General features: G+C 65.9%; 51 protein-coding genes and 2 pseudogenes. 36 read left to right on the forward strand and 17 right to left on the reverse strand.

The window, feature by feature from the left end; all coding sequences use genetic code 11:
- The first annotated feature begins 128 nt into the window (after positions 1 to 128).
- Positions 129 to 1,088, forward strand: coding sequence for an SRPBCC family protein (locus NMQ03_RS18460; RefSeq protein ID WP_255173395.1), 960 nt, complete (start codon positions 129 to 131; stop codon positions 1,086 to 1,088).
- 69 nt (positions 1,089 to 1,157) lie between these two features.
- Here NMQ03_RS18460 and NMQ03_RS18465 read toward each other — a convergent pair.
- Positions 1,158 to 3,151: pseudogene (locus tag NMQ03_RS18465) on the reverse strand (rhamnogalacturonan lyase).
- 286 nt (positions 3,152 to 3,437) lie between these two features.
- Positions 3,438 to 3,917: an Lrp/AsnC family transcriptional regulator gene (locus NMQ03_RS18470; RefSeq protein WP_255173396.1), complete on the reverse strand. Its 480-nt coding sequence runs from the start codon at positions 3,915 to 3,917 to the stop codon at positions 3,438 to 3,440.
- An 83-nt stretch (positions 3,918 to 4,000) separates the two neighbouring features.
- Here NMQ03_RS18470 and hisC point away from each other — a divergent pair, with 83 nt between their 5' ends.
- From hisC to NMQ03_RS18485, 3 genes are all read left to right on the forward strand, one after another.
- The gene (hisC, locus tag NMQ03_RS18475) at positions 4,001 to 5,104 is read left to right on the forward strand and encodes a histidinol-phosphate transaminase (protein WP_255173397.1); all 1,104 of its coding nucleotides are present in this window, start codon (positions 4,001 to 4,003) and stop codon (positions 5,102 to 5,104) included.
- A gap of 53 nt (positions 5,105 to 5,157) precedes the next feature.
- Positions 5,158 to 5,790 carry a YitT family protein gene (locus NMQ03_RS18480; protein ID WP_255175669.1) on the forward strand — a complete coding sequence of 211 codons (633 nt, stop codon included), beginning with the start codon at positions 5,158 to 5,160 and terminating at the stop codon, positions 5,788 to 5,790.
- A gap of 74 nt (positions 5,791 to 5,864) precedes the next feature.
- Entirely contained in the window at positions 5,865 to 6,506 is a 642-nt protein-coding gene (locus NMQ03_RS18485; RefSeq protein WP_255173398.1) for an NADPH-dependent F420 reductase, read from the forward strand.
- Positions 6,507 to 6,597: 91 nt separating this feature from the next.
- Here NMQ03_RS18485 and NMQ03_RS18490 read toward each other — a convergent pair whose 3' ends face one another.
- A complete protein-coding gene (locus tag NMQ03_RS18490; protein WP_255173399.1) occupies positions 6,598 to 7,512 on the reverse strand; it encodes a hypothetical protein in 915 nt (304 codons plus the stop codon).
- A 156-nt stretch (positions 7,513 to 7,668) separates the two neighbouring features.
- Here NMQ03_RS18490 and NMQ03_RS18495 point away from each other — a divergent pair, with 156 nt between their 5' ends.
- Positions 7,669 to 8,019, forward strand: a complete 351-nt coding sequence (locus NMQ03_RS18495) for a hypothetical protein (RefSeq protein WP_255173400.1) — start codon at positions 7,669 to 7,671, stop codon at positions 8,017 to 8,019.
- A gap of 41 nt (positions 8,020 to 8,060) precedes the next feature.
- Here NMQ03_RS18495 and NMQ03_RS18500 read toward each other — a convergent pair whose 3' ends face one another.
- Positions 8,061 to 8,993 (reverse strand): threonine/serine dehydratase, encoded by a 933-nt coding sequence (locus NMQ03_RS18500; RefSeq protein ID WP_255173401.1) that lies wholly within the window; start codon positions 8,991 to 8,993, stop codon positions 8,061 to 8,063.
- A 2-nt stretch (positions 8,994 to 8,995) separates the two neighbouring features.
- On the reverse strand, positions 8,996 to 9,274 hold the full coding sequence (locus NMQ03_RS18505; protein ID WP_255173402.1) for a hypothetical protein: 279 nt from the start codon (positions 9,272 to 9,274) through the stop codon (positions 8,996 to 8,998).
- Between the two features lie 276 nt (positions 9,275 to 9,550).
- On the opposite strand from NMQ03_RS18505, the gene NMQ03_RS18510 reads away from it, so the two are divergent.
- Together NMQ03_RS18510 and NMQ03_RS18515 are read left to right on the forward strand one after the other, a co-directional pair.
- The gene (locus NMQ03_RS18510; protein WP_255173403.1) at positions 9,551 to 10,807 is read left to right on the forward strand and encodes an SLC13 family permease; all 1,257 of its coding nucleotides are present in this window, start codon (positions 9,551 to 9,553) and stop codon (positions 10,805 to 10,807) included.
- A 165-nt stretch (positions 10,808 to 10,972) separates the two neighbouring features.
- Positions 10,973 to 11,539 carry an AAA family ATPase gene (locus tag NMQ03_RS18515; protein WP_255173404.1) on the forward strand — a complete coding sequence of 189 codons (567 nt, stop codon included), beginning with the start codon at positions 10,973 to 10,975 and terminating at the stop codon, positions 11,537 to 11,539.
- Between the two features lie 135 nt (positions 11,540 to 11,674).
- On the opposite strand, the gene NMQ03_RS18520 is transcribed toward NMQ03_RS18515, so the two are convergent.
- Positions 11,675 to 12,550 (reverse strand): hypothetical protein, encoded by an 876-nt coding sequence (locus tag NMQ03_RS18520; protein ID WP_255173405.1) that lies wholly within the window; start codon positions 12,548 to 12,550, stop codon positions 11,675 to 11,677.
- Positions 12,551 to 12,724: 174 nt separating this feature from the next.
- On the opposite strand from NMQ03_RS18520, the gene NMQ03_RS18525 reads away from it, so the two are divergent.
- Both NMQ03_RS18525 and NMQ03_RS18530 read left to right on the forward strand, forming a co-directional pair.
- Positions 12,725 to 13,924: an N-acetylglucosamine-6-phosphate deacetylase gene (locus NMQ03_RS18525; protein WP_255173406.1), complete on the forward strand. Its 1,200-nt coding sequence runs from the start codon at positions 12,725 to 12,727 to the stop codon at positions 13,922 to 13,924.
- Between the two features lie 73 nt (positions 13,925 to 13,997).
- Positions 13,998 to 15,452, forward strand: a complete 1,455-nt coding sequence (locus tag NMQ03_RS18530) for an HNH endonuclease signature motif containing protein (RefSeq protein WP_255173407.1) — start codon at positions 13,998 to 14,000, stop codon at positions 15,450 to 15,452.
- A gap of 170 nt (positions 15,453 to 15,622) precedes the next feature.
- Here NMQ03_RS18530 and NMQ03_RS18535 read toward each other — a convergent pair whose 3' ends face one another.
- The 4 genes from NMQ03_RS18535 to NMQ03_RS18550 all read right to left on the reverse strand — a co-directional run bounded on the left by NMQ03_RS18535 (position 15,623) and on the right by NMQ03_RS18550 (position 18,453).
- Entirely contained in the window at positions 15,623 to 16,453 is an 831-nt protein-coding gene (locus NMQ03_RS18535; protein WP_255173408.1) for an MBL fold metallo-hydrolase, read from the reverse strand.
- 7 nt (positions 16,454 to 16,460) lie between these two features.
- Positions 16,461 to 17,096, reverse strand: coding sequence for a GyrI-like domain-containing protein (locus NMQ03_RS18540; RefSeq protein ID WP_255173409.1), 636 nt, complete (start codon positions 17,094 to 17,096; stop codon positions 16,461 to 16,463).
- Positions 17,097 to 17,191: 95 nt separating this feature from the next.
- Positions 17,192 to 18,070 carry a Rieske 2Fe-2S domain-containing protein gene (locus tag NMQ03_RS18545; protein WP_255173410.1) on the reverse strand — a complete coding sequence of 293 codons (879 nt, stop codon included), beginning with the start codon at positions 18,068 to 18,070 and terminating at the stop codon, positions 17,192 to 17,194.
- A gap of 83 nt (positions 18,071 to 18,153) precedes the next feature.
- Positions 18,154 to 18,453 (reverse strand): putative quinol monooxygenase, encoded by a 300-nt coding sequence (locus NMQ03_RS18550; RefSeq protein ID WP_255173411.1) that lies wholly within the window; start codon positions 18,451 to 18,453, stop codon positions 18,154 to 18,156.
- Between the two features lie 382 nt (positions 18,454 to 18,835).
- Here NMQ03_RS18550 and NMQ03_RS18555 point away from each other — a divergent pair, with 382 nt between their 5' ends.
- Entirely contained in the window at positions 18,836 to 19,279 is a 444-nt protein-coding gene (locus NMQ03_RS18555) for a hypothetical protein (RefSeq protein ID WP_255173412.1), read from the forward strand.
- A 67-nt stretch (positions 19,280 to 19,346) separates the two neighbouring features.
- Here NMQ03_RS18555 and NMQ03_RS18560 read toward each other — a convergent pair whose 3' ends face one another.
- Positions 19,347 to 20,369 (reverse strand): Lrp/AsnC family transcriptional regulator, encoded by a 1,023-nt coding sequence (locus NMQ03_RS18560; RefSeq protein WP_255173413.1) that lies wholly within the window; start codon positions 20,367 to 20,369, stop codon positions 19,347 to 19,349.
- A 136-nt stretch (positions 20,370 to 20,505) separates the two neighbouring features.
- On the opposite strand from NMQ03_RS18560, the gene NMQ03_RS18565 reads away from it, so the two are divergent.
- Together NMQ03_RS18565 and NMQ03_RS18570 are read left to right on the forward strand one after the other, a co-directional pair.
- Positions 20,506 to 21,726 carry a M20 family metallopeptidase gene (locus NMQ03_RS18565; RefSeq protein ID WP_255173414.1) on the forward strand — a complete coding sequence of 407 codons (1,221 nt, stop codon included), beginning with the start codon at positions 20,506 to 20,508 and terminating at the stop codon, positions 21,724 to 21,726.
- 70 nt (positions 21,727 to 21,796) lie between these two features.
- Positions 21,797 to 23,086 (forward strand): MFS transporter, encoded by a 1,290-nt coding sequence (locus tag NMQ03_RS18570; RefSeq protein WP_255173415.1) that lies wholly within the window; start codon positions 21,797 to 21,799, stop codon positions 23,084 to 23,086.
- 64 nt (positions 23,087 to 23,150) lie between these two features.
- On the opposite strand, the gene NMQ03_RS18575 is transcribed toward NMQ03_RS18570, so the two are convergent.
- Together NMQ03_RS18575 and NMQ03_RS18580 are read right to left on the reverse strand one after the other, a co-directional pair.
- Positions 23,151 to 23,894: an MBL fold metallo-hydrolase gene (locus tag NMQ03_RS18575; RefSeq protein ID WP_255173416.1), complete on the reverse strand. Its 744-nt coding sequence runs from the start codon at positions 23,892 to 23,894 to the stop codon at positions 23,151 to 23,153.
- 111 nt (positions 23,895 to 24,005) lie between these two features.
- Positions 24,006 to 24,866 (reverse strand): hypothetical protein, encoded by an 861-nt coding sequence (locus NMQ03_RS18580; RefSeq protein ID WP_255173417.1) that lies wholly within the window; start codon positions 24,864 to 24,866, stop codon positions 24,006 to 24,008.
- 193 nt (positions 24,867 to 25,059) lie between these two features.
- On the opposite strand from NMQ03_RS18580, the gene NMQ03_RS18585 reads away from it, so the two are divergent.
- From NMQ03_RS18585 to bcp, 7 genes are all read left to right on the forward strand, one after another.
- Positions 25,060 to 25,860, forward strand: coding sequence for a hydroxypyruvate isomerase family protein (locus NMQ03_RS18585; RefSeq protein ID WP_255173418.1), 801 nt, complete (start codon positions 25,060 to 25,062; stop codon positions 25,858 to 25,860).
- Positions 25,861 to 25,901: 41 nt separating this feature from the next.
- Positions 25,902 to 26,780, forward strand: a complete 879-nt coding sequence (locus tag NMQ03_RS18590; protein WP_255173419.1) for a 2-hydroxy-3-oxopropionate reductase — start codon at positions 25,902 to 25,904, stop codon at positions 26,778 to 26,780.
- Positions 26,781 to 26,898: 118 nt separating this feature from the next.
- Positions 26,899 to 28,689, forward strand: coding sequence for a glyoxylate carboligase (gcl, locus tag NMQ03_RS18595; RefSeq protein WP_255173420.1), 1,791 nt, complete (start codon positions 26,899 to 26,901; stop codon positions 28,687 to 28,689).
- Positions 28,690 to 28,691: 2 nt separating this feature from the next.
- Positions 28,692 to 29,885, forward strand: coding sequence for a glycerate kinase (locus NMQ03_RS18600; protein ID WP_255173421.1), 1,194 nt, complete (start codon positions 28,692 to 28,694; stop codon positions 29,883 to 29,885).
- The gene (allB, locus tag NMQ03_RS18605) at positions 29,878 to 31,221 is read left to right on the forward strand and encodes an allantoinase AllB (RefSeq protein ID WP_255173422.1); all 1,344 of its coding nucleotides are present in this window, start codon (positions 29,878 to 29,880) and stop codon (positions 31,219 to 31,221) included. The genes NMQ03_RS18600 and allB overlap by 8 nt, the downstream gene beginning before the upstream one ends.
- Positions 31,222 to 31,230: 9 nt before the next feature.
- On the forward strand, positions 31,231 to 31,911 hold the full coding sequence (locus NMQ03_RS18610) for a winged helix-turn-helix domain-containing protein (RefSeq protein ID WP_255173423.1): 681 nt from the start codon (positions 31,231 to 31,233) through the stop codon (positions 31,909 to 31,911).
- 81 nt (positions 31,912 to 31,992) lie between these two features.
- Entirely contained in the window at positions 31,993 to 32,472 is a 480-nt protein-coding gene (bcp, locus tag NMQ03_RS18615; RefSeq protein WP_255173424.1) for a thioredoxin-dependent thiol peroxidase, read from the forward strand.
- A 65-nt stretch (positions 32,473 to 32,537) separates the two neighbouring features.
- On the opposite strand, the gene NMQ03_RS18620 is transcribed toward bcp, so the two are convergent.
- Positions 32,538 to 33,926, reverse strand: coding sequence for an MFS transporter (locus tag NMQ03_RS18620; RefSeq protein WP_255173425.1), 1,389 nt, complete (start codon positions 33,924 to 33,926; stop codon positions 32,538 to 32,540).
- A 95-nt stretch (positions 33,927 to 34,021) separates the two neighbouring features.
- Between NMQ03_RS18620 and NMQ03_RS18625 the strand changes: the two genes are divergently transcribed.
- Both NMQ03_RS18625 and NMQ03_RS18630 read left to right on the forward strand, forming a co-directional pair.
- A complete protein-coding gene (locus tag NMQ03_RS18625; protein WP_255173426.1) occupies positions 34,022 to 34,414 on the forward strand; it encodes a hypothetical protein in 393 nt (130 codons plus the stop codon).
- A 9-nt stretch (positions 34,415 to 34,423) separates the two neighbouring features.
- The gene (locus tag NMQ03_RS18630) at positions 34,424 to 34,996 is read left to right on the forward strand and encodes a GNAT family N-acetyltransferase (RefSeq protein WP_255173427.1); all 573 of its coding nucleotides are present in this window, start codon (positions 34,424 to 34,426) and stop codon (positions 34,994 to 34,996) included.
- Between the two features lie 173 nt (positions 34,997 to 35,169).
- Here the strand turns inward: NMQ03_RS18630 and NMQ03_RS18635 are convergent, their stop codons facing one another.
- The gene (locus NMQ03_RS18635) at positions 35,170 to 35,451 is read right to left on the reverse strand and encodes a hypothetical protein (protein WP_224023239.1); all 282 of its coding nucleotides are present in this window, start codon (positions 35,449 to 35,451) and stop codon (positions 35,170 to 35,172) included.
- A gap of 246 nt (positions 35,452 to 35,697) precedes the next feature.
- Here NMQ03_RS18635 and NMQ03_RS18640 point away from each other — a divergent pair, with 246 nt between their 5' ends.
- From NMQ03_RS18640 to NMQ03_RS18675, 8 genes and pseudogenes are all read left to right on the forward strand, one after another.
- A complete protein-coding gene (locus NMQ03_RS18640; protein ID WP_255173428.1) occupies positions 35,698 to 36,810 on the forward strand; it encodes a PP2C family protein-serine/threonine phosphatase in 1,113 nt (370 codons plus the stop codon).
- Positions 36,807 to 38,760, forward strand: a pseudogene (locus NMQ03_RS18645) (glycosyltransferase). Before NMQ03_RS18640 ends, NMQ03_RS18645 begins: the two are co-directional and overlap by 4 nt.
- Positions 38,760 to 39,092: an STAS domain-containing protein gene (locus tag NMQ03_RS18650; RefSeq protein ID WP_255173429.1), complete on the forward strand. Its 333-nt coding sequence runs from the start codon at positions 38,760 to 38,762 to the stop codon at positions 39,090 to 39,092. The pseudogene NMQ03_RS18645 and the gene NMQ03_RS18650 overlap by 1 nt, the downstream one beginning before the upstream one ends.
- Complete coding sequence (locus tag NMQ03_RS18655) at positions 39,085 to 39,510, forward strand: ATP-binding protein (RefSeq protein ID WP_255173430.1); 426 nt, start codon at positions 39,085 to 39,087, stop codon at positions 39,508 to 39,510. The genes NMQ03_RS18650 and NMQ03_RS18655 overlap by 8 nt, the downstream gene beginning before the upstream one ends.
- Positions 39,511 to 39,677: 167 nt before the next feature.
- On the forward strand, positions 39,678 to 40,175 hold the full coding sequence (gene uraD, locus NMQ03_RS18660; RefSeq protein ID WP_255173431.1) for a 2-oxo-4-hydroxy-4-carboxy-5-ureidoimidazoline decarboxylase: 498 nt from the start codon (positions 39,678 to 39,680) through the stop codon (positions 40,173 to 40,175).
- The gene (gene uraH / locus NMQ03_RS18665) at positions 40,172 to 40,510 is read left to right on the forward strand and encodes a hydroxyisourate hydrolase (protein ID WP_255173432.1); all 339 of its coding nucleotides are present in this window, start codon (positions 40,172 to 40,174) and stop codon (positions 40,508 to 40,510) included. The genes uraD and uraH overlap by 4 nt, the downstream gene beginning before the upstream one ends.
- 82 nt (positions 40,511 to 40,592) lie before the next feature.
- The gene (locus NMQ03_RS18670) at positions 40,593 to 41,402 is read left to right on the forward strand and encodes an IclR family transcriptional regulator (protein WP_224023249.1); all 810 of its coding nucleotides are present in this window, start codon (positions 40,593 to 40,595) and stop codon (positions 41,400 to 41,402) included.
- Positions 41,403 to 41,742: 340 nt separating this feature from the next.
- Positions 41,743 to 43,677 (forward strand): BCCT family transporter, encoded by a 1,935-nt coding sequence (locus NMQ03_RS18675; protein WP_255173433.1) that lies wholly within the window; start codon positions 41,743 to 41,745, stop codon positions 43,675 to 43,677.
- Positions 43,678 to 43,769: 92 nt separating this feature from the next.
- Here NMQ03_RS18675 and NMQ03_RS18680 read toward each other — a convergent pair whose 3' ends face one another.
- Complete coding sequence (locus tag NMQ03_RS18680) at positions 43,770 to 44,051, reverse strand: hypothetical protein (RefSeq protein ID WP_255173434.1); 282 nt, start codon at positions 44,049 to 44,051, stop codon at positions 43,770 to 43,772.
- 129 nt (positions 44,052 to 44,180) lie between these two features.
- Positions 44,181 to 44,861, reverse strand: coding sequence for a GntR family transcriptional regulator (locus NMQ03_RS18685; RefSeq protein WP_255173435.1), 681 nt, complete (start codon positions 44,859 to 44,861; stop codon positions 44,181 to 44,183).
- Positions 44,862 to 44,980: 119 nt separating this feature from the next.
- On the opposite strand from NMQ03_RS18685, the gene purU reads away from it, so the two are divergent.
- The 7 genes from purU to NMQ03_RS18720 all read left to right on the forward strand — a co-directional run bounded on the left by purU (position 44,981) and on the right by NMQ03_RS18720 (position 56,175).
- Positions 44,981 to 45,886: a formyltetrahydrofolate deformylase gene (purU, locus tag NMQ03_RS18690; protein ID WP_255173436.1), complete on the forward strand. Its 906-nt coding sequence runs from the start codon at positions 44,981 to 44,983 to the stop codon at positions 45,884 to 45,886.
- A 49-nt stretch (positions 45,887 to 45,935) separates the two neighbouring features.
- A complete protein-coding gene (locus NMQ03_RS18695) occupies positions 45,936 to 48,428 on the forward strand; it encodes an FAD-dependent oxidoreductase (RefSeq protein ID WP_255173437.1) in 2,493 nt (830 codons plus the stop codon).
- 4 nt (positions 48,429 to 48,432) lie between these two features.
- The gene (locus NMQ03_RS18700) at positions 48,433 to 49,059 is read left to right on the forward strand and encodes a cyclodeaminase/cyclohydrolase family protein (protein ID WP_255173438.1); all 627 of its coding nucleotides are present in this window, start codon (positions 48,433 to 48,435) and stop codon (positions 49,057 to 49,059) included.
- Complete coding sequence (locus tag NMQ03_RS18705) at positions 49,056 to 49,961, forward strand: bifunctional 5,10-methylenetetrahydrofolate dehydrogenase/5,10-methenyltetrahydrofolate cyclohydrolase (protein ID WP_255173439.1); 906 nt, start codon at positions 49,056 to 49,058, stop codon at positions 49,959 to 49,961. Before NMQ03_RS18700 ends, NMQ03_RS18705 begins: the two co-directional genes overlap by 4 nt.
- Positions 49,962 to 50,117: 156 nt before the next feature.
- Positions 50,118 to 51,461 (forward strand): molybdopterin molybdotransferase MoeA, encoded by a 1,344-nt coding sequence (locus NMQ03_RS18710; protein WP_255173440.1) that lies wholly within the window; start codon positions 50,118 to 50,120, stop codon positions 51,459 to 51,461.
- Between the two features lie 538 nt (positions 51,462 to 51,999).
- Entirely contained in the window at positions 52,000 to 53,412 is a 1,413-nt protein-coding gene (locus NMQ03_RS18715; RefSeq protein WP_255173441.1) for an MFS transporter, read from the forward strand.
- 255 nt (positions 53,413 to 53,667) lie between these two features.
- Positions 53,668 to 56,175 (forward strand): FAD-dependent oxidoreductase, encoded by a 2,508-nt coding sequence (locus tag NMQ03_RS18720; protein WP_255173442.1) that lies wholly within the window; start codon positions 53,668 to 53,670, stop codon positions 56,173 to 56,175.
- Positions 56,176 to 56,376 lie beyond the last annotated feature (201 nt).

Here is a 56,376-nt window from a genome sequence, read left to right on the forward strand (position 1 = left end):
CTTTCGGAGGTTTCGCGTTTTTGTCGCCCACCGCTCTGGAATCCGAAGCAGTCAGTAGGTATGTTGGTAAGCATGCTGATGATTTTTCCCTGGTCGTCAGTCCCCGGTAACAAAGCGAAGGAGACGTTATGAGCACGAAGGTGGAAAAACGCATTCTGGTGAACGTACCGGTGAGCACCGCTTACAACCAGTGGACCCAGTTCGAGGAGTTCCCGCACTTCATGGGCGGCGTCAAGAGCGTCACGCAGCTCAGTGACGACCGACTGGAATGGGTGGCCGAGATCGGCGGCGTCCGCAGGCAATGGGAAGCCAAAATCCTGGAGCAGGTCCCGGACCGGCGCGTTGCCTGGGCCGCCACCGAAGGTGCCACGAACGCCGGCGCCGTGGACTTCGAGGACGTCGGAGGCGGCCAGACCTCCCTCCGGCTGACCCTCGAATATGAACCCGAAGGCCTGGTCGAGAAGGTGGGCGACAAACTGAACGTCGTTGACCGGCAGGCGGAATCGGACCTGCAGAAGTTCAAGGAATTCATCGAGGATGAAGGCTACGCCAGCGGCGCCTGGCGCGGATCGGTGAACGCCGGCTCCGCGGTTGGCACCCCCGGCGTTGAACATGCGGGCGCGTCCCGTGGCGATTCCGGCAAAGCCGGCGTTTCCGGCAAGGTTGCCGCCGGCGTCGGCATTGCAGCGGCTGCCGGCGCAGCAGCGGCGATGGCAGCCAGCGGCAACAAGGACAAGACGGAGACCCGCGATGTGACGGTCACCGAGACCACTCCTGTGGTTCCGGCAGAACCGGTTGTTCCCGCGGAGCCCCTGACCACCGGCTCCACCACAGGCTCGGCGGACGCAGGCGTCGGGGTTCCGGCAGCCGGCACGACGGCGGCGGCGGGCTCCACCGGTTCAGTCGCCGACCTGGGCGATGACAGGATCGGGCACGCCTTCGACCAGACCAACGGCCTGGTGGACACCACCGGGGAGTCCGACGAGACGCTCGAAGGCGAGAACCTCAGCGCCGGCGAACGGCGCGGGGACGACCGCGGCACCGAGGGCGGCCTTCCGCCGGTGGGTGGCAACCTCGGCGGCCACTGACCCGCACTGACCCACAAGCAAGCGCCGCCCGCCTTCCCCCAAGGCGGGCGGCGCTGCGTCTCCGGTAGCCTACTTGGCCGTTCCGGCGTAGTAGACGGCCGGCATGGCCGGTGCCTGCATACCCTCGCCGATGAAGAAGCTGGGGTGCGGCGGCTGGTTGTAGCCCACCGCTTCACGGGCCACGCCGGTCCGGTACATCGGGTCGTGCATCAGGGTGCGCAGACGGACCTCCGTGGGTGAGGTGGTGGTGTAGATCCGCAGCTCAGTGCTGTCGGCGGAGGGGAACACGAGTTCCTCGCGCCAGTCGCCCAGCAGGTCCGCCTGCAGGGACGGGTTGCCCTTGGTGTGGTTGTTGGTCCGCGCGCCGGAAGCGGTCAGGAGCCGGTCGCTGGTTTCGGTTCCCCAGTTCCACTTGGAGATGGTGGGCACTCCCATACCGGCCACGGCGTCGAAGTCATGGTCCACGATCTCCCGCAGCAGGTCGCCGTCCCACCAAGCCATGAAGTTGGCTGCAGGGATCTTGTCCGAGATCCGCTCACCCTTGGCGGACATCAGGAACCCCACCGGGGAGTTCCACGCGGCATCGCCGCCTACAGCCCAGCTTTCAGAGCCCGGAAAACGGGGGTCAATGTCGCCCGTGGCGCCGCGGCCTGTGTCCTTGACGGCGGGGATGCTCCACAGCACTTCGCCGGTGGCGGCATCGCGGAACGTGGCGCCGCGGTTGCCGCTCTGGCTCATGCTTTCGTGCACTGCGAAGGTCTCGAGCCCCGGCTGGGAGGGATCAAGATCGCCCGTGTGGATGGCGTCGCCGTGGCCCAGCCCGGTGTTGTACAGCGGAGTGCCGTCGTCGTCGATCGTCATGGAGCCAAAAACAAACTCGTCCTTGCCGTCCTGGTCCACATCCGCCACGGAGAGGTTGTGGTTGCCCTGGCCCTTGTACTCGGCTCCAGCCACATCGGAATCGAACTTCCAGCGCTTCACCAGCTTGCCGTGCACAAGATCGTAGGTGACCAGCACAGTGCGGGTGTAGTAGCCGCGGCTGAACATCATCGACGGGTGTTCACCGTCCAGATACGCCACTCCGGCGAGGAACCTGTCTACGCGGTTGCCGTAATTGTCGCCCCACGCGGATACAGCGCCGCGCGGCGGATCGTAGGGAACGGTGTCCATGATGGTGCCGCTGGCGCCGTTGAACACCGTGAGGAATTCCGGCCCGGACAGGACATAGCCGGCACTGGTTCTGTAATCCGCCGCAGCATCACCAATGACGGTTCCCGCCGCATCGGTGGTTCCGTCCGCGGTCTTGAACGCCACCTCGGCCTTGCCGTCACCGTCAAAGTCATAGGCCAGCATCTGCGTATAGTGGGCGCCCGCCCGGATGTTGCGGCCCAGGTCGATGCGCCACAGCCTGGTGCCGTCCATCCTGTAGGCGTCCACGTAGACGTTCCCGGTGTAGCCGGACTTGGAGTTGTCCTGTGAATTGGACGGGTTCCACAGCTGGATGATCTCGTACGCGCCGTCACCGTCAAGGTCGGCAACGCTGGAATCGTTGGCGCTGTAGGTGTACGGCTTTCCATCCTTGCTGACGCCGTCCGCGGGCTTGTCCAGCTTGATGGGAGGTAATTCTGTGCCAGCGGACTGAACCCGGCGCTGAGCCTGTCCTGTCCGTTGCCGTTGCCCACGGTCTTGATCACGTACCTGGAGTCCGCCGTTCCCGCCGGGTCAAGGTATGTGGTGGTGTCCCGGATGGGCTCGGGGGTAATGAGGACGCCGTCGCGGATGACCTGGAAGCCAACGCTGTCCTGGTCCAGGCCCAGCATCCGCCAGCCCAAGCTGACGCCCTGGTCCGTCAGGACGGCAACCGGGGCGCGGTCCAGGTTTTCCACCTGGCGCGCGAGGCCTGAGTGTGCGCGGGGCGCCGGAGCGGCAGGGCCTCCCGGGCCCGGGTCAGCGGCAGCAAACGGGACGCCGGCCAAGGCCATCACTGCCGCAGCGAGCGTGGCCGCCGCGGCAGCGGGCACAGGCTTCCGCGCCCTGCCCGCCGGGGATTTCGGGGAACACATTGAGGGGTTTGCCAAAAGAACATCTCCTTTGATGCGGCGGCAGGTGAGGCTGCCACAGACGCATTTGGAACGTTTCATTCAAAGCAACTCCTATCCCCGGGAGTGATTGCGGGGAGGAGAGGACGACGAGGAAAACGCTTTCTGCCCTTTAGGTTTATCAGCGCTTTACAAGAACGGTCAAGGTCTTGACCGGTAGTAATTGGGAGAAAATGTTCTCCTGCGTTCGCCTGTCCGCCACCACCTCTTGCCCTCCCTGGCAGCGGGCGGGCCTCGCAAGGGCTGCTCGCTATTTGTGTGCGGCCGCCTGCAGCAGGGGCACTGTGCGGGTGGGCATCACTTCCACCAGGGACATGGCGGTGCTGGTGCGGACGACGCCGTCAATCGCCAGCATCGCGTTGGTAATCCGGTGCAGGTCGGCCGGGTCCCTCGCGGCCACCTTGGCCAGCAGGTCGGCATCGCCGGTCGTGGCATGCATTTCAATGATCTCCGGGATGGTCTGCAGCGCTGCCACGGCAATGTCGCTGGAGGACTGGCTGATGGAAATCGAGATGAAGGCGATCAGCGGCAGGCCAAGCGCCCCGGTCCGCACCCGCTGGCTGAAGGGTGCCAGACTGCCGTCATTGGCGAGGCGGCGGAGCCGGGCATGCACCGTATTGCGGGCCACGCCCAGCGTCCGGGAGAGGGACAGGACAGTAGCCTGCGGGTCACGGTCAAGTGTGAGGAGGATCTCTGCGTCAAGGGCGTCAATAAGATGCATAGTGAGCATTTTGCCACTGCTGGAGACAACATCTGCTGGATGTGTCCTGCTCAATCCTCCCCTGTTGCGCAGACGTCCTGAATTCACCGATCATGCTGTCCATGACCAGCACGCTTCCAGAAGCCGCCGCCCCAGAGGTCCGCGCCGCCGTCGCCCAGCTTCCCGCCTACGTGGTAAGCAAGAGCGCCCAGTCTGCCCTGACCGCGGCTCTTGCCTCGAACGAAAGCCACTTCACTCCCCTGCCGTCCGTCGTCGGCGCGATTGCCGCCGAGGCCGGCAGGATCCACCGGTACCCGAGCATGGGGGCGGTGGAAGCACGGGAGGCCATTGCCGCGCACTTCGGTGTCAGCGCTGATGAGGTTGCCGCCGGACCGGGAAGCTCCGGTGTGCTGCAGCAGATTATCTCCGCCGTCTGCTCGCACGGCGACGAGGTGGTGTACGCCTGGCGGTCCTTCGAGGCCTATCCCATCCTGGTGGCGGTGGCCGTCGCCGTTTCGGTCCCCGTGCCGCTGCTGGCAGATGAGCACCACGATCTCACGGCCATGGCTGCGGCCATTACGGAGCGCACCCGGCTGGTGATCCTGTGCTCGCCGAACAACCCCACCGGGGTGTCCATCAGCGCGGAGGCGCTGGAGGAGTTCCTCCAGTCCGTCCCCCCGCGGGTACTGGTAGTGCTGGACGAGGCGTATGTTGAGTTCCAGCGCGGCCCGGGCGTCGACTCCCTGCATTTCTACCGCCGCTACCCCAACCTCTGCATCCTGCGGACCTTCTCCAAGGCGTACGGGCTGGCTGGGCTGAGGATCGGCTACGCCATTGCCCGGCCGGAGATCGCCGAAGGCCTTCGGCGCACGGCCGTTCCTTTTGGCGTCAACAGGATGGCGCAGGCCGCCGCGGTCGCTTCGCTTGCTGCAGGGGACGAGATCCTTGAGCGCACCGAGGCGGTGGCGAAGGAACGGACCCGCGTGATCGGAGCACTTCGGGGCCTGGGCTGGGACGTCCCGGACAGCCAGGCGAACTTCTACTGGGTGCGGGCTTCGGACGACCTGCGCGTGCAACTCCTTGACGCGCTGGCCCAGGCCGACATCCTGGCACGCGGCTACGCGGTTGACGGCGTGCGCATCACCCTGGCCGATGCCGCCACCAATGACCGTGTGCTGGCTGTCCTGGCAGACCGCGGGCGGTTTGCAGCGCAGTGAGCACGTCCATAGAGGTCCATGCTGACGCAACCACTACTGCCCCGGCCACGCTCCTGGAAGAGCCGACGGCGGGACGTCCTGCGCCGCCGTCGGCCGTCCGCCATTCCGTGGTTGAGGACGTCCTGGGCATCCTGACCGGCACCTTTGCGGCGTCACTGGGCCTGTTCCTCCTCAAGTCCAGCGGCGCCGTCACCGGCGGCACCGCAGGCCTGGCGCTGTTGCTCAGCTACTCCGTTGCACTGCCGTTTGGTGTCATCTTCTTCACCGTGAACCTGCCGTTCTTCGCGCTGGCGGTCTGGAAGAAGGGGTGGAATTTCACCCTCCGCACCGGGGCGGCCATCGCCCTCGTTTCCGTGATGGCAAGCCTGCACCCTGCCGCGCTGGGGTCACTGAACCTCGACCCGGTGTACGGCGTGGTAGGCGGAAACCTGCTGGCCGGCGTCGGCCTCCTGATCCTGTTCCGGCACCAGTCCAGCCTGGGCGGCTTCAATATCCTTGCCCTGCTGCTGCAGGAGAAGCTGAACTGGCGCGCCGGATATGTGCAGATGGTGCTGGACGTTGCCATCGTGCTGGCATCGCTGGTCCTGGTGCCGCCGCTGCTGGTGGTGCTGTCCGCTGCCGGCGCCACGCTGCTGAACCTCATCCTTGCCCTGAACCACCGCCCGGGCCGCTACCTGGGTAAGTAGGTAGCCGGAACCCCGCCCTTTTATTCCCGGGAACCGGCTGAAATATCTGCAGGGGGACCGCTGTTGCCGCCACTATGACAACAATCGGAATCATTGGTGCAGGACATATTGGCAGCCAGGTCGCACGGAAGGCCGTGGAACTGGGCTACGACGTGGTCATCAGCAACTCGCGCGGGCCGGAGACGCTCCATGACCTGGTGGCTGAGCTTGGCCCGAAGGCCCGGGCTGCCACGGCAGCCGAAGCGGCAGCCGCGGGCGACTTCGCAGTGGTGACCGTCCCGCTGAAAAACTACAAGGACGTCCCGGTGGAGCCGCTGGCCGTCAAGGTTGTGATCGACACGAACAACTACTACTGGGAGCGGGACGGCAGGATCCCCGCCCTGGACAACGGCGAGGCCACCACCTCCGGGCTGCTGCAGGAGCACCTGCCGCAGTCCAAGGTGGCCAAGGGCTTCAACCACATCATGGCCGCGGACATCACCACCGACGGATCACCCGCCGGCACCCCCGACCGGCGCGCCCTGGCCACCGCCAGCGACTATCCGGAAGCAGCCGAGCTCGTGACCCGCCTCTACGACGAATTCGGTTTCGACACCGTCAATGTTGGCCCGCTCTCGGAGAGCTGGCGTGTGGAGCGGGACCGTCCGGCTTACGTGAAGCGGCAGACCGCCGCCCAGCTGAAGGACAACCTGGCCAAGGCTCCGCGCACCATCTGATCCGTCTTGCCGGATCCCCCCAGGCGATTCCGGATCCCCCAGGCCAAACTGGTAAGCAGTTCCTGCTGCTTACCAGTTTCGTTTAACGGCACTACTTCCGGGCCGGAACCAACACCACTTCGAACGGGCTGGGCGGCTGGTTGAACTGCGCATTCACGGCGGCCAGCGTATTTCCGAACAGGGCCACGGTAGTGGGGACATTGAACGAGTCGCTCTTGATCGTGCCTTCCACAACGCCGGAGGACAGGTCCCCGGACAGGTCAATGCGGGCTATCTGGTTCAGCTGGTTCTGGACCGCCCACAAGGTGCCGCCGCGCACCAGGATGCCGTCCACGAAGGGGACGCTGACGCCCTCAATGGCTGCGCTCTCCCCCGTTTCAGGGTTGACCGTGTATACCGCGCCGTCGGCTGTATGCGCCACCAGCAGGACGTTGCCGTCGTCAGCCGAGGCAATGCCGTTGAGGTTGAAGTCCGGTGTGAGGTCCGCAGCCGGGCCGCTTAGCTTCAGGGTCTTCACCGTGCCCAGTTCACCGTCTTCTCCCACCGGCAGGAAGTAGAGTTCCGCCGCGGCCGAATTGGTGAACCAGGCGCCCCCGCTGGTCAGGGTGACGTCGTTGATGAATCCCTTGGCCAGGTCAAAATCGGCCACAGGTTTGCCGGTGACGGTGTCGTAGACGAAAGCCTTGCCGGTGGTGGCGCCCGCCACGAACAACAGGTTGTGGCAGGGATCGGCCTTCATTCCGGCGGCTGCGCGCCCCTCGGGGGCGTGTATGAAGCGGGTGGCGGTGCTTTGGCGGAGGTTACCGCGGAAAATATCACCCGTGGTGAGTTCCCCTGCGTAAAAAGTCCTCCCCTCCCCCGCCGCGATGCCCTCCGCGGAGGTGGCGCCGTCGAGCACTATCTCCCCTGATCGGGGCGCGGCCGACGCCGGAACGGCTGTGGGGAGGAGCAGTGAAAGCAGGGCGACAAGTCCCGCGGCGGCACGGCGGCGTACTGTTCGGCGCATGCTGGTTCCTTAGTCTGGTTTGATGCGCGCGGGGCCCATCCGCGGAAGCTCCGCACGATTGGTACTGCCAGTTTAAGCGCCGGTATTGGGCTTGCGAAGGCATGGGGGTACCCAATCTGCTTACAATCGAAACCTCTGACCACTACCGAGGGACCCATGAAGAAATTCGCCACAGCCCTGTTTGCCGCCGGCCTCGTTGCTTCTGCTACGGCCTGCACCGCCACACACCAACTGACCACCGCTGAGACCTGCGAGCGGATCCAGGCCGTTGTGTCGAACCCCGCTAACAACGCCGACAAGACGGGCATGAACAACCTCGCCAACCAGATCCGTCCCATCCACGCCGTGGCCTCGGACGACCTCAAGCCTGCCCTGGCACAGATCCTGGCGTACACGGACGAACAGGCCAAGGAGAACCCGGACAAGGACAAGCTTGCCGATTTGCAGTCCGGCTACCAGGAGGCCGGCAGCACCTACAGCAAGTTCTGCGGCCAGGGCGCCCAGTAGTCAGCTGATCCAGCCCGGGCGTCCAATTCGCCCGGGCTGCGTCACAGCGTGGCCGGATCCGTGTTGGCACCGCAGAGGATGACGGCAACGCGCTCGTTCGTCCCCGGTACATACGCGCCGGAGGTCAACGCAGCGTAGGCTGCTGCAGCGCCGTGTTCCACCACGATCCGGTAGTCGTTCCAGAGTGCCGAGCGTGCGGCAATGATGTCAGCGTCGCTGACAAGGACGCTTTCGACGCCGCAGCGGACCGCCACTGAGAAGCCGATGTCGCCTGCGCGGCGGGCACCCAGGGAGTCGGCCGCGATACCCGATACGGCGACGTCCACCGGCTCACCGGCTGCCAGGGCGGCGTGCAGGGTCGGCGCTGTTTCCGGTTCGACGGCCACCACTTTGGCTGAGCCCTCGACGGCGGCGGCTACCCCCGCCATCAGCCCGCCGCCGCCCACTGCCACCAGGACGGTGTCCACGTCCGGCACCTGCTCCAGCAGCTCGGAGCCCACTGTTCCGGCACCGGCAGCGATTTCGGGCTGGTCATAGGCGTGGCAGTAAACCGCGCCGGTTTCCTCGGCGTGGGCCACGGCGGCCTGGTAGGCGGCCGCGTACTCCGCCCCGCCCTGCACCACGGTGGCACCGATGGCCCGCAGCTTGGCGACCTTGACGGCGGGCGCGGCTTCCGGGACAAAGACGGTGGCCGGAACCCCCAGCTGCTTCGCGGCATAGGCATTGGCCAGCCCCGCGTTTCCGCCGGATGCCACCACGACGCCGACGCCGCCCCTGAGTTCCCCGCGCTCCTTGGCGGTCAGGATGCGGTTGAGCGCGCCGCGGGCCTTGAATGTGCCCGTGTGCTGCATGAACTCGCATTTGAACCAGACCTGGCCGTCGGACAGGCCCAGGTCCGCCTCCATCACCGGCGTTCTGCGAATAAGGCCGGCTGTCCGGCGCGCGGCCTCGTCAATGTCGGTGCGGGAGATCATGCCTAGACTTCGTCGTCCCAGGTACCCGGCTCCCCCAGCGCCTCTTCCGGCTTGCTTTCCTCCGGTTTGTTGGCGCCGGCCGCGTCCCCGCCCCCAACATACGCCGCCGGAACGGTTCCGGCGGCGTGGACCTGCTGTTCCTCACGGATGTTCGCCGCGCCCGGCTGTTCGGGGTGCTGCCCGGACTGGGGTGCATTCTTGGCGGCCTCCCTGGCTTCGTCCGGATCGCCCGGGCCCCGGAGGTCTGCGGTGTTCTGGGGATCGTCGCTGGAAACGGTCATGGTCCTGCCTTTCACCTGGGAACTGCCTGTTCTGCAGTTGCCTGTTGTGGAACTGCCTGCCCGGCCGGGGAGACCCCTTCCGGGCCTCCAGCCTACGGTCTCGAGGCAGCCGACGGCGCCTTCCGGCGCGCAATTCCCAGGAGCCCGGCGCGCGATTCCCGGCAGCGTCGAATGGAATGTCATGATGCTTTCCATGGGCAAGCCGCACCCCGCGTGCTTGCCCCCGTGACCGGTGGCATGTTCAACCAGGCAGCCGCCACGAGACCGGAGCCTGCCATGACCGCTATCCAGATCATCCCGCTGGTGATCCTCGTGGCGATGTTCGTCATCGCCACCAAATGGCCGCTGAACATCGGGGTGATGGGGCTGGTGGCCTCCTTCGGCGTCGGCTATTTCATGCTGGGGATGTCGGACCGGGAGATCCTGGCGGAGTTTCCCGCCAGCATCGTCTTGACCATCATTGGCGTCACCTACTTCTTCAGCATGGCCCAGCGGAACGGCACCATCGACATCATCGTCAAGGGCTGCGTGCGGATGGTCCGGGGAAAGACCCTGCTGCTGCCGTGGGTGTTCTTCCTGATCGCCGCCGCGCTGACCTCGCTCGGCACCTTCTCCCCCGCCGCCATCGCGCTGCTCGCTCCAGCAGCGCTCGGATTCGCCTACGAATCGAGGATCCACCCCGTACTCATGGGCGCGTTCATCATCAACGGCGCCCACGCCGGCGGCTTCTCCCCGCTGTCCGTTGCCGGTGTGCTGGTGCATGACATCGCCCTGAAGAACCATTTCCCAATCGCCCAGGGCGGCCTGTTCACTGCCAGCTTCGCCGTGAACCTGATCCTCTCAGTGCTCACCATTGTCCTGTTCGCCCTGATCGGCAGGCTGCGTGACGGCACCGCGGGTCAGCACGCGGACATCGACACCTCCGCCACCGGACGCCCGCACGGACAGCAGGTCCTGACCCTGGTCCTGATCGCCGTGATGCTGGCAGCCACCCTCGGTTTCCACCTGCCCATCGGCTTTGTGGCCCTCTCCGCAGGCCTGCTCCTGGCATTCATCAACATCAAGGAGCACAAGACCTTCATCGGCGGCATTTCCTGGTCCACGGTCCTGCTGGTTGCCGGGATGATCACGTACGTCTCCCTGCTGGAGCACGTAGGGGTCATCGACACCCTTGCCGAGCAGGCCCTGGCCCTGGGTACGCCGCTGCTGATCGCGCTGGTCCTGTGTTATGTGATCGGTGTCGGCTCGGCCTTCGCTTCCTCCACCGCCCTGCTCACCGCGTTCATACCCCTGGCCGGACCCCTCCTGGCCACGAGCTCGCTCAGCGCCTCCGGAACTGTTGCCGCGCTGGCCATCGCAGCCACCGTCGTCGACGTCTCCCCCTTCTCCACTGACGGCGCACTGGTGGTGGCCAATGCCCGGGATCACGACCGGCAACGGGTCTACAAGCAGCTGACGTTCTATGCGGGCGGCGTGGTGCTGGTGGCGCCTGCCCTGGCCTGGGCGCTGCTGGTACCCACCAACATCATGTAGGTCCTGGTTCCATCCCGACCCTCCGGGCCAGCGGGCCGGGCTCGACCCGGTCCAGACCCTCTGAAGGGCCGTCATGCAGTTTCGCATCGTCCCTGCCTGTGAACTCCAGCTCATCCGGGACATTGCGCCCGCTCCCGCCGTTAAAGGATCGGCGGAGGAGGCCGGATGATCATTGTGCTGACAGGCATCGACGGATCGGGAAAGTCGACGGCGGCCCGCGCCCTGGTTTCGATGGTGCGGGCCCGCGGTGGACGGGCCTTGCTGGTGAGCAACCATGCGGGCCGGCGGGTCATGTCCCTGGCCGCGGCCAGGCTGGGAGTGCGGCTGCCGGACAGGGTGGCAGACCGAATCGAAACCCTTCTCCGGGTGGGCAACGTGCTGGTATCGCACCTGCGCGCCAGCCGCTTCGACGGCCTGGTGGTCATGGACCGCCACCTTCACTGCCAGCTGGCACTGCGGCACGCAAAAGGGCTGTCCCGGGGACGATTCCTCCCCTGGCTGTTGGCCCGGCTGCCGCAACCGGACGCCGTCTTCCATCTGGACATCGACCACGCCGAAGCGCACCGCCGCATCATTGCCCGCGGGAGGGATTCGGAGAGCCTCGCTGACCTTGCTGCCTTCCACCACGGGTACCGGGAACTGCCGGAGTACACGGGCTTTTTGCGGATAGACGCCTCCGCACCGGCCGACGAGGTCGCGGCGGAGCTGAATTCCCGGCTGGAGTTCGCGTAGACCTGAGGGCCACGCAGGACACGACGCGCAGACCGGCTCGGGCACGCAGGGAGCGGGCCCACGAAGCTGTGGCCCGGCACAGATGCGGGCCAGGACTTTGCAGTCCTGGCCCGCCTCCACGCTGCGGAGTTGCGGCTACCGCGAGGCAGTCGGGGAGGCCGACGACGAGGCGCCGCTGCCCGAGGACATCGTCGCCGAAGAGGTGGACGAGGCAGTCGACGAAGCCGAGCCACTCGGCGAGGACGTGCCCATTGAACCCGACGAACCGGTGGAGGACGGGCTGGAAGTTGCGCCCCCGCCGTCGGCCTTCTTCAACACGTCATTGATGAGGCCCTCAAGTTCCTTCTGGTCCTTGTCACCCAGGTCGGTGCCGCTCTTCGTGGCAACCACCAGCAGGCGCCCCTGCGCGGCGGAAACCTGCATCAGCTTCTGCTGGTTGTCACCGCTGCGGGTGCTGACGGTGGCGAAGGTCTTGTCCGCGTCGGTGTCCGCCTTCAGTTCCTTGCTGGACACGTCGTATTTCTGGCCCAGCGCGGAGACCGAGAACTTGGCGCACTGGTCCATCTTGCCGCTGATGTCGTTCAGTGTCTTTACGGCATCCGGGCCGTCGCTGCCGGACTGGGCCGACAGGCTGCGGGGCTGGTTACCGTCGGATAGCGCCACGGCAACGTCACCGTTTTCCACCTTGTCCAGCAGGCCCGCCGTGGCAATGTCCTTGCAGTCCTTGGGATCGACGGTTGCCGTGCTCATGAGCAGGTTGGCGATGTTTCCGCCCTGGTCAACCTGTTCCTTGGAGTACAGCTTGAGCTCGTTGCCGTCGGCGTCCTTCATCCCCGAGATGAGGTCGCGGAGCTGATCCTCCGAGTACACCTTGGCGTCAGCAGTCTGGCTGGCGGACGCCGACGCCGTCGCCGAACCCGACGGGCTGGCAGTACCACTGCCCCCTCCCGAACAGCCGGCCAACGCCAGCATCGCCGCAGCCATGACTCCAAGCGCAGAAACTTTTCGCATCAGGTTCACCCTCCGAAATAGACAGCATGCTTAGCACTTTCACTGTAAAGGTTCCCACTGGCACGGTGAAATAACGGCACGGAGGAAGTTTGCCTGATAGTGCCGCGTGCAGGATTTGTGCCGAATGCCCGCGGGGCCGTTGTGGAATAATCCGTGGCGGGAGGCGAGTGGACCGTGAACAGTGAGCTCATCCTCCGCGGGCACATTGTTTCGGCGACCCTGGATGTGCCGGACGGTGTTGTAGCGGTCGACGGCGGCGTGGTCACCTTCGCTGGGGCGGCGTCGGAATTTTCCGGGGTTCTTCCGGATCGGGCCGCGGCCCCGGGGTTTCTCCTGCCCGGCCTGGTCGACCTGCACTGTCACGGCGCACACGGCTCTGACTTCTCGGAAGGCAACCTTGACGGAGCCCGTCACGCCGCCCGCTACCTTCACAGCCGCGGCACCACTACTCTTCTGGCCAGCATCGTCACTGGGCGGCCCGGACACCTTGTCCGCAACCTTGCCGTTCTTCGGGGGCTGGCTGGTGAGGGGCTTATTGCCGGTTCGCATCTCGAGGGTCCATTCCTCTCAACGGAGCAGTGCGGTGCCCATGACACTGCGCTGCTGTTGGATCCCGATCCGGGTCTGGTGTCCGGATTCCTTGGTGCTGCCGGGGAATCAATGGTCTCCATGACCCTGGCGGCCGAGCTTTCCGGAGCGTTCGAACTTGTGGATCTCCTCGCGGCGCGCGGCATCATCCCGTCCTTGGGACACACGGCTGCGGATCATCCGACGGCGGCGGCTTTCCTTAAGGGCGCAGCGGGCGGTTTGGCCGCTGCCGGGCATTCCACGGGACGGCGGCGGCCGACGGTCACCCACCTGTTCAACGCCATGCCTCCACTGCACCATCGCTCCCCCGGACCAGTCGCGGCGGCCCTCAGCGCGGCACGGGCGGGAGAAGCCGTGGTGGAGCTGATAGCCGACGGAGTGCACCTGGCGCCTGAAACGGTGAAGCTGGTCTTCGATCTCGTAGGTGCGGCCAATATCGCCCTCGTTACCGACTCGATGGCTGCAACCGGCCTGGATGACGGCCGGTACCGGCTGGGCTCCCTTTCCGTCACGGTGGACCAAGGCGTGGCGCGGGTGGACGACACTGGTGCCATTGCGGGTGGTACCAGCACGCTGCTGGAGGTCGTCCGGACTACTGTGGCAGCGGGTGTTTCCCTGCGCGACGCCGTAACCTCGGCGTCAGCTGTTCCCGCGTCCGTGCTGGGGCTTTCGTCGCTGGCCGGGGACCTGCATCCCGGCATGCTGGCGGACGTCGTGGTGCTTGACCAGGATTTGAAGCTGGCCCGCGTGCTGCGCAAAGGCGCGTGGGTAACCCCCTCGGGCTAACCGCTAACGCCTGCTGTGCCGGCCTGGCTTCGGGTGCCCTTTGAATGTCGGACCCCCGTTGGATGATGTTCGTATGGGAATCGACGGTGGTGCTGGGGTGGCGTTGGAGGGTGTCCGTGCCTCTGTTGCTGCCCTGGACGCCCTGGACGCCCTGGAGAAAGAGGACGCTTTCCTGGCTTCCGGGGCTCATACTTGTGCCGGTGTGGATGCGTTGCAGCGGCGGTATGAGATCCGGCTGGAACGCCTGGAGCTTTTCGCTCGGCTGGAGGCGCAGCTCGGTGCGGTGAAGGCACGGGACGCCGTTGAGGCAGTGGAGTTCCAGCAGGCGATGACGCCGCCGGGCGCCTCGATCGAGGACCGCACGTACGCGGACATGTCGGTGGTGGAGGAGATCGCGGGAGTCCTGACCATCAGCTCCGCGGCGGCAGGGGCGTTGGTGGAGCAGTCACGGCGGATCTGTTCCCTGCCGTTGGCTTTCGAAGCCCTGGCCTCGGGCGTGATGTCGTGGCAGCACGCCCGCATCATTGCCGACGAAACCGAAGGCCTCACCTCCGAGGGTGCGCTGAAGCTGGTGGCGCACTTCTTCGACCCGGCTGCGCCGAACCCCGCCCGCGGCGCGGCCCCCGGAGAGCTCGTTCCGTCCCGGTTCCGGGCCAAGGTCCGTGGGTGGCGGGAACGCCACCATCCGGAATCGATCGAGAAACGGCACGCCAAGGGGGTGGCTGACCGGCGGATGGAATACACCCCGGACAAGGACGGCATGGCCTGGGTCTCCCTCTACCTCCCTGGCGATACCGCCTGCGCCATCTGGAACCGGACCACCGCGACCGCCCGCGGCCTGCAGGGACCGGACGAAGAGCGCACCCTCACCCAACTCCGCCCCGACATCGCCGCCTCCCTGCTCCTCGGCGCTGGAACTGCCATTGAACTCAGCGAAGTCCCCACCCCGCGGGCCGACGTCCTGGTCACCGTGCCCGTGCTCGCCCTCCTCGGCCAAACCGACGAACCCGCAGTGTTGGATGGTTTCGGCCCGATCCCGGCATCCATGGCACGGAAACTGGTCGCGGACGGGGCTGACTCGTTCTACCGGGTCCTCGTCGACCCCCGCAACGGGGCAGCACTGGAAATCGGCCGCACACGTTACCGGCTCACCGAAACCATCAAACGCTGGATCAGGATGCGCGATGCCAAGTGCACCTTTCCGGGCTGCACCAACCGCACCCCCGACAACGACACCGACCACCTCACCGCCTGGGAACACGGCGGCACCACCAACGTCAGCAACCTGGCCCAGCTCTGCCCCAAACACCACCGGCTCAAGCACCACAGCCCATGGACACCCGACCCCGCAACCGAAAACAATCCGCCCGGCTGGACCTCACCAACAGGCAGGCACTACAAACCCGAACACCAGGACGCAGAACCAACCCACTGGCCACCGGAAAGCTGGCCGGGATGGCCACAGTCGCCTATGCCAATGGAGCGAAGCCTCCTGGAGGAAGCCCTGTTGGAGCGCCTTGCCGTGTAGGAACTCTGCAGGAACTGCAGTGCGCCTTGCCGTGTAGGAACTGCCGGGTGGGAACTCTGCAGTTCCCGCATAGTAAGAACTGCAAGACGGGACTGCAGGGCAGGAACAGGGTTAGAAACCGCAGAGCGCCTGATGCTTGCTTGGCCCATCCCGGACAGCCCACGGGCCGGCTACGCAGCCTCGGGGGATCCCGCAGCGCGGCCGCGAAGCTTCATCCGTTGCGTGCGCTCCTTCATTGTGAGAGCCCGCAGCCGCGGAACGGCTCCAAGAGCAAGTGGCTGCCCATGGCCCGGTGCCAGCAACCGGGGGCCCAGTCCTGCGAGGCGTGTGATGGAGTCCATGGACTGTTCCCAGTTCCACGTGGTGTACCTGGGTGGCCCGGACAGGTCCGGTACGCCTGACAGGATGCCGCGGATGGAATTCAAACCCACCGTCACCACCGCATCCCCGGTAATCAGAACCCCATCGCCCGCGCGCCAATAGGCAACATGTCCGGGGGTATGGCCGGGTGTGGGGATGGCCGCCCATCCTTGCAGCCCTGGTATTCCTCCATCGCGGGGCAGGCTTTGGGCCACGTCGGTAATATCACCGGACGCCTCGATCCTGCGGCGGGCGCGGGCGGGCAAGGACCACAGGAGCGGGGCGATGATCCAGCGGTCCAGCGGCATTGAAAACTCGGGGATGTATTTTCCGGCGGCCATGGGCAGCTCTGCTTGGTGGACGTACACCGGCACCTCCCACCTCCGGGCCAGGGCACCGGCAGCGCCGGAGTGGTCCGGATGGATGTGCGTCAACAGGATGGCATCAGGCGTTTTGCCATTCCCCAACTCTTGCTCCACAGCGTGCCGGACCGGCTCCGCGCTGCCGGCCCAGCCACAGTCCACCATCGCCCAGGTGGTACCCGAGCGCACCAGGTAGAGGTTTGCGGCCATCGGACCTGCACCGGAGGTCATCAACAGCACGCCGGAAGCAATCTCCCGCGGTTCGGTGATGCGCGTCATCGGTCCTTCACACCACCGGGTGGCGAATCAGCGTGCGCAGCTTGTCAGGTGCGCTCCGGCGGGGGTCGCCAAGGTAGATTTCGTGGTGCCTGCCGCGGACCTTCAGCCCGGCCTCCACCACCGCCGCGTCGAGGAGGGCGATTGTGGCACCTTCGTCAGCGTAAGGACCGACATGGAGCGTTTGGGCGCAGCGGCCCTCTTTCCAGCGCTCGAACTGGAGCAGGTCAAGTGCCGGACGTTCCTTGGCCCGGGACTCCTCCCTGGCCCGCTCCAGCAGGGCTTTGTCGATTGGTTCGGGCTGAACCATCATGGCCTGCCATCGCCATGATTCGCGGTCGACTCCCGAGAGGCCGCCGAAGCCTGCTGTTACGGCCTCGTCGGGGTCAACGTGCCCAGCCTCGTCGAACCACCACAGTGCTTCCAGGGGCATTACTTTCGTAATCAAACCAACCTGCTTCTTGAGCCCGAAGTGCGCGGCGTAGCTGACCGTAAAGAGCGCCTGAACTGCCTCCGCGAATGCAGGCCCGTCTGGGTCCCCCTTGCCCCGGACCATGGCGAAGAGCAGCGGAGGAACGTCGATGAAATCGACGAATCCCTTCCGCCCTTTGTAGAGGACCGCGATGTCCTCGCGAAGATCGCTCACCGCGCCTGGACTCACCTCGCCTGGATTCCCCTTGACCTCGCCATGCACCCAGTTTTTCGCCGCCCCTGCCAACCCAAAAGGGCCGAACGGCCCTTCTAGCCATCAGCCCCCGGCAGGCGCACCTCCACGAGTTCACCGGTCACCCGCGTTTCGAAAAGTGGCTGCCGCGAAGTTGCCGGGCCGGCTTTCACTTCACCGGTGCGCAGTGAGAACGTGCTCCGGTGCCAGGGGCAGACGACGCACGGGTCGCCGTCGTTGTCCTTGATCTTGCCTTCGTGAAGCGGACCGGAGAGGTGGCTGCAGACGTCGGAGAGTACGTTAACCGTCCCGCCCTCACGGTGCACCAGCAAGGGGATGCCGGCCACTTCGCGCTTGTGCAGCCCGCCCTCGGGAAGGTCCGCCAACGGTGCCAGCGAATGCCAGCCGGACGGGAAGCGGTGCGGGATTTCCTCGCTGTGGTTCACGCCCGCAGCCTGGCGGTACGAAAGGTGGCCGCCCAGGAAGCCGCCGGCGCTGACGGTGGCCAGCCCAAGATACGCAAGCACCTTGCCGCTTCCCTGGCTGCCAGTTGACCTCTGCACCAGTGACGCGATGTAGAGGCCCGTGGCGGTGACGTTGGCCGCGGCGTGCACCAGGCCCACCCTCTGCTGCTGCGGATGCAGCTGGGACCAATCGGTGAACCCGGCCAGCGCAGACGGAATCACGCTGGCAGTACCCACACCAATAAGCAGCCGGGCAGCTTTTTCTCCGCCCGGGACCGCATCGAGTACTCCTGCGGAGAGCCAGGCACCGATGGGCACCTGGACAGCAAGGGGATGCACCGGGTGGCCGATGGGAACGCCGTGGAGGACATCACGGGCCCAGCGCGGTTTGATGACCTTCAGGACGGCTTTCCGGACGCTCTTGGCCAGTGGGTCAAGCCACTCGGCATCCTCGAAACGAGTGACAAGCTCAAGTGCGGGCAACGGTTTCATGTGTCCTCCCTTACCCCGATTACCGCAATCCACTCACTGCTAATTACCTGTCCTGGGAGGAGGTATTTCGCTTTGGCCGCAGCTCAGCGGAGGGGCGACCCCAGCACCGTGAACCGGTGGCCTCCCATTTCACCGGACAGCAGCGGCATCGCCTCGGCAATCGCGGCCCGCGTGCTGTCCAACTGCAGTGATGCCTGGTGCGCCTCGGCAGATTCCCACAGTTCCGAGACGAACACCGTGTCCGGCATGTCGGCATTGATTCCCACCTCATACAGCAGGCACCCGGATTCCTTCATCCCGGGTTTCGGCCGGAGCAGGATGGCTACCAGGGCCTCGCGCCGGCCGGGCTTGGTTCCCAACATTCCCACATTCGCAAAGGTCATAGGGACAGTCTGCAGCCTGCGGCGGACGCCGGAAAGGGGCTCAAACGGTAAGCACCGGCACAAGCGGCGCCCAGCTCCAATGGGAGGGCGGAACTCTTGAAGGAAACCCGTCAAGCAGGGTGCGGTTGCCCCTAGCGCAGTCAAACAAAGCGGAGGATATTTTAAAAACCGGGTTCAGCAAACATAAGGATCCGGAGTCGAAGCCACCCGCACTGCGGGGCGCGCTGTTTGAAACGGGACGGGCAGGCTCCTGCCACCAATTATTGAAATGTGCTCAATTCCGGCGGCTTAAGGCTGCCCGCAAAGGTGAATCGCATCCTTTGAGGAGCAACAAGATATGTCCAACACTCGAATTAAGAGGCCAACCCGGGCAAGGTTGGCCATGGTTCCGGTCCTCTCACTGGGTCTGTTCGGAGGCTTCCTCGCGCTGGCCGCACCCGCCAACGCGGAAACAAGCCGCAACGGCTGTACCGTCGACCCGAAGGATCCCAAGGATCTCCGAGGCAACAAGGTCGATTTCAGGATCAAAGTGGACTGCAACGGCGAAAAGACCGTCGAGATCCGCCAGCTGCGCTACGAAGACGACCCCGGTCCGCGCAGCAGCGACGACTTTCTCGGCCGCTCAGTATTCACCGAGCAGTTTGATCGCCACGACGGTGCAAGGACCATTTCCAGCATTGACCGTGTGCCCAACCTCGACCGCAGGGGCGAAGAAGAGGTCTACCAGCTGGTCTCATTCCGCGTGCAGAACCACGGCGGACACTGGTCCGACTGGACCCCATGGGAGAAGAGCGCCGTAGTGGAAGTTCACCGCGACGGGAAGTAGAACTCTTCCCCTCAGCGAGGAGCCAGGGGCAGTGCCCCTGGCTCCTTCCCGTTATAGCTCGTCGGTTTCAGTCTGCAGCGCCCAGGCTTCCGGCATGGACGACGGCGCCACTCGCCGTCGTATCTTCCTTCAGCATCCAGCCCACCCGCTTGACCGTCCGCAGCATCACCGCACTCTCCACAATGTCGATGCCGGGCACCTTCTGCTGCAGCGCCAATTCAGCCGACATGACGTCCGCCAGCGTGTGCAGCCACATGATGATCACGAAGTTGGTGGGTCCGGTGGTGGAGGCGCTCAGCCGCACGTTGCTGATGGTGCGGATCTCCGCCGCGGCTGCCTCGTGCTGGTAAGCCGGTACGTTCACGAACCACTGGCAGGTCACCGGGAACGATGAGTAGCGCTGCGCGATTTCGCAGCGGAACGACAGGATGCCGCTGGCCAGAACACGGTTCAGCTGGCGCTGCACGGTGGCGGGATGGCGGCCAAGGGCACGGGCAATCTGGGCAGCTGTGGCACGGCCATCCCGGGCCAGGAACGGCAGCAGGTCAAGGTGGCTTTGCGGAAGCTGCCCGGCCACCTGCGCCGGCTCCGGGCTTGCCTGCGGTGCGAGGGTCCGCAGGGTGGCCAGCTGGGAACGGCTCAGGACATTCAACCGCCAATCGTCGCCGCTGCTGTGCAGCCGGGTGCACAGGGCCACCTGGTACTTGGTCAGGCCGTCGATGGTTTTCAGGTGCGAAACCACCCGGTCACTGAATTCCTCCAGCGAGCGGGTGATCACAGTCAGCATCAGGTCGCGGTTGCTGGCCGCCTCCTCCACCGTAACGATCTCCGGTACAGCGGCCAGCTGCGCCGTGACGCTGTCCCTCCGGTTCATTTCGCAGTCAACGGCCACATACGCCAGGAGCATCTGCTTGGGGTCACCCGCCAGGTGCGCCGTCACCCACGCAGCGCCCTGTGAGGCCAGCCTGTCCCAGCGGGCCGCGAGGGTAGTTGCATGGACGTCCAGCACCTTGGCGGCGTCAGCCCAGCCAAGCCTCGGCGCAGCCTGCAGCACCTGGATCAGGGCAAGGTCATCCTCGCTGAGCTCCACCCACGCCTCCTTTGCCTTGCATGAATCCTGACATCATCACGCACTTCCAGAATAATTCGAGTGCTTTTCAAGAATGTGAACCACGCCACTTCAGAATAGTTCCCAAGCCCCGATACCCATTGCCAAGGAGTAACACGTGACCATAACCGCCGACGCCAAGGACCTGCAGGATGACCTGGTCCGCCTGCGCCATGACCTGCACCGGCAGCCGGAAATCGGGCTCCACCTTCCGCGTACCCAGGAGAAGGTTTTGGAGGCGCTGGACGGTCTCCCCTTCGAGATCACCCTTGGCAAAGAGACGACGTCCGTCACCGCCGTCCTGCGTGGTGCCAATCCTGGTCCCGCGGTGCAGCGTCCCGCGGTCCTCCTCCGCGCAGACATGGACGGGCTGCCCGTCCAGGAAAAGACCGGAGTCGACTTCACGTCGCAGGCCGACGGCGCCATGCACGCCTGCGGCCACGACCTGCACACCTCCATGCTCGCCGGAGCCGCCACCCTCCTGGCCGAGAAGCGGCACCAACTCCAGGGCGACGTCGTCCTCATGTTCCAGCCTGGCGAGGAAGGCTGTGACGGTGCCAGCTATATGCTCCGGGAGGGCGTGTTGGACGCTGCCGGCCCCCGCGTCCAGGCCGCCTACGGCATGCATGTGTTTTCCTCACTGGAGCCGCACGGCACCTTTTGCACCAAGCCCGGCGTCATGCTCAGCGCGTCGGACGGCCTGGAAGTAACGGTGCTCGGCGCCGACGGCCATGGTTCGGCACCGCACTCCGCGAAGGATCCGGTCACAGTGGCCGCAGAAATGGTGACAGCCCTGCAGGTCATGGTCACCCGCCAGTTCAACATGTTCGATCCCGTAGTCCTGTCCGTGGGTGTGCTGCATGCCGGGACCAAGCGGAACATCATTCCGGAGTCGGCCCGCATCGAGGCAACCATCCGGACGTTTTCCGAAGCGTCGCGCCTGAAGATGATGGACGCCGTGCCCCGCCTGCTCAAGGGGATCGCCGCCGCACACGGGGTGGAGGTCGCCGTCGACTACCTGCAGGAATACCCGCTCACCATCACCAACGAAGACGAAACACACACCGCCGAAAAAGTGATCACCGAGCTTTTCGGCGAGCGCCGCCTCTCGCGCTGGGCCACCCCGCTCAGCGGCTCGGAGGACTTCTCCCGCGTGCTGGCCGAGGTACCCGGCACGTTTGTGGGCCTCAGCGCCGTGTCCCCCGGGGGCGACCCCGATGCATCGCCGTTCAACCACTCCCCGTATGCCACGTTCGATGACGCCGTGCTGGCGGACGGGGCCGCACTCTACGCGGAACTCGCCATCTCGCGGTTGGCCACGCTGTCGCGGACCGCCTAAGTTCCCCATCCCGTCACCGGCAGCAGCGCCGCTGCCCTTTCCCGCAGACCAACCGACCAGGAAGAAGACCATGTCCGTTGCAGTAACCAAGCCCCAGACTGGACGCATGTCCACCGCAAAGACCATCATCGGCACCGGCATCGGCAACGCCGTTGAGTGGTACGACTGGGCCATCTACGCCACCTTCACCCCGTTCATTGCCAGCCAGCTGTTCAGCAAGGCGGACCCGGCGTCCGCGGTGTTGTCCACCCTGGCGATCTTTGCGGTCGGCTTCGTGGCCCGGCCTTTCGGCGGCTTCCTCTTCGGCTGGATCGGCGACCGGGTGGGCCGGAAGACCTCGATGACCTTCGCCGTCGGCCTCGCCTCGCTGGGCAGCCTGCTGATCGGCATCGCCCCCACGTTCGCCAGCGTCGGGGCTTTCGCCTCGCTCATGCTGCTGGTGGCCCGCCTGGTGCAGGGCCTGGCACACGGCGGCGAGCTGCCGTCGTCGCAGACGTACCTGTCCGAGATGGCACCCAAGGAACACCGCGGCTTCTGGGCCACCCTCATCTACACCTCAGGGACTGTGGGCATCCTCTTCGGAACACTGCTGGGCGCCGTCCTGAACATGGCGTTGAGCACCGAGGCGATGAATGCCTGGGGCTGGCGCATCCCCTTCCTGATCGGTGCCGCCATGGGCCTGTACGCGTTGATCATGCGGTCGCGCCTGCACGAGACCGAGGCATTCCAGGACGAGGCCGTCACCACCAAGCGCGCTCCCATCTGGCCGCAGATTGTCCGCTACCGCAAGCAGGCCATGCAGGTCATCGGACTGACCGTGGGCCTCACGGTGATCTACTACATCTGGGGCGTCGTGGCGCCAAGTTACGCCACCACCGCGCTGAAGATCGACCGTGGCGAGGCACTGTGGGCCGGCGTGATTGCCAACATCGTCTTCATCGCCGCACTGCCGGTATGGGGAAAGCTGTCCGACCGTATCGGCCGCAAGAAGGTCCTGTGGGCCGGCGCGATCAGCTCCGCGGTGCTGCACTTCCCCATGACCTGGCTGCTGAAAGACTCCGCCTGGCAGCTGGCCGTGAGCATGTCCGTGATGCTGGTCTTCGTGGCCGCGAGCGCCGCCATTGTTCCGGCCGTGTACGCCGAGCTGTTCCCCACCTCCATCCGCACCGTGGGCGTCGGCGTCCCCTACTCCATCTGCGTGGCTGTGTTCGGCGGCACCGCACCGTACCTGCAGCAGTGGCTGGGTTCCTCGCTCGGGGCGCCGCAGGTGTTCAACATCTACGCAGTGCTGCTCCTCGTGGTCAGCGCAGCCTTCGTGTTCACGATTCCCGAAACCAAGGGCAAGGACCTGACCCACTAGCCCTCCGGCAACACAAGGAAGGTCCCTGGCACACCGAGCCGTGCCGGAACCTTCCTGTGGTGCGTTAATGGGCGCCGGTCTTCAGTGCCTCACGCACGGCCGCTTCGGCGCCCGCTTTCCAGGGCTCACCGTGACCGGGCAGGAGCGTGGTGGCTCCTGTGGCGGCGACGGCGGCCAGCGATGCCAGCGCCTGCCCGGTGTCCTTGGTGGCCGCGGACGCGACGATCTGCGGCCCAGCCTTCCCCGTGTAGGGGTCCAGAGTCACCAGGGCATCTCCGGTCAGGAGGACACCGCGGTCCGGCAGGTGCAGGATGCAGTGCCCGTCGGTGTGGCCCGGAGTATGTACGACGTCGGGACGGCCCGTTAGCGCGTCCGCCACTCCAGTGCCCAGCGGCTGAGTGTCGGAGACACCTTTGACGGCCAGGGCACCCGCCGCCGCCATGCTGCCGAGGCGCGGCAGGGACCTGGGGTGGGTGAAGGGATAGAGGAAGCGGTTGCGCTGCGGCTTGTAGCGGTAGGGGTGGGCCGCGAGACGTGCGTCCCCCGCATGGACCAGCACGGGAATTCCCCACTGCCGGTGGGCACGGAGCGCGAAGCCGACGTGGTCAAAGTGGCCGTGGGTGAGGACCAGCGCTTTGACATCCTGGGGCCGCCGGTTCCGCTCCTCCAGGAGCTGCGTCAGCATCGGCCACATGCTCGGCAGGCCCGCGTCCACGAGGGTCACGCCGTGGTCGTCCTCAACCACGTAGCAGTTGACGTTGGCGTGGGTTATCAGGTGGACGCCGTCTGCGACGTTGGGGACGATCATGCCGGAACTCCGTTCGCGTGGGCAAAGAACTTTCGTTGCTGCACGAAAGGTGCTGCACCAAAGGAAAGTACCCAGCAATCCCGGACCTAAAGCTTCGACCGGCGATGCCCCTTAGGCAGCACGCGGCAACACCAGGAGGTAGCCGGCGGCCAGGCCGCTGCTCCAGCGCCGCGGCTCCCGCACCACGAACTGCGTGGCCAACTGCTCCGGCGTGAGCAGGGCATTGGGTGCCGGCGACGGGCCCCACTGGCCACTGCCGTAGGGGTAGAGCGGATCGAGGACGCGGATTCCGGTCACTGAAAAATCGGGGAACTGGCGTGGATCGCCCACCGATTCGAATCCGCTCATCACCCAGGCGTGGCGGCCGCTCCACATCACCAGGCCCACCGGCCTGCCCGTCTCCGTGATGGCACGCGCCGCCGTCCGCACCGCTTCCTCATAGCCGGGGATGCTCACCACGGCGTAGGGTCCCATTCCCGCCTCCGTCAGCACCTGCGCCCACCCGAAGGGGTTGGCGCCGTTGAACGAATCGGAGGAACGCGCCCTCGCCATCTCCCACAGTTCATTCTGCTGCGCGCGGTCAGCCCAGGTACCGCCCCCGGTGTCGTCAATCAGGTTGTGCGCCATCTGGATACTCGCGGCCACGCACCAGTCGAAGGTGTACTGCGGAACGAAGTCCCCCTCCCGGTACAGGTTGAGGGCAAAGGGCTCGGGCACCGGGGCGGGAGCGGGAGTACTGGCGGGAGCGGCCGCCGGGATCGGCGCCTGCGGAGGAGCGGGGGCGACGTCGGCCGCATCCGGCGCGGAGCTTGCCGAACCGGCCGCCGCGGTGGCCACCGTGGCGGTCGCCCCTGGCGAGGTGGCCGCGGATCGAGGCACGCCCTGCCCAGAGCCCATCCCGGACGTGCAGCCGGCAAGGAAGGCCATCACGGCAATGAGCCAGGCCAGAAGCCGGAGGCGGGCAGCGGTCATGATCGCTCCAGTCCATTTCACGTTGAGCGGGCGTACCTGCTACCAGTCTCCCGCCCGCGCCTCCCCTTGACTACCCCACCCCACCTTCCCTACACTTTTCATAAAGCAGAATCTAAATTCCACAAAGCGGAAACGGTGAAGATGCCGGCAGCAAGGGAAGATAGATCAAAGCCCCTCCTCGGAAGGACCTACGATGACGTACACAGTGAACTGCTCCATCCTCCTCACGGAGCTTCCCCTGCTCGAGCGCCCCGCCGCCGCCAAGGCAGCAGGCTTCGACGCCGTTGAGTTCTGGTGGCCCTTCGAAACCTCGGTCCCGGCGGACAGCGAGATCACCAGGTTCGAGAACGCCATCACGGACGCCGGGGTGCAGCTCACGGGGCTGAACTTCAACGCCGGCAACATGCCCGGGGGGGACCGCGGCCTGGTGTCCTGGAAGGGACGCTGCTCCGAGTTCAAGGACAACATCGACGTTGTTGCCGGCATCGGCGGGCGTCTGGGCTGCAAGGCCTTCAACGCCCTCTACGGCAACCGGCAGGACGAATTCACCCCCGAAGAGCAGGACGAGCTGGCCGTCAAGAACCTGGCGGCAGCAGCTGAAGGCGTTGCCCGCATCGGCGGCACCGTCCTCCTCGAACCGGTCAGCGGTGCACCCAAATACCCGCTCCTCACCGCCGACGACGCACTCAACGTCATCGCGCGCGTCAAGGAGGAAGCCGGCGTCGGGAACATCAAGCTCCTCGCCGACTTCTACCACCTGGCGGTCAACGGCGACGACGTCCAGGCAGTCATCGAGAACCACGCCAGGGACTTCGGCCACATCCAGATCGCCGACAACCCCGGCCGCGGCGCCCCCGGCACCGGCACCCTTCCGCTCGGCGAATGGATCGCCCGCAGCCGCGAACTCGGTTACGAGGGCTACATCGGCCTCGAATACAAGGAACCGAAGGAAACGGCCTTCAGCTGGGCCATCCGCGAGCACGCCAGCAACTGATTCCCACCGATTTACACAGACTTTCCAGAAAGAGAACCATCATGAGCAACGTTGCAGTCATCGGACTCGGAATCATGGGCCTGCCCATGGCCATCAACCTGGTCAAGGCCGGTCACGCCGTCACCGGCTTCAACCGCAGCCAGGACAAGATCGACAAACTCGTCTCCGAGGGCGGCAAGGGCGCCACCAGCATCGCCGACGCCGTCAAGGAAGCCGACGTCGTCATCACCATGGTGCCGGACTCCCCCGATGTCGAGGGCGTGGTCAGCGGCAAGGATGGCGTCTTCGCCAACGCCAGGCAGGGCACGCTGTGGATCGACGCCTCCAGCATCCGCCCCGACGTCGCCAAGCGCCTGTCCGACGAAGCCCGCGAAGCCGGCATCCGCCCCCTCGACGCCCCGGTCTCCGGCGGCGAACAGGGCGCCATCGACGCCGTCCTGTCCATCATGGTGGGCGGTGACAAGGCAGACTTCGACGACGCGCAGGACGTCCTGAACGCCGTCGGCAAGACCATCGTTCACGTGGGGCCCTCCGGCTCCGGCCAAACCGTCAAAGCGGCCAACCAGCTGATCGTTGCCGTCAACATTGAAGTCCTCGGTGAAGCCATTGCGTTCCTTGAGGCCTACGGCGTGGACACCGACGCCGCCCTCAAGGTCCTCGGCGGCGGCCTGGCCGGTTCCAAGGTCCTGGACCAGAAGGGCCAGAAGATGCTGGACCGCAACTTCGACCCCGGCTTCCGCCTGGCCCTGCACCACAAGGACCTGGGCATCGTCACCGCCGCCGCCCGCGAAGCCAACGTCGCCATCCCGCTCGGTGCCATGGCCGCCCAGCTCGTCGCCGCCACCGTCAACCAGGGTGACGGCGCACTGGACCACTCCGGACTCTTCAAGCAGGTCCTGCAGCTCTCCGGCAGGAAATAAGCACCCGCGCCAAAGGCGCCGAGGAAACACCAGCAGGGAACCCGCCGTCGTACACGAAACGACGGCGGTTCCCCCACCACACCCAAAAACAGACTTTCAAGCTTTCAAGGAGCACCCCATGAGCAAGATGCGTACCGTTGATGCAGCGGTGGCCATCCTGGAAAAGGAAGGCGCCATCGAGGCGTTCGGCCTGCCAGGCGCCGCCATCAACCCCTTCTATTCCGCAATGCGCGCCCACGGCGGCATCCGGCACACGCTGGCACGCCACGTTGAGGGCGCCAGCCACATGGCCGACGGTTTCTCGCGCGCCAAGGACGGCAACATCGGCATCTGCATCGGCACCTCCGGCCCCGCCGGCACCGACATGGTCACCGGCCTCTACGCAGCCTGGGCAGACTCCATCCCCATGCTCTGCATCACCGGCCAGGCCCCGGTGGCCAAGCTGCACAAGGAAGACTTCCAGGCCGTGGACATCGAGTCCATCGCCAAGCCCGTCACCAAGATGGCCATGACCATCCTGGAGCCCGGCCAGGTTCCCGGTGCCTTCCAGAAGGCCTTCCAGCTGATGCGCTCCGGCCGCCCCGGTCCGGTGCTGCTGGACCTGCCCATCGACGTGCAGTTGGCGGAAATCGAATTCGACATCGACACCTACGAGCCCCTCCCCGTTGAGAAGCCCAAGGCCTCCCGCAAGCAGCTGGAAAAGGCCCTGGACATGCTGCTCGCCGCCAAGCACCCGCTGATCGTGGCCGTCGGCGGCATCATCAACGCCGGCGCCTCCGCGGAACTGGTGGAACTGGCCGAGACCCTGAACGTTCCGGTCATCCCCACTCTGATGGGCTGGGGCACCATCCCGGACGACCACCAGCTGATGGCCGGCATGGTGGGCCTGCAGACCTCCCACCGTTACGGCAACGAGAACTACCTGCAGAGCGACTTCGTGATCGGCATCGGCAACCGCTGGGCCAACCGCCACACCGGCGGCCTGGAAACCTACACCGCCGGCCGGAAATTCGTGCACATCGACATCGAGCCCACGCAGATCGGCCGCGTGTTCTCGCCGGACCTGGGCATCGCGTCCGACGCCGGCGCGGCGCTGGCAGGGCTCGTTGAGCTCGCCAAGGAGCGCAAGGCGGCCGGGTCCCTGCCGGACTACAGCGCCTGGGTTGCCGAATGCCAGGACCGCAAAGCCTCCCTGCACCGCAAGACGCACTTCGAGAACATCCCCATCAAGCCGCAGCGCGTGTACGAGGAGATGAACAAGTCCTTCGGCCGCGACACCACCTACGTGTCCACCATCGGCCTGTCCCAGATTGCCGGCGCGCAGATGCTGCACGTCTTCGGCCCGCGCAAGTGGATCAACGCCGGCCAGGCAGGCCCCCTGGGCTGGACCGCCCCGGCAGCCCTCGGCGTCGCCCGTTCCAACCCGGACCAGACCGTGGTGGCCCTCTCCGGCGACTACGACTTCCAGTTCATGATCGAGGAACTGGCCGTGGGCGCACAGTTCAACCTGCCGTACATCCACGTGGTGGTGAACAACTCCTACCTGGGCCTGATCCGCCAGTCCCAGCGCGGCTTCAACATGGAACAGAACGTGTCCCTGGCGTTCGAGAACATCAACAGCTCGCACCTGTCCGAGGACACCCGCGGCTACGGCGTGGACCACCTGAAGGTGGCCGAGGGCCTGGGCTGCAAGGCCGTCCGCGTGGAGGACCCCAGCGACCTCGCCGCCGCATTCGACAAGGCCAAGGCCCTCATGGGTGAGTTCCAGGTTCCCGTGGTGGTGGAAGTGATCCTGGAGAAGGTCACCAACATCTCCATGGGCGTGGAAATCAACGCCGTGAACGAGTTCGAGGAACTGGCGGAATCCGCCGCCGACGCTCCCACCGCCATCCTGGCACTGCAGGCCTAACCATGCGCATCGTGATCGCCCCGGACAAGTTCAAGGGATCGCTGTCAGCCCCGGAGGTGTGCAGCCATCTGGAAAAGGGCCTGCAGCGCGGGGCCGGCGGCAACCTTGACGTGGTCCGGATTCCGGTGGCCGACGGCGGCGAGGGCACCCTCGATGCCGCCGTCGGCTCCGGTTTCACCCGCCGCACGGCAACGGTCGCCGGGCCAACCGGACAGCCAGTGGAAGCGGACTTCGCGGTCCGCGGGCACGAGGCCGTCATCGAAATGGCGACGGCGTCCGGGCTGGCCCTGGTGCCAAGCGTCCGGAATGGCGGCCGCCCGGACTCAACGTCTGCTGCCACGGCCAGCAGCCTGGGCACGGGCCAGCTCATCCGGGCTGCGCTGGACGCCGGTTGCCGGCGGATCATGCTGGGCGTGGGCGGCAGTGCCAATACCGACGGCGGCGCAGGGCTCCTGCAGGGGCTCGGCGCCAGGTTCCTGGACAACAGGAACAACGAACTTCCCCCGGGCGGGGCTACGCTGGCCAACCTGCACAGCATCGACTTCACCGATTTCGAGCCCCGCCTGGTGGACACCCGCTTTGTGCTGGCATCCGACGTGGACAACCCGCTGCTCGGCGCCCAGGGCGCCGCGGCGGTGTTTGGTCCGCAAAAGGGCGCCGCACCACAAGACGTCGGCATGCTCGACGCCGCCCTGGCCAGGTTTGTCGAAGTCCTGGCCAGGGAAATCGGATTCCGCGCCGTCAAGGCTGCCGAGGCTCCCGGAGCCGGAGCAGCCGGCGGCGTGGGCTACGCCGCCATCGCGGTCCTGGCCGCAACACGGCGGCCAGGCATCGACGTCGTCCTGGAATTCACCGGGCTGGCGGACCGCCTGGCGGGCGCCGACCTGGTGATCACCGGCGAAGGCAGCCTGGACGAACAAAGCCTGCTGGGCAAGACACCGATGGGCGTTGCCCGCGCCGCGGCGGCGCAGGGGGTCCCGGTCATCGCCGTCTGCGGCCGGACCACCCTGGACCAGGACCAGGCAACGGCTGCCGGGTTCGAGGATGTCTACGCTTTGACGGCGCTCGAAACCGATGTAAACAGGTGCATAGCAGAGGCAGGACCGCTGCTGGAGCAGCTGGGCACCCAGATCAGTGCGGGGTTGGCGGCCGACAGGACCGCCGCCGCAAGTACCAAGGAGGACCTCCGTGTCTGAAGAACGTTTTGACCTCGTCATCCGGGGCCGTCGCATCCTGACCACCGCAGGCATCGCCCCGCGTGAGGTGGGCGTGCGCAACGGGAAGATCGTGGCCATTGAGCCGCTGGGCAACGGTCTGGCGGGCACTGAGGTCATCGAACTGGCCGACGACGAAACCCTGCTGCCCGGCCTGGTGGACACCCACGTCCACGTCAACGAGCCCGGCCGCACCGAATGGGAAGGCTTCGCCTCCGCCACCCGCGCAGCTGCGGCCGGCGGCGTGACCACCATCATCGACATGCCGCTGAACTCCGTCCCGCCCACCACCACCGTGGAAAACCTCAAGCTCAAGCGCGAGGTGGCCGAGGACCAGGCGTTCATCGACGTCGGGTTCTGGGGCGGCGCCATCCCCGGCAACAAGGCGGACCTCCGTCCCCTGCATGACGAAGGGGTTTTCGGTTTCAAGTGCTTCCTCCTGCACTCCGGCGTGGACGAGTTCCCGCACCTGGACGCGGACGAGATGGAAGAGGACATGGCCGAGCTGAAGTCCTTCGACTCGCTCATGATCGTCCATGCCGAGGACTCGCACGCCATCGACCGTGCACCCCACCCCGGCGGCGACCACTACGAGACCTTCCTGGCCTCCCGCCCCCGCGGTGCCGAGAATAAGGCCATCGCCGAGGTCATCGAACGCGCCCGCTGGACCGGCGCCCGTGCGCACATCCTGCACCTGTCGTCGTCGGACGCCCTGCCCATGATCGCCAGCGCAAAGCGCGACGGCGTCAAGCTCACCGTGGAGACGTGCCCCCACTACCTGACGCTGATGGCGGAGGAAATCCCCGACGGCGCCACTGCCTACAAGTGCTGCCCGCCCATCCGGGAAGCCTCCAACCGCGAGCTGCTGTGGCAGGGCCTGCAGGACGGCACCATCGACTGCATCGTCTCGGACCACTCTCCGTCCACCCTGGATCTCAAGGACCTGGAGAACGGCGACTTCGCCGTGGCCTGGGGCGGAGTTTCCTCGCTGCAGCTGGGACTGTCCCTGATCTGGAGCGAGGCCCGGCACCGCGGGATCCCGCTGGAGCAGGTGGTGTCCTGGATGGCGGAGAAGCCTGCCAGCCTGGCCCGGCTCACCAACAAGGGGCAACTGGCTTTGGGCTACGACGCCGACTTCGCCGTGTTCGCCCCGGACGAGGCGTTCGTGGTGGACGTGTCCAAGCTCAAGCACAAGAACCCCATCACGCCATACGACGGCAAGGCCCTGTCCGGCGTGGTCCGCAAGACCTTCCTCCGCGGCGCCGTAGTGGACGGCCAGACCCCCACGGGCAAGCTGATCCGCCGCGGCGGCGTATAAGGGCCCGCCATGGCAGTGGAAGCCCACCATCCGCGGACGGCGGTCCCGCATCCGGTTCCGCACGGCGTTCCGCACGGGGTTCCGCCCAGGCGCGCCACCGCCCACGGGCTGGCCGTCTGGGTGGTCCCGGCCGAAGGGACCAGCCCGGATATCCTGCGCCACGCCGCCCAAATGGTCCTTGCCAGGGCCCTCGAAACTGCTCCGGAGGCGGAAGTCCATTGGCCTGCCGCCGGAGCCCCCACGTCCGGGGTCTCCGCCAATGCGGAAGGAGCCGCAGCCGACTCCTCTCGCGTTCCTTCCACGGCGGAGAACCCCCGCGCAACCGCGGCCGACGGCGGCACCCGCCTGCCGCCGTCGGCCGGCCCCGTGAGCAGGGTCGCCGTGGACCTCGCCGCCGACTCCGTCCTGCTGGACGGGAGGCCGGTGGCGCTGACCGGCGTCGAATACAAGGTGCTGCGCTACCTGGTGACGCACCTGTCCCGCACGGTAGGCCGCGAAGAACTGCAGGAATTCCTGGAATCGCTGGATTTTCCCGGTGCCACCGCACGTTCCATCGACGTCTACGTGGGCAGGATCCGCAAGAAGCTGGGCAATGCCCGCCATGCCGTGGCCACTGTCCGCGGCGGCGGCTACCAGTTTGTGCCGGGCCCGCACGCAGCCGTTCGGGGTCCGGCGGAATACTGCATATGACGCGCTGGTTTGTATCAGTAAGCGGTGACCCGCTTCACTTGATGTTTGGCCATCACTGACCGAGTCTTACAAAGGAACGCCATGAGCCCCACCCTGACCACCAAGCTTCAGCCCGGCACCCCGGCTCCTGATTTCACCCTCCGGGACGCCCAGGGCCGCGAGACCTCTCTGGCCGAATACCGTGGCAAGAACGTCATTGTCTACTTCTACCCGAAGGCCGCAACCCCCGGTTGCACCACCGAGGCCTGCGACTTCCGCGACAGCCTGGCCTCCCTGCAGGGCAAGGGCTATGAGGTAGTGGGCATCTCCCCCGACGCCCAGGAAGCCCTGTCCGGCTTCAGCGGCGACTTCTCCCTCACCTTCCCCCTCCTCTCCGACCCCGACCACGCCGTTGCTCTGGCCTACGGCGCCTGGGGCGAAAAGCTGGTCCACGGCGAAATCCACGAAGGCATCGTCCGCTCCACGGTTGTGGTGGACCCTGAAGGAAACGTCACCCTGGCCCAGTACCAGGTACAGGCCGACGGCCACGTCGCCCGCCTCAAGGAAGCCCTGGGACTCTAAGAACCCATCACTTCCTAAAGCATTTCCGCGGACGCCCCGGCACCTGGTGCCGGGGCGTCCGGTGTTTAATGCGCAGTTTCTGCCGCCACCTGCGCATAGGACGCCGACACCCGGCGGTAGACCGGGGTCAGGAAGGCCAGCAGTGCCGCCACGATCATGATGATCCCGGCCACCAGGAACACCAAGGCGATGCCGCGCGAGGTGCCCTCACCCAGCAGCGGTGCCAGGAACGCGGCGCCGTCCGCGGACCGCGCATACGGGATGATCCAGAACTGGGCGATGGGCGCGACGAGGAACGCCGTGACGGGGGCCGCGGCGGACTCAAAGGCCATGGCGAACCCGAAGACACGCCCCTGCCGTTCCAGCGGCACCACCCGTTGGATCACGGTTTGTTCTGCCGCTTCCACGAACGGGACCAGCACCAGGTACAGCCAGATCCCCAGGATGTAGAGCCACGCCCACTCCCGCAGCGTAAAGACCGCGCCGAGTACGCCCATGGCCGCCACTGCGATCAGGAGGGTGCGCAAGGGGTTGGCGCCAAGCCCGAACTTACCGATCACGGCACCGCCAAGGATGAATCCCGTGGAACCAACCGCAAAGACCGCACCCCACATCTCCACCGAAAACATTTCCAGCCCGTACGGGTCCATCAGCGCCATGTAGACACCGCCGATGAAGTTGTTGAACGTTGAAAACAGGATCAGCGCGAACAGGCCCGATATAGCCAGCACTGCCGTAAACGAGCCCCGGAGATCGAATCCACCGTGGGCGTCCGATGCCGCCGCACGCAGCTCCTCGGGCATCCGGAGGGTCAGCAGGTGTGCCGCAGCCAGCGCCGTGAGCACCAGTGCGACGGCGATGGTCCAGCCCATGCCCAGCAACCCGACGGACAGTCCGGACAGCAGGGAGGTGACGATGAACATCAGGCCCTGCACCATCCCCACCAGCCCGTTGGCATTCGCCCGCCGTTCCGGTTCGATGAGGATGGTCACTGTGGTGGATAGGGCGATGTTCCGCAGGTTCTCCACCACGGCGCCGACCAGGATGATCAGGGTAAAAATCCAGAACCATGGCTGCCCCAGGTCCAGCAGGGATGGGGCAGGCGTGAGCAGGAACATCACCCCGGACAGCACGAACATCACCAGGGTGAATCCGGCGGCGAAGCGCATCACTGCGAGCTTGCGGTAACGGTCCACGAACGTGCCGAAGCTGATGCTGGACAGCGCAATCAACAGCATGTAAGCGCCACCCACCACGCCCGTGGCGATGACGTTGCGCGTCTCCAGGTACAGCCAGAACGTCAGCGCGAACCACAGGTAGCTGGTGGTGATGTTGGCCAGTGCCGTGTTGACCAGGATTCCGGCGAAGGTGCGGGAGCGCTCAGCCGGCGTTCGCAGGGAGGCGGCAAGGGTATCCGGATCCGCGGCAGCACTGCCCGGTTCCTGCTGGGTCATGCGTCCCAGTGTAGTGAGGGGCACCAGGAGCCAACAGGGTGGAAACTGGGCTGATGGGGAGACACTCAGCTCCGCGGGATGAGGAAGGGATGGTTATGGACAGCGAAACGGACAAGGAAATACCTGCAGCCGGGACGGACCCCCGCTTGGCGCTGCTGCTGGCCTCGATCTTTGAGGCAGGCGATGACGCAACAGTGGAGCTCACCGTGGTGGTTGATGGAGCCGTGATCTCCGGATCGGTTGTGTCGGAGCACGCGTGGACGCAGCGGCAAAATGACCAGGTCCGGATCGGGAGCTGGGCCATCGCCGGAGTTCTCGACGCCTATGGGTCCCCGTCTGGCGAGGCCGGCACGGAAGCCCAGCCACGGTACCTCCACTTCCTGGCGCCGGTGCTGCTCTCAGGGGGAACCAGGGTTCCGCTGCAGGCCACCCGGGTTGACCTGCGCAGGGTCGCCGCCTGGAGCATTGGCCGGATTCCCGGCGACTAGGATCGCACCATGGCCATTGAGGTGCGCCCGGCAACCAGCTTCGAGGACGTCAAAATACTCGTCGGGCCCAAACGGCCCGACGCCACCGTCTGCTGGTGCCTGAGCTACCGGATTCCCTCGAAGCAGAACGTGTCATTGCGGGGCGAAGAGCGCGGGGAGCTGGTCAGGCAGTTGGTGGCGCAGGATCCGCCGCCAGGCGTGGTGGCGTACGACGGCGGCGAACCGGTCGGGTGGGCAGCGGTGCACCCGCGTGCGGACACCAGTTTTGCCCGGAACCGCAGAATCCCGCACGTGGATGACCGGGACGCCTGGTCTGTCTGGTGCTTGCGCGTCCGTCCCGGCCACCGGGGCAGGGGAATCTCGCACCATCTGCTGGCCGTCGCCGTCGCCCTGGCCCGCGATTATGGGGCTCCCGTGGTGGAGGGCTATCCCGTGGACAACGGCGGCCACAAGGTGGACCTCACCATGGCTTATGTGGGAACCCGCAGGCTGTTCGAGGATGCAGGCTTCACCAAGGCGGCAGACACAACCTCGGTGCTCAACGGCTTTCCCCGGGTGCTGATGAGGCTGGAGCTGGCATGACAGCTCTACTTCCGGCGCCAGTACTTGCCCCAGTCGACTTCCATGGCCCACAACGCAAGCAGCAGCGCGTCCATGGTCATGAGTCCCGCCATCAGGTACGACCAGCCCAGCAACAAACTCACAGCAATCTCCTGACTATCCCCCAGCCAATCGATTGCTGCTAAGTGTGGCACCTACAGGGCCGCTACGGAATGCCCTCCGCCCGCAGTCTTTAAAAGGGCCTCAAGCCTGTGGTGCGCCTCGGTCTCCAGCTTGAGCCGGTGGGTGAGCCTTTCCACCTGGCGGGACATGTCCTCCCCCACCTGCAGCCGGTCCCCCGGCCAACTGGATACTTCCCGTGATTCGGCGAGCGCATGCTCAAGTTCCCGGGCAGCGGCCCGCACTTTCCGGGAGTGGAAGAGGACGCGCAGCAGCGCCCTGGCTTTGTCCATCCCGCTCTTTTTGACGTATTCCATTGGCTTCCCCGCCTTCCGCAAGCCGTACAGCCCCCGCGCGGATCGTCGTCCCACCCTGCTGCCTGGAAGGCTGCTGCCGTTCTTCGAGTGTGACCGGCGTTCCTCAACGTCCCGGCAAGCAGGCACCAAGATTTCCGCAAGATCTGCTGGGTGCGGATCAATGCATCCGGACCTGTCAGCGACGCCACCGGAACCTGTGAAGCCTAAGACATGCCCTGTGCGCCTTAATACGGTAGAAGTAGAGCTATGGTCTCTCCCTCCGAATCCCGCCGTGCGGTTGTCATCGAAGATGACCCGGACATCCGCGGACTGCTGGTCCGTGTCCTGGTCAAGCAGGGCTTCGACGTCACCCAGGCGGGAGCCGGCCTGCCGGGTGTGGAGGAGGTCCGCCGCCGCAAGCCGGACCTGGTGACGCTGGACCTCAATCTCCCGGATCTCGACGGACTCGAGGTCTGCAAGCTGTTGAGGGACTTCTCGGACGCCTTCATCGTGATGCTCACCGCGCGGGCAGACGAACTGGACAAGCTGACGGGCCTGGACAACGGCGCCGACGAATACATCAGCAAGCCGTTCAGCCCCCGCGAGCTGCAGTCCCGGATCAATGCGCTGTTCCGCCGCCGGCCCTCCGCCGCCGCTGAATCCGCTGCCCGGGGCGAGCTGGAACGCGCCACCGAGGTGCAGCAAAGCCTCCTCCCCAAGGAGGACATCCGGGTGGACGGCTACGACGTGGCAGGCCTCTTCCGGCCCTCCCGCAGCGTGGGCGGCGACTTCTATGACTGGTACCAGACCCCTGGCGGGCTCCACCTGACCTTCGCCGACGCCATGGGCAAGGGCATGGGCGCGGCACTGATCGCAGCCACCGTCCGTGCCGTCATGCGCTCCACCGGCCTGCGCCAGGACCTCGACGCCGGGTTCGCCTCAGCCAGCAAGGCGATCGCTGCGGACCTGGACTCCTCCAACTCCTTCGTCACCCTGTTCCACGCCCGGCTGGACGCAGCGTCCGGCAAGGTCAGCTATGTCGACGCCGGACACGGCCTTGCGCTGCACGTCCAGCCCGTGGGCCCCGCGGACCGCCTCCCCTCGGGCGGGCCACCGGTGGGCGCCTGGCCGGGGACCCAGTGGCCGAAGGCAGAGCTGGAACTGGCCGAGGGCGATTCCCTGGTGGTGGTCAGCGACGGAGTCCTGGACGTCTTTGAATCGGTGGAGGACTTCACCGACGCCGTGCAGCAGGCTACGCAGGCGGCAGCCTCGGCGCAGGAAGCGACCAACTCCATCCTGGCCCTCGCCCCCGCAGAGACCGCCGAGGACGACGTCACGGTGGTCGTGGTCCGCCGGCTTCCCGAGGAGATGGCCGCGTGACCCGCTTCTGGACCCGCGTGGTGGTGGTACTCACTGTCCTGACCGGCCTGAACTACATCGCCTGGCGCTGGGCGGCGTCCCTCAACTGGGATGCCTGGTGGATCGCCCTCCCCCTGGTGGTGGCTGAAACCTACAGCCTCATCGACGTCATGCTCTTCGGCATGACGGTGTGGAAGCTGAAGATCCGCAAGGGTGCGCCGCAGCCGCCGCACGACGCCACGGTGGACGTCTTCATCACCACGTACAACGAGGACCTGGACATGGTCCTCACCACGGCGCTGGCGGCCCAGAAGATCCGGCACCCGCACAGCACCTGGATCCTGGACGACGGCGCACGGCCGGAACTCAAGGCGCTGTGCGAACAGCACGGCCTGGGCTACGTCACCCGGAGCGAGGACTGGACCAAGGACCTCCCCCGGCACGCGAAGGCGGGCAATCTCAACAATGCCCTCATGGTCACCCACGGCGAGTTCCTGCTGATCCTGGACGCGGACCAGATCCCCGAGCCGGACATCCTGGAAAAGACCCTGGGCTACTTCAACAACCGCCGCGTGGCCCTGGTCCAGACACCCCAGTACTTCAGCAACGTTCCTGACAGCGACCCGCTGGGCAGCCAGGCACCGCTGTTCTACGGCCCCATTCAGCAGGGCAAGGACGGCTGGAACGCCGCCTTCTTCTGTGGCTCCAACGCCATCCTGCGCCGGGAGGCCCTGATGCAGCTGGGCCTGGTGGGCTACGTCAAGGAGACCGAAAAGAGCATCCGCCGTGCGCTGGCCGCCTCCCGGGCAGCCATCAAGCAGGCCCGGAAGTCGGCGGACGTGGAGTCACCCCTGGTGGCGGAGGTCCTGGACGAGGTGGAGGCCGCCACCCGCGAAGCCCAGGAGGAAGTGGACGCGGCCCCTCAGCGAGGTCACCTACCGGGTCCGCCGCCGCGTGGACGCCGCGGTCCAGACCCTGGTCCAGGCCGACGTCGCAGCCCTGCAGGCGGACCTTGAGGAAATTGCCGCCATGGAACTGGCCCACGTGGGCGAGTCCGGCGTCCCGGTAGTGGCGGACGACGCAGTCCAGCGCATGTCCGCCCGTGACTGGTCGCCCCTGGGTGCCCTGGAATCCGTCCAGGCCGTGCTGGATGCGCTGACCGTGGAACGCAGCAACGAAGCCCAGCCCGTCATGCCCCTGGCCACCATCTCCGTCACCGAGGATATGGCCACCGCCATGCGCATGCACGCCATGGGCTGGGAAAGCGTCTACCACCACGAGATCCTGGCGTACGGCCTGGCGCCTGAGGACATAGCCACCATGCTGACGCAGCGGCTCCGCTGGGCGCAGGGCACCATCCAGGTGCTGCTCCGCGAGAACCCCCTGGTGCAGAAGGGCCTCAAGCTCGGCCAGCGGCTGATGTATTTCGCCACGATGTGGACGTACCTCAGCGGCTTCGCGGCGGTCATCTACTTCGCGGCGCCCATCATTTACCTGCTGCTGGGCATCCTGCCGGTCAGCAGCCTCAGCTGGGACTTCTTCATCCGGTTCATTCCGTTCATGGTGGTCAACCAGCTGCTGTTCGCAGTGGCCGGACGTGGCATCCCCACGTGGCGCGGGCAGCAGTACAGCCTTGCGCTGTTCCCCACCTGGATCAAGGCATGCACGACGGCGGCCCGCAACGTCTGGTTCGGCCGTCCCCTTGGGTTTGCCGTCACCCCCAAGGCACGCCAAAGCGGCGGACCCAGCTGGAGCCTCATCCGGCCCCAGATCGTGGTGTCCATCCTGCTGGCGCTGGCCGCCGTCGTCGGAATTGCCCGTCTGGTAACCGGCCTGGCGGAACCGCTGGGCACCCTGGTCAACGTCGTCTGGGTGGTCTTTGACCTGGTGGTCATGAGCATCCTGGTCCGCGCCGTCCTCTACAAGGGGTACGAACCGGCCGCAGAACCTGCAAACAGAGAGGAATCCTGATGGAGTTCAGTTATGAGGTCAAAGACTCGTACGCGGAGGTTAAGGCGGACGGGCGGCTGAACATGGTCTCCGCGCCCAAGCTGCGCGAGTTCGTGACGGACGTGATCGCGGGTGGGTCCAACCGGATCGTGGTCAACCTGGAAAACACCGCGTTCATGGACTCCTCGGGCCTCGGCGCGCTGATCGGTTGCCTGAAGGCTGCCCGGCAGGCCGGCGGGGACCTGCGGATCGCTGCCGTGCAGCCGCAGGTGAACATGGTCCTGAAGCTGACCAGCATGGACAAGGTCCTCACCGCCTACCCCACGGCCCAGGAGGCGTTCAGCAATGACTGAGGTCCTGGCTTCGCGCAGCTTCCGGGGACCCGCTGCCGAGGACGCCATCGAGGCGGTCCACAACGACCTCGACAGCCTTTGGCTCGACGTTCCGTTCGTCAATGACATGGACCAGATGACGTTCACGACGGCGGTCATCGAGTCCGCGTCCAACATCGTCCAGCACGCCCAGCCCGCCGGGGACCGGGAGGTGGAACTGGGTGTGGAGACCACCGTGCAGCCGGTCATGCTGCAGGCACGGGTCAGCGCCTACCATGCAAAGCCGCCGTTCGGCCCCATGGAGCCGGCCGTCCCGGGCGAGGACGCAGAGTCCGGCCGCGGCCTGGCACTGATCGAGGCACTGGTGACCACGGTGACCTTCGAACGCCAGGACGGCACCAACACTTGGGTCCTGTCACGGACGTCATCACAGGACTAGGGCTCCCAACGGCTTGACAGTGCACCGCACCTGCTCTTGAATATTACGTATGCTGAAATAACAGTTCCATGATGCGGAAGCCTTGCCCGAGGGTAGGCGCCGGACTATCCGGCATCCGCATAGCCGTCACCATGGATGCCAGCATGACCCCAAGGATTGCGACCAGCATGAAGCTTGCCGAATTCAACAGCGCGGATGCCGCCGCCGCCCAAGCCATCCTCCGGCCCTGCATCGACGTCAGCCGCTGGGTGGAGGCGGTGGCCGGAGCCCGGCCCTACGCGGACCGCGACGAGCTCCTGGCGTTTGCCACCGAGGCCGCCAGCCCCTTCACCCCGGCCGAGGTGGAAGCCGCCATGGCCCACCACCCCAGGATCGGGGAACGCCCGACGGCGGCCAGCACCGAGGCGTCCATGTCCCGTTCCGAGCAGGCCGGGGTGGACCCGGCGGATACTGCTGTCGCCGACTCCCTGGCACGCGGGAACCGGGAATACGAGGAGAAGTTCGGCCGCGTCTTCCTGATCCGGGCGGCCGGACGCAGCGCGCAGGACATCCTGGCAGCGCTGGACCAGCGGCTCACCAACTCTCCCGAAGAAGAAGACAGCATCGTGGCCCAGCAGTTGCGCGAAATCGCCGTACTGCGGCTCGAAGGAGTGATCAGCGAATGAGTGTTTCCCATGTGACCACCCACATCCTTGACACCGGCGCCGGGCGCCCGGCGGCGGGTGTCGCCGTCGTCCTTTCGAAGAACGACGCCGGCACCTGGCGTGAGCTGGCGACCTCCAGCACCGACGCTGATGGCCGGGCCAAGGACTTGGGGCCGGAGCAGCTGGAACCCGGCCACTACAAATTGAACTTCGCCACGGGCGCCTACTACGCGGGCTTGCAGACGCGGACGTTCTTCCCGGAAGTGGACCTGGTCTTCGAAGTCACCGGCCCCGAGCACTACCACGTGCCCCTGCTCCTGAGCCCGTTCGCGTACTCCACCTACCGCGGCAGCTAGCGGGCCCGCACGGGCTTCCGCGGCCCGGCTGGCCTGCCGCAATGTCACGGCCGTCACATTAACCGGCATAGGATCAGGAAGTATGGCTTCGAATAAGGAAACTGAATCCGATACCGATGCGGAAGGCGGACAGTCCGGCGGCGTGCAGTCCGTGGAGCGGGCCCTGACCGTCCTGGAGATCCTGGCACGGGAGGGACATGCGGGCGTGAGCGAAATAGCCGAGGAAATGGGGATCCACAAGTCCACCGTGTCCCGGCTGATGGGCTCGCTGGTCACCCGTGAGATGGTCCATCAAAACAGTGAACGCGGCAAGTACCAGCTCGGTTTCGGGATCCTTCGCCTGGCCAGCTCCATTCCGGGCCGCCTGAGCCTGGTCCGCGAGGCAAGGCCAGTCCTGGAGAGCCTGGCGGAAGAGTTCAAGGAAACCGTCAACCTGGCTGTCCTGCGCTCCAACTACGCCGTGAACGTGGACCAGGCGATGGGCCCCTCCACCCTGGCCACCTACGACTGGGTGGGAAGCCTGACCCCGCTGCACGCCACCTCCAGCGGCAAGGTCCTCCTGGCGGCGTTGGAGGCGGACGACCGGGACCGAATCCTGAAGGAGACGGGCCTGACTGCCCGCACCGCCCGCACCATTACCTCCCGCAAGGAGCTGGACGCACAGCTGCTTGAGGTAGTGGCCAAGGGGTACGCAGTGGTGCGGGAGGAGTTCGAGATCGGCCTGAATGCCGTGGCAGTGCCCGTCTACAACCACCAAGGCGTCGTGATCGGGGCCCTCAGCATTTCCGGGCCGGCATTCCGGTTCGACCCGGAGAAGATCCCGGGCCTGCTGGAAACCCTCAAGGACGCAGGACTCAAAGTCAGCGCCAACATGGGTTACACACGGCACTGAAAGCCCCAGAGTCAACACGTCAATGACCCCGGATCCGTTGGGACCTGGGGTCATTGCCCTTTTAACGGCGACGAGCCCCTCTTCTTAACGGCGGTAAGCCCCTCTCCGCCCGCCTGAAGAATCCCGTTTCGCCGCGCCTGGTGCCCTTGACTTTGAAAGTGACGTACAGCACTCTTGTTGCTTAGCGCGAACTCTGTTGATCTTTGCGGAACACCTCCCCCATGGGGCTTAAGGCCCTGACCCCGCTGGCGACCGGCCAGGCGGCAATCCCTCCGCGGATTGCGCTGCCCACAGCCAGCACTAAACGCAAGCCCATGGACTAGCCAAAGGACCCGCTTTCATGGCCATTAACAGTGACCTGAGCTCCGCCAAGCCAAAAGTGCCGCCTTCAGGGGACACTCCCCCCGAGCCGCTGGACACCTATCAGGAGGAAGCGGCAACGGCCCTTCCCACAGTCAACGAACATGAGCAGATCCTGGAGGAACTGCGGCAGAGCAACAGGGAACAGGCCGTCTCCCAGCGCCGCAACCGAAAGCTGACGCTGGACAAGGCGACGTTCGGCATCACCGGCGCCATCGCACTGGCGTTCGTGGCATGGGGATTCCTCGACAAGGACGGCCTGGCCACCACTTCCAAGGACGCCCTCGACCGGGTCATGGAGTACACGGGCTGGCTCTTCATGGTCCTCGCCTCCCTGTTCGTCGTCTTCGTCCTCTGGCTGGCCCTGGGCAAGTTCGGCAATATTCCGCTGGGCAAGGACGGCGAGAAACCCGAGTTCCGCACGGTGTCATGGATCGCCATGATGTTCGCCGCCGGAATGGGCATCGGCCTGATGTTCTATGGGGTGGCCGAGCCGCTGTACCACTTCGTCTCTCCCCCGCCCGGAACCGTTGACGGCCGGACCCCCGCAGCCATCCAGACGGCCATGGCCACCTCGATCTTCCACTGGACCCTGCACCCGTGGGCCATGTACGCCGTGGTGGGCATTGCCATGGCCTACGGCACCTACCGGCTGGGCCGCAGGCAACTGATTTCCGCCGCCTTCACCTCCCTGTTCGGCATCAGGACCGTAGAGGGGCCGGTGGGCAAGGTCATCAACATCCTGGCCATCTTCGCCACCCTGTTCGGCACCGCCGCCTCACTGGGCCTCGGCGCCCTGCAGATCGGCAGCGGCTTCACCTCCAACGGCTGGACAGGCGAGATCGGAACACCTGTGCTCGTGGGCATCGTGGCGATCCTGACAGCGTGCTTCATCGCGTCCGCCGTGTCCGGCATCAGCCGCGGAATACAGTGGCTGTCCAACGTCAACATGGTCCTTGCGGTGGTCCTCGCCCTCATCGTGTTCGTGGCGGGCCCCACTCTTTTCATCCTTAACCTCATTCCCTCGGCGGTCGGCGACTACTTGCGCGATCTGGCCGAAATGTCCTCCCGTACTGAGGCCGTAGGCGACGAGGCACTCCGGACCTGGATGTCCGGCTGGACCATCTTCTACTGGGCCTGGTGGATTTCCTGGACGCCGTTCGTTGGCATGTTCATCGCCCGGATCAGCCGGGGCCGGACCATCCGGCAGTTCGTCACCGGCGTACTGCTGGTCCCCAGCATTGTCAGTGTCATCTGGTTCGGCATCTTCGGCGGCGCCGCCTTCCATATCCAGCAGGAAGCGGACAAAGCCGGCACGCCTGGCCTGATGACCGTCACTGACGGCAAAGCAACCATCGATTTTGACGGCGCCCTGTTCAACCTTGTGAAGAACCTCCCCCTGCCCCCGTGGATGATTGCGGCCGTGATCGTCCTGGCCATGGTCCTGGTGGCAATCTTCTTCATCACCGGCGCCGACTCCGCCTCCCTGATCATGGCGTCGCTGAGCTCCAACGGCAGTTCCGACCCCAAGCGTGCGCTGGTAATTTTCTGGGGTGCCCTCACCGGTGCCGTGGCCGCCGTCATGCTGTTGGCGGGCGGTGACCAGCCCTCCGAAGCGTTGTCAGGCCTGCAGCGGATCACCATCGTCGCGGCCTTGCCCTTCGTCATCGTCATGCTGTTGCTCTGTTTCGCCATCACCAAGGACCTGCGCAGGGACCCCCTCTCCCTGCGCCGCCGGCTGGCGGACTCCGTGGTGGAACGGGCTATCCGGACCGGCGTCGAGCAGCACCGCGGTGTCCAGTTTGAGCTTGTGACCAAGCATGAATGTGCCGAAGGATGCGCCCAAGGCACAAACTGCACCGGCACGGGTCCGGACGTGGAAGAGCCGGAGCCGGAAAAGGCAGCCATGCGGTAAGCAGTGTGGAACGGATGGAGCCCCGGCGCGGGAAGCGCCGGGGCTCCATGGTTATTGCCTGCGTTGAGAGCTCCAGCTCCCAGCGCCGGGGGCTAAACCCAGATTTGGTAGCCGGATGACTTATCGAAGATGCGCCGGGTGCTGATGCCCTCGGCGGCTATCCAGAGCACTGAGCCGTCCTCCGAGGCCTGGTCCACCACCCCGCTGGCCACGTGCTCCCCATGCAGCCACACTTCTACGCTGCGGCCGGTCAGGCGCGCCCAGTCGGCCCGGAGGCCGAGAACCTTTTTCGACGCGCCGCCGCCCTGGCCATCTTGTTCGCGGTTAAGGTCGGTGGCATCACGGGGGGCTTCAAGGGTTGCTTGGGAATTCACTGGTTACTCCGATCGCCGGCGCCGTCGCCGCTCGAATCCATCGCTGATATTTGATTGATATATCAATCTGGATCCAGTGTATGGTCCACGTCACACTCCGTGTCAACAGGCGCCCGGGGGCGCAAGGCACTAGGCCTTGAAAAGCGCCTCCCGAACCGCACTTTCGAATCCGCTCACGTGGACGCGGGCAAGCTCCGCAGCCCGCTCCTCATCCCCGTCGATGACGGCGCGGAGCAGATCAAGGTGTTCACGAACGTGGTGGGACAGGTCCGGAAGCCGGTCGATGACCATGCACCAGATGCGCGTTGCCAGGTTGTCATAGCGGATCAGGATGTCTTCCAGGTGCGGGTTGGCGGCGGCGGCGTAAATGCCCTGGTGCACCCGGGCATCCAGCTGCAGCGTCTCGGTCACCGTCGCCGAGGACACATCGAACGCCTCAACCTTTTCGAGCGTGGCACGCAGCTCGTCCCGGACCGCGGGGGAAGCCACCCGTGCGGCACGGGCCGCCGCGAGGGGCTCGAGCTGGGCGCGGATCTCCGAAATGAAGGAAAGGTCGGTCACGTCCACCCTGGTAGCAAAGGTGCCCCGGCGCGGGTAGGTCTTCACCAACCGGTCCAGCTCCAGCCGCTTCAGGGCTTCGCGCACCGGAGTCCGGCCCACACCCAGATTCTTGGCCAAGAGCTCGTCATTCAGCAGCTCTCCGGGTTTGATTTCAAGGGTCAGCAACCAGTCGCGGATGCTTTCGTAGGCAACGTCAGCCAGGGACTTCTTCCCCACGATGTCCGCCACCGCTAAAGCTTCGAATGCCATGCTGAGCCCCTTCTTCCCAACCAGAAAAACTATTGACCTCGCCTGTGGACCAGTATACGCTGGCACCCAATCTAATATATCAGTTCGTCGCTTTTGAATATATCTAGAAGGAGCAGGGTATGACCCTCATCGAAGCAGTCCCCGCAACCACCACCCTGCCGGCGCTCAAGGAAGAGCAACCGCAGAAGTTCGTCCTGACCCTGTCCTGCAAGGAGCAGGCAGGAATTGTGCAGGCCGTCACCACGTTCCTGTTCGAGCGCGGCTTCAATATCGACGAGCACCAGCAGTTCGACGACAGCCTGCGCGAGACACTCCACCTGCGCACCGCGTTCTCCGGCTCCCCCAACTACACGCCTGCCATGCTCGAGGAAGAGTTCGCGGGCATCGCCAGCCGGTTCGACATGAAGTTCAGCTTCCACGACCAGACCCCCAAGCGCGTCCTGGTCATGGTGTCCAAGTTCGGCCACTGCCTGAACGACCTCATCTTCCGGTGGCGCGGCGGCAGCCTGGGCGGCGAACTGGTGGCAGTCGTTTCCAACCACGAGACCCACCGTGCGATGGCGGAAGCCGCCGGGCTCCCCTTCATCTACGTCCCCGTCACCCCGGACACCAAGGCCGATGCGGAGCGCCGGCTGCTGGAACTGGTGGATGAGTACGAGGCCGACCTCGTGGTTCTGGCCCGCTACATGCAGGTGCTCTCGGACGACCTTTGCCGGGCACTGGAAGGACGGGCCATCAACATCCACCACTCCTTCCTTCCCGGGTTCAAGGGCGCCCGCCCCTACCACCAGGCCTACGACCGCGGCGTCAAGCTGGTGGGCGCCACCGCCCACTACGTCACGGCAGACCTGGACGAGGGCCCGATCATCGAGCAGGAAGTCATCCGCGTGGACCACACCTATGGCCCGGCGCAACTGTCCACCGTGGGCCAGGACGCCGAGGCGCTGGCCCTCTCCCGCGCCGTCCGCTGGCACTGCCAGCACAGGGTGCTGAAGGACCAGACCAGCACCGTGGTGTTCCGGTAAGCACCCCTCGTCCGCAGACATAACCCGCAAAGCAGCAGGAGAGACCCCCTTGGAATCGTCACCACGCATTGTCATTATCGGAGCCGGCATCGTCGGCACCAACCTCGCGGATGAACTCGTCACCCGGGGCTGGAACAACATCACCGTCCTGGACCAGGGACCCCTCAACATGCCCGGCGGCTCCACCTCGCACGCCCCGGGACTGGTCTTCCAGACCAACCCCTCCAAGTCCATGGCCCTGTTCGCCAAGTACACCGTGGAGAAACTGCTGTCCCTGGCCGAGGACGGCACCAGCTGCTTCAACCAGGTGGGCGGCCTGGAAGTGGCCACCACCGAAACCCGCCTCGCGGACCTGAAGCGCAAACTCGGCTACGCCCAGGCGTGGGGCATCGAGGGCTCCATCCTCACCCCGGCTGAGTGCAAGGAGCTCTACCCGCTCATCAATGACGAGGACATCCTCGGCGGCCTCCACGTTCCCAGCGACGGCCTCGCTTTGGCCGCCCGCGCCGTACAGCTCCTGATCAAGCGCACCGAGGCCGCCGGCGTAAAGTACATCGGCAACACCGAAGTCACCGGTATCGAACAGTTCGGCCGCCGGGTCACCGGCGTCCAGACGCCCGACGGCGTGATCCCGGCAGACATCGTCGTCTCCTGCGCCGGATTCTGGGGCGCCAAGGTCGGCGAGCTGATCGGCATGTCCGTGCCGCTGCTGCCGCTGGCGCACCAGTACGTCAAAACCACCCCGGTCCCGGCGCAGCAGGGCAAGAACGAACTGCCCAACGGCGCTTCGCTGCCCATCCTCCGGCACCAGGACCAGGACCTCTACTACCGCGAGCACGGCGACCGCTACGGCATTGGCTCCTACGCCCACAAGCCCATGCCCGTGGACCTGGACGAACTCGGCAGCTTCAAGCCGAACGAGATCAGCGAGCACAACATGCCGTCCCGGCTGGACTTCACCCTCGAGGACTTCCTCCCCGCCTGGGAGGCCACCAAGCAGATCCTGCCGGCCCTGCGCGAAAGCGAGATCGAGGACGGCTTCAACGGCATCTTCTCCTTCACCCCCGACGGCGGCTCGCTGGTGGGAGAGTCCAAGGAACTCGATGGCTTCTTCGTCGCCGAAGCCGTCTGGGTCACCCACTCGGCGGGCATCGCCCGCGCCGTCGCCGAACTCCTGGTGGACGGCAAGTCCAGCATCGACCTGGGCGACTGCGACATCCACCGCTTCGAGGACGTCCAGCTGACCCCCGAGTACGTCAGCGAAACCTCGCAGCAGAACTTCGTGGAGATTTACGACGTCCTGCACCCGCTCCAGCCCAAGCTCTCCCCCCGCAACCTGCGCGTGTCCCCCTTCCATGCCCGGCACAGGGAACTCGGCGGCTACTTCCTCGAGGGCGCCGGCTGGGAACGGCCCTACTGGTTCGAGGCCAACGCCGACCTGCTCAAGGAAATGCCTGCCGAATGGCAGCCGCCGGCCCGCGACGCCTGGTCAGGCATGTTCAGCTCCCCCATCGCCGCCGCCGAGGCGTGGAAGACCCGTACCGCCGTCGCCATGTACGACATGACGCCCCTGAAGCGCCTCGAAATCTCCGGACCCGGCGCCCTGAAGCTGCTGCAGGAACTGACCACCGCGGAAATGAACAAGAAGCCCGGAGCCGTCACCTACACGCTCCTGCTGGACGAGCAGGGCGGGGTCCGAAGCGACATCACCGTCGCCCGACTGGACGAGCAGACCTTCCAGCTCGGCGCCAACGGCAACATCGACACCGCCTACTTTGATCGGGCAGCCCGGCACCAGACAGCGAGCGGCAGCGCCGAAGACTGGGTCCAGGTCCGCGACACGACCGGTGGCACCTGCTGCATCGGCCTCTGGGGCCCGCTGGCCCGGGAGGTTGTCGGCGCGGTCAGCAGCGATGACTTCTCCAACGACGGCCTGAAGTACTTCCGGTCCAAGAATGTCGTCATCGGTGGCGTCCCCGTTACTGCCATGCGCCTGTCCTACGTCGGTGAGCTGGGCTGGGAACTGTACACCAGCGCTGACAACGGCCAGCGCCTCTGGGATGCGCTCTGGAAGGCCGGCCGGCCGTTCGGCGTCATCGCCGCCGGGCGTGCCGCGTTCAGCTCCCTCCGCTTGGAAAAGGGCTACCGCTCCTGGGGCACGGACATGACCACCGAGCACGACCCTTTCGAGGCCGGCCTCGGCTTCGCAGTGAAGATGGCCAAGGAGAACTTCGTCGGAAAGGCGGCGCTGGAAGGCCGCACCGAGGAGAACTCCGCGCGGCGCCTGCGCTGCCTCACGGTCGACGACGGCCGCAGCCTGGTGCTGGGCAAGGAGCCTGTGTTCTACAAGGACCAGGCGGTTGGCTACGTCACCAGCGCCGCCTACGGCTACACAGTTAAAAAACCGATCGCCTACTCCTACCTGCCCGCAGAAGTCTCCATCGGCGACTCCGTGGAGATTGAGTACTTTGGACGCCGGATCGTCGCCACGGTCACCCAGGACCCGCTGTACGACCCCACCATGACCCGGCTCCGCGGCTAGCACCATGATCAGTTCAGAGACAGTCAGCAGCTACCTCACCCGGCTGGCCGCAAAGCAGCCCACACCAGGCGGTGGCGCTGCAGCGGCCCTGCACGCCGCCCAGGGTGCAGCCCTGGTGGCCATGGTGGCGCGCTACACCACCGGCGCCAAATACGGACAGCATGCACCGCTGGTCCAGCGCATCACGCAGGCCGCCGACGGCCTTGTCACCGAAGCACTGAGCTTGGCTGAAGCAGATGAAGAGGCCTTCCAGGCAGTCATCGACTCCTACAAGCTCCCGTCCGGCACTGATGACCTCAAGGCCGCCCGGGCGGCCGGGATCCAGTCCGCGCTCATCCAGGCGGCACAGACGCCTGCCCGGCTCATCAAGCTGTCGGGCGCAATCGTGGACCTTGCCACCGAACTGTTCGACGTCGCCAACACCAACGTCATCAGTGACGTTGCGGCGGCCGCTGACGCCGCCCGCGCAGCTGCCACCACGGCGCGCGTCAACATCGACATCAACGTCGTGGCGGTCAAAGATACGGAGGCACGCGCACTGCTTGCCCAACAGACAGACGGCATTGAAGAGAAAGTGGTCCTGGCGGCAGATGCCCTCTCGGCCCGCGTGAGGGAAAGGATCCTGGGTTGAGCACCGCAGTACTTTCCGGAAAGCCCTTGGCCGGTTTGATCCAGCAGGAGGTCCAGGACCAGGTCCGCTCGCTTGAACGGGACGGCGTCCGCCCGGTCGTGGCGGTGGTCATGGCGACCGCAGATGAGTCAACGCGCTGGTACGTCCGTTCCATCAAGCGGGCAGCTGAGCGCGCCGGAGTCGGCTGCCGGATCATCGACCTTGGCCATGACGCAACGGAACCGGCACTGGCCAGGGTCCTGCAGGACCTGAGCGCCGAACCGTCCGTGAACGGCATCATCCTGCAAACCCCGCTGCCGGCGGGGGTCCGGACCGACAACCTGGTGGGCCTGATCGCCCCGGAAAAGGACATTGACGGCGCCAATCCGCTGAGCCTGGGACGGCTGGCCGTCGGTCAGCCGGCCTTCGCTCCCGCCACCGCCCGCTCCGTCGTCGAAATCCTGGAACACTACCGGGTTCCCGTAGCGGGCAAGTCCGTGGTGGTGGTGGGCCGGTCCGCCGTTGTGGGCAAGCCGCTGTCCCTCCTCCTGCTGGCACGCGATGCCGCGGTGACGGTCTGCCATTCCAGATCGGGCCCGCTGGAGCGCTACACGAGGGATGCCGACGTCGTGGTGGTCGCAGCCGGGCGCGCCGGGCTGCTGACCGGCAGCCACGTCTCCTCCCGGACCGTCGTGGTCGACGTCGGCACGAACGTCCTTGCCGATGGCTCGCTGGTGGGTGATGTGGACGAAGCCAGCGTCACCGGGACCGCAGCGGGGCTCACCCCCGTTCCCGGCGGCGTCGGCTCCGTGACCACCGCGCTGCTGCTCCTGCACACCGTCGAGGCCGCACGCCGGCAATCGTCCTCCCTGCCGCTGCCTGCCGAAGCCGTGGAGGCCCAGGCCCTGGAAGCGGCGGGCTAGGAAAGGCACAGCGTCAGCAACGGGTGTCCCGTTTTTCGTAAAAGGTGCTTCGGTGGGCCTAAGACCTGGGGAGGTATTCCTCATCGAAGCACCGTTTTCGGAAAACGGGGCCCCGCAGCCGGCATTTGCCGCTGAATCAGCAAGGAGGAGGCCCGGATGCCTGCCAATGGACCGACAGCCACCGTTATTAGGAGTACCGCCGGGACGGGTCCCGCGCCGGGCCCCGCCCCGGAAAGGGGATGCATACCGTGGTCCGAAGCGCGCCATGTCGCCTTCGGCTCAGCCAATCCGCTCCCGCCCGTGGCCGTCCCCCTCACTGAAGCCATTGGGCGGACCCTGAGCCGGGACGTCACCGCACTCCAGGACCTGCCGCACTATGCCTCGTCCGCGATGGACGGCTGGGCCGTGAACGGGCCCGGTCCGTGGCTGCTGGGCGGGTCCGGCCAGCACGGATCCCTGCCCCGTGAAGGCAACAGATTTTTACCCGCAAACAGTGCCGCCGTGATTGCCACCGGCGGCCTCGTACCGCACGGTGCCGATGCCGTCCTGCGGAAGGAAAGCGGCCTGGCCGCACGGGACACCAACGGCAACCACATCCTGACACTCCGCCCCGAGGCAAAGGCCGGCGAGCCGCGCAGCGGCCAGCACATCCGTCCCGCTGGGCAGGAAGCCCGGTCAGGGGACGTACTCTTACCTGCCGGCACTGTCCTTAATCCCGCGCACGTGGCCCTGGCTGCGGCGGCAGGGCACGACGCCGTGCAGATCCGCGCCCGGCCCGCTGTCGCCGTCGTACTCACCGGGGCTGAAGTGGTGACGCAGGGTGTCCCCGCTCCCGGGCAGGTCCGGGACACCTTTGGCCCGCAACTGGGAAGCGTGGTGTCCCTCCTCGGCGGTGTTGCCGGCACCCCGCAGAGGATCGGTGACTCCTTTGGCAGCTGGCTGGATGCCCTGGACAGCCCCGTCCTGCCCGCCGGCGGCACAGATGTCATCATCACCACCGGCGGCACCGGTAAGTCCGGGACAGACCATTTCCGTGCCGCCATCCATGCCCTGGGCGGACAGCTGCTGGTGGACGGCATCGCGATGCGTCCCGGCCATCCGGCCGTGCTCGCCAGGCTTCCCGACGGGCGGTTCGTGATCGGCCTTCCGGGCAATCCCCTGGCAGCCGTGATGGCCCTGCTCACTGTCGGCGCACCCCTGATCGCCTCGCTTGGGGGCGCGCAACTGCCGCCGCTGCAGCTTGTAATGTCCGGCTGCGACCTCGAGGGCGATCCAGGAATGACACGGCTCCTCCCTTGCCGGTTCCTGTCCGGCCTTGCGTTCCCGGTCGGGCACACCGGCCCTGGCATGATGCGCGGGCTTGCCTGGGCCGACGCGGTCATGGCCGTTCCTCCCCAGGGCGCTGACTCGGGGGGACCCGTACCCGTGCTCCCGCTTCCGTGGGCAGCACAACCAAGAACCTCAAGGACACCCGGGGCGGAGGCCGCCATCCCAGCCTGACGCAATGGTTTGCCCTGGTTACCCCCTCACCAGCCGCTGGGTACAACAAACCGGGGCGGTCTCCCTATCCCCATGGGCAGGGCTTTCGGCATGCCCCTGAACACTTAGCAGAAGGGCTTACATACTGCGCCTCTCAAGGGTCACACTCTTGACATTGAGTGTGAGCTAGCGCACGATTTTGTTGCATAAAGCGAACGTTGTTGATCATCACGGAACGCAACTCGCCCGGATGTGCTCCTCCAGTCCCCCGGCTCCACCCGTGATGGCCTTGGGAAACAGACGAACGAATTTCACGATGGCCGATCCGAAAGGGGCCTGACCCCCCCGCATCGGCCGCACAACGTTGTCAGCATCCTTGCGGCAGCGCCAGATCACCAAAGGAAACTGTCTATGACTATCAAAGGTGGCAGCACCATCGATCAAAGCAGCGCGGAGCGCCGGAGCCTGGGGGCGGCGCCGAAATCAGTCTGTGCGTTCAGGAAACGGCGCTCCGGTGCCGTCAGCGGTTTGCGCTGAAGCCCGAAGGGAACGAATTTCAATGATCAATCCGACCAGGACGACGACCCCCGTCGACACCTCCACATCAACAGAGACCAGCTCCAAGTTCAAACGCCGCTTCATGGTGCGGCTTGTCGCGGTCTTCATCGGCGGGATGTTCCTCGACGGTTACATCCTCGGAATCATCGGCCCCGTCACCGGACCCATGCGGTCAGATCTCCAGCTCGACGCACTGTCGCTGGGCATGATCGCTGCAGGCCCCCTGGCGGGTATCTTCATCGGCTCCCCGCTGGCCGGCTGGGCTACTGACAAGTTCGGACGCAAGCCCATGTTCCTCGTGGACATGGGCCTGTTCCTGGTCGCCTCAGCTGCCCAGTTCTTCGTAACCTCCGGAGACGGCGCCGTAATCCAGCTGGCCATCATCCGATTCCTGATGGGCGTTGCGATCGGCGGCGAGTACTCAATCGGGGGGCCACTGCTGTCAGAGTTTTCCCCTCCCAAGCTCCGCGGACGGTTGCTCGGGCTGACCCTGATCGCCTGGTACGTCGGTTTCATGATGGCATTCATCATTGGCACGCTCCTGCACGACGCCGGCACCCCGTGGCGCCTTGTCATCGGCACGAGCACGGTACTGGCATTCGTTCTGTTCCTCGCCCGCATAGGCCTCCCCGAATCGCCGAGCTGGCTCATTACCAAGGGACGGCGTGAGGAAGCACTTGCGATCGCACGCAAGTACGTCGAATCGCCACAGATGCACGACAGCATCACCGAGGAGATCGATCTCAGGATGCTCCAGGAGGCCCAAGCCGCGCAGGGCAGGACCAAAATCAAAAACGCCTCCTTCGGAATGTTGTTCTCGAAGGAGCACTGGCGCACCACCCTCTTCACCGCGGGTTTTTGGTTCTGCGCGGTCACTCCGTACTTCGCGATCGCGACCTTCGCCGACGACGTGCTCAGCCAGTTCGGCTTCGGCGGCGGCTGGGCCGGTGGAGTCGGCCTGTCCGCACTTGCGGCCGCGGGTGTTGTCACCACCGTGCTTCTGATTGACAAGCTGGGCCGCCGAATCCTCACCGTGCCCGGACAGTGGCTCTGCGCAGGCATCCTGCTGGTCATCGGCGTGTGGGCGGACGCACCAGCGATCCTCGTGCTCGCCCTGTTCCTCGCGTTCTCCTTCTTCAATGCCGGCTACACCACATTGACCCAGGTCTATCCGGCCGAGGTATTCCCCGCCCCCCTGCGCGGCATCGGCATGGGCTTCGCCGCGGCTTTCAGCCGCATCGGAGCCGCACTCGGCACCTTCGCCCTGCCGTGGGCAATCAGCAACATCGGCTTGGGCCCAAGCATGGTCGTGGCCGCCATCGTTGCATTGCTCGGCGCGGTCCTTTCGCAATGGCTCGCGCCTGAGACGAAGGGGCGCACCCTCGCCGAGATCTCAGCAGACGTTTCCCACTGACGCCGGGACCGGACGGCCTCGCGCCGCCGGATAACCAGAGCTGCACCAAAGAGGCCTTCGCCGCACCAGCGGCGGGGGCCTCTTTGCTGCCTTTCGACTCTGCGCTGCCGTCCCCCGCAACAAAGCAGGAAACCCTTGACATCATGTGTGAGCTGCGACACCCTGTTGCATATAGTGATGCACGTTGCTCATGGCGAAGCAAACTCCATCACCCGGTCAGGCGGATTCCAGCACCAACCAGGAGAACCCAACATTATGAGCGCATCACCCCGTGTCGTCATCATCGGAGCCGGCATCGTCGGCACCAACCTCGCCGACGAGCTGGCAAGCCGCGGCTGGAGCGACATCACCGTCGTCGAGCAGGGTCCGCTGGAGCTCGCAGGCGGCTCCACGTCGCACGCCCCGGGTCTCGTGTTCCAAAACAATCCGTCCAGGACCATGACGGAATTCGCCACGTACACCGTCAACAAGCTCCTCGCCCTGGGCAAGGACGGGGAGTCCTGCTTCAACCAGGTGGGCGGCCTGGAACTGGCCACCACCCCCGAGCGCCTGGCCGACCTCAAGCGCAAGATGGGCCTGATGACCTCCTGGGGCGTCGAAAGCCGGATCGTGGACGCCGACGAATGCGAAAAGATCTACCCGCTGCTGAACACCGGCAAGCTTACGGGCGGCCGCGAGGTCCTGGGCGGCCTGCTTATCCCCACCGACGGTATCGCCCTGGCGGCCCGGGCCGTACAGCTGCTGATCGAGCGGACGCGCGAACTCGGTGTCACCTACCTCGGCTCCACCACCGTCACCGGCATCGCACGGGAGGGCAGCAAGGTCACCGGCGTCGAGACCTCCTCCGGTGTGATCCCAGCCGACATCGTGGTGTCCTGCGCAGGGTTCTGGGGCCGTGAGCTCGGCCGGATGGTGGGCCTGGAGGTGCCGCTGCTGCCGCTGGCCCACCAGTACGTGGTCACCACGCCCCTTGCCGAACTTGAGGGCGTCAACGAGCTTCCGAAGGGTGCCAGCAAGCCGATTCTGCGCTACCAGGACAAGGACCTGTACTACCGCGAATGGGGCGACCGCATCGGCATCGGCAGCTACGCCCACCGCCCGATGCCCGTGGACATGTCCGCACTCCCGAAGGTCTCAGCCGAGGACATGTCCCACCACCGGATGCCCTCCCGCCTGGACTTCACCCTCGAAGACTTCGTTCCCGCATGGGAGGACAGCCAGGACCTGCTGCCCGCGCTGCGCAGCACCGAAATCCAGGACGGTTTCAACGGCATCTTCTCCTTCACCCCGGACGGCGGCCCGCTCATGGGCGAAGCACCGGACCTGGAGGGCTTCTTCGTGGCCGAGGCCGTCTGGGTCACGCACTCGGCCGGCGTTGCCAAGGCCATGGCAGAGCTGATCATCGACGGCCAGCCGCAGACCGACCTGCACGGCTGCGAATTGACCCGTTTCGAGAAGGTGCAGACCTCTGACGCGTACGTCAGCGAGACCTCACAGCAGAACTTCGTGGAAATCTACGATGTCATGCACCCGCTGCAGCCCCGCGAATCACCGCGGGACCTGCGCGTCAGCCCGTTCAACGTCCGCCAGAAGGAACTCGGGGCTTTCTTCCTGGAGTCCGCCGCCTGGGAGCGCCCGCACTGGTTTGAAGCCAACCGCGGGCTCCTTGAGGAGCTTCCGGCCGAGTGGCAGGCCCCGGAGCGGGACGAATGGTCCGCCATGTTCCACTCCCCCATCTCCGCCGCCGAAGCGTGGAAGACGCGCACCGCCGTCGGACTTTTCGACATGACGCCGCTGAAGCGGCTCTCCGTGGTGGGCCCGGGCGCGCAGGCGCTGCTGCACCGGCTCAGCACGGGCAACATCGCCAAGAAGCCAGGTGCCGTGACGTACTGCCTGCTGCTGGCGGACGACGGCGGCATCCGCAGCGACGTGACCGTGGCCAGGCTCGCTGAGGAAGAGTTCCAGCTGGGCGTTAACAGCAACGTGGACTTGGATTACCTCCGGGTGGAGGCCCGCCGGCAGTCAGCGGCCAATCCCTCGCAGTGGGCGCACGTCACTGACATCACCGGCAGCACCTGCTGCATCGGTCTGTGGGGCCCGCTGGCACGCGAGGTCATCGGCAAGGTCAGCACGGACGACCTCACCAACGACGGCCTGAAGTACTTCCGGACCAAGGAGATTTCGGTGGGCGGCATCCCTGTCACCGCGATGCGGCTCTCCTACGTAGGCGAACTCGGCTGGGAGCTCTACACCACCGCCGAGTACGGGCTGAAGCTGTGGGACCTGCTGTTCGAGGCCGGCCGGGAGCACGGCATCATCGCTGCCGGTCGCGGCGCCTTCAACAGCATGCGCCTGGAGAAGGGCTATCGGCTGTGGGGCACGGACATGACGTCCGAGCACCACCCGTACCAGGCCGGCCTGGGCTTCTCCGTGGCCAAGGACAAGACCGGGTTCGTGGGTGCCGAGGCGCTGGCGGTCCGCAAGGAACAACCGGCAGCCAAGACGCTGCGCTGCCTGACGGTCGACGACGGCACGTCAGTGGTGCTGGGCAAGGAACCGGTGTACGTGGCAGGGGAAGCCGTTGGGTACGTCACCAGTGCCGCGTACGGCTACACCGTCCGCAAGCCCATCGCCTACGCCTGGCTGCCCTCCTCCGTGACCGAAGGCGACTCCGTGGAGATCGAGTACTTCGGCAGGCGTGTGGCGGCCACGGTCACAGCCGAGCCCCTCTTCGATCCGGCCATGGAGCGGCTCCGCGGCTGATCTGTCCCGGCGGTTGAGCCGTCGAAATCTGTGGTTGGGCCCGCTTGAGACCGGCAGGCCCAACCATCTTTTTTGTGCCCGCTGGATGGTGCCATCCGCCCTGGGTCAAGGCCGTAGAATCACCTCGACAACCAAAAATTGGGGGATTGATGGTGTTCGGCAACAAGCAAACGAGCGGGATACGCGGGAAAGCGATGGCGG

The organism is Arthrobacter sp. DNA4, assembly GCF_024362385.1.
GTDB lineage: Bacteria > Actinomycetota > Actinomycetes > Actinomycetales > Micrococcaceae > Arthrobacter.

Coding starts and splice junctions, on each gene's coding strand:
- NMQ03_RS18620 (WP_255173425.1), bottom strand. CDS start 33,926: ATGACCCAGCAGGAACCGGGCAGTGCTGCCGCGGATCCGGATACCCTT.
- NMQ03_RS18575 (WP_255173416.1), bottom strand. CDS start 23,894: ATGATCGTCCCCAACGTCGCAGACGGCGTCCACCTGATAACCCACGCC.
- NMQ03_RS18590 (WP_255173419.1), top strand. CDS start 25,902: ATGAGCAACGTTGCAGTCATCGGACTCGGAATCATGGGCCTGCCCATG.
- NMQ03_RS18520 (WP_255173405.1), bottom strand. CDS start 12,550: ATGCGAAAAGTTTCTGCGCTTGGAGTCATGGCTGCGGCGATGCTGGCG.
- NMQ03_RS18700 (WP_255173438.1), top strand. CDS start 48,433: ATGATCAGTTCAGAGACAGTCAGCAGCTACCTCACCCGGCTGGCCGCA.
- NMQ03_RS18640 (WP_255173428.1), top strand. CDS start 35,698: ATGGTCTCTCCCTCCGAATCCCGCCGTGCGGTTGTCATCGAAGATGAC.
- NMQ03_RS18630 (WP_255173427.1), top strand. CDS start 34,424: ATGGCCATTGAGGTGCGCCCGGCAACCAGCTTCGAGGACGTCAAAATA.
- NMQ03_RS18670 (WP_224023249.1), top strand. CDS start 40,593: ATGGCTTCGAATAAGGAAACTGAATCCGATACCGATGCGGAAGGCGGA.
- uraD (WP_255173431.1), top strand. CDS start 39,678: ATGAAGCTTGCCGAATTCAACAGCGCGGATGCCGCCGCCGCCCAAGCC.
- purU (WP_255173436.1), top strand. CDS start 44,981: ATGACCCTCATCGAAGCAGTCCCCGCAACCACCACCCTGCCGGCGCTC.
- NMQ03_RS18545 (WP_255173410.1), bottom strand. CDS start 18,070: ATGAAACCGTTGCCCGCACTTGAGCTTGTCACTCGTTTCGAGGATGCC.
- NMQ03_RS18685 (WP_255173435.1), bottom strand. CDS start 44,861: ATGGCATTCGAAGCTTTAGCGGTGGCGGACATCGTGGGGAAGAAGTCC.
- NMQ03_RS18510 (WP_255173403.1), top strand. CDS start 9,551: ATGACCGCTATCCAGATCATCCCGCTGGTGATCCTCGTGGCGATGTTC.
- bcp (WP_255173424.1), top strand. CDS start 31,993: ATGAGCCCCACCCTGACCACCAAGCTTCAGCCCGGCACCCCGGCTCCT.
- NMQ03_RS18535 (WP_255173408.1), bottom strand. CDS start 16,453: ATGACGCGCATCACCGAACCGCGGGAGATTGCTTCCGGCGTGCTGTTG.
- NMQ03_RS18550 (WP_255173411.1), bottom strand. CDS start 18,453: ATGACCTTTGCGAATGTGGGAATGTTGGGAACCAAGCCCGGCCGGCGC.
- NMQ03_RS18485 (WP_255173398.1), top strand. CDS start 5,865: ATGACAACAATCGGAATCATTGGTGCAGGACATATTGGCAGCCAGGTC.
- NMQ03_RS18610 (WP_255173423.1), top strand. CDS start 31,231: ATGGCAGTGGAAGCCCACCATCCGCGGACGGCGGTCCCGCATCCGGTT.
- NMQ03_RS18650 (WP_255173429.1), top strand. CDS start 38,760: ATGGAGTTCAGTTATGAGGTCAAAGACTCGTACGCGGAGGTTAAGGCG.
- NMQ03_RS18505 (WP_255173402.1), bottom strand. CDS start 9,274: ATGACCGTTTCCAGCGACGATCCCCAGAACACCGCAGACCTCCGGGGC.
- uraH (WP_255173432.1), top strand. CDS start 40,172: ATGAGTGTTTCCCATGTGACCACCCACATCCTTGACACCGGCGCCGGG.
- NMQ03_RS18710 (WP_255173440.1), top strand. CDS start 50,118: ATGCCTGCCAATGGACCGACAGCCACCGTTATTAGGAGTACCGCCGGG.
- NMQ03_RS18585 (WP_255173418.1), top strand. CDS start 25,060: ATGACGTACACAGTGAACTGCTCCATCCTCCTCACGGAGCTTCCCCTG.
- NMQ03_RS18530 (WP_255173407.1), top strand. CDS start 13,998: ATGGGAATCGACGGTGGTGCTGGGGTGGCGTTGGAGGGTGTCCGTGCC.
- NMQ03_RS18495 (WP_255173400.1), top strand. CDS start 7,669: ATGAAGAAATTCGCCACAGCCCTGTTTGCCGCCGGCCTCGTTGCTTCT.
- NMQ03_RS18655 (WP_255173430.1), top strand. CDS start 39,085: ATGACTGAGGTCCTGGCTTCGCGCAGCTTCCGGGGACCCGCTGCCGAG.
- NMQ03_RS18600 (WP_255173421.1), top strand. CDS start 28,692: ATGCGCATCGTGATCGCCCCGGACAAGTTCAAGGGATCGCTGTCAGCC.
- NMQ03_RS18635 (WP_224023239.1), bottom strand. CDS start 35,451: ATGGAATACGTCAAAAAGAGCGGGATGGACAAAGCCAGGGCGCTGCTG.
- NMQ03_RS18580 (WP_255173417.1), bottom strand. CDS start 24,866: ATGACCGCTGCCCGCCTCCGGCTTCTGGCCTGGCTCATTGCCGTGATG.
- hisC (WP_255173397.1), top strand. CDS start 4,001: ATGCTGTCCATGACCAGCACGCTTCCAGAAGCCGCCGCCCCAGAGGTC.
- NMQ03_RS18715 (WP_255173441.1), top strand. CDS start 52,000: ATGATCAATCCGACCAGGACGACGACCCCCGTCGACACCTCCACATCA.
- NMQ03_RS18625 (WP_255173426.1), top strand. CDS start 34,022: ATGGACAGCGAAACGGACAAGGAAATACCTGCAGCCGGGACGGACCCC.
- NMQ03_RS18570 (WP_255173415.1), top strand. CDS start 21,797: ATGTCCGTTGCAGTAACCAAGCCCCAGACTGGACGCATGTCCACCGCA.
- NMQ03_RS18720 (WP_255173442.1), top strand. CDS start 53,668: ATGAGCGCATCACCCCGTGTCGTCATCATCGGAGCCGGCATCGTCGGC.
- NMQ03_RS18675 (WP_255173433.1), top strand. CDS start 41,743: ATGGCCATTAACAGTGACCTGAGCTCCGCCAAGCCAAAAGTGCCGCCT.
- NMQ03_RS18515 (WP_255173404.1), top strand. CDS start 10,973: ATGATCATTGTGCTGACAGGCATCGACGGATCGGGAAAGTCGACGGCG.
- gcl (WP_255173420.1), top strand. CDS start 26,899: ATGAGCAAGATGCGTACCGTTGATGCAGCGGTGGCCATCCTGGAAAAG.
- NMQ03_RS18460 (WP_255173395.1), top strand. CDS start 129: ATGAGCACGAAGGTGGAAAAACGCATTCTGGTGAACGTACCGGTGAGC.
- NMQ03_RS18555 (WP_255173412.1), top strand. CDS start 18,836: ATGGTTCCGGTCCTCTCACTGGGTCTGTTCGGAGGCTTCCTCGCGCTG.
- NMQ03_RS18470 (WP_255173396.1), bottom strand. CDS start 3,917: ATGCTCACTATGCATCTTATTGACGCCCTTGACGCAGAGATCCTCCTC.
- NMQ03_RS18500 (WP_255173401.1), bottom strand. CDS start 8,993: ATGATCTCCCGCACCGACATTGACGAGGCCGCGCGCCGGACAGCCGGC.
- NMQ03_RS18490 (WP_255173399.1), bottom strand. CDS start 7,512: ATGCGCCGAACAGTACGCCGCCGTGCCGCCGCGGGACTTGTCGCCCTG.